This is a genomic window from Azospirillum brasilense, from assembly GCF_007827815.1.
Lineage (GTDB): Bacteria > Pseudomonadota > Alphaproteobacteria > Azospirillales > Azospirillaceae > Azospirillum > Azospirillum brasilense_C.
On record NZ_VITH01000001.1, the window covers coordinates 111,973 to 167,830 of the forward strand.

Annotated in this window: 54 protein-coding genes (1 of these 54 cut by a window edge); 21 read left to right on the forward strand and 33 right to left on the reverse strand. The window is 68.0% G+C overall.

The genetic code is table 11. The features are described from left to right. The first annotated feature begins 30 nt into the window (after positions 1-30). On the forward strand, positions 31-1,656 hold the full coding sequence (locus FBZ83_RS00520; protein WP_145680608.1) for an alpha-glucosidase family protein: 1,626 nt from the start codon (positions 31-33) through the stop codon (positions 1,654-1,656). Between the two features lie 167 nt (positions 1,657-1,823). Next, a complete protein-coding gene (locus FBZ83_RS00525) occupies positions 1,824-2,930 on the forward strand; it encodes a TRAP transporter substrate-binding protein (protein WP_145623558.1) in 1,107 nt (368 codons plus the stop codon). A 64-nt stretch (positions 2,931-2,994) separates the two neighbouring features. On the opposite strand, the gene FBZ83_RS00530 is transcribed toward FBZ83_RS00525, so the two are convergent. After that, positions 2,995-3,615, reverse strand: coding sequence for a glutathione S-transferase family protein (locus FBZ83_RS00530; RefSeq protein ID WP_247888074.1), 621 nt, complete (start codon positions 3,613-3,615; stop codon positions 2,995-2,997). A gap of 205 nt (positions 3,616-3,820) precedes the next feature. On the opposite strand from FBZ83_RS00530, the gene FBZ83_RS00535 reads away from it, so the two are divergent. The 3 genes from FBZ83_RS00535 (at position 3,821) to FBZ83_RS00545 (ending at position 6,731) form a co-directional block, all read left to right on the forward strand. Then, complete coding sequence (locus FBZ83_RS00535; RefSeq protein WP_145680610.1) at positions 3,821-5,638, forward strand: extracellular solute-binding protein; 1,818 nt, start codon at positions 3,821-3,823, stop codon at positions 5,636-5,638. 17 nt (positions 5,639-5,655) lie between these two features. Further along, entirely contained in the window at positions 5,656-6,060 is a 405-nt protein-coding gene (locus FBZ83_RS00540; RefSeq protein ID WP_145680611.1) for a response regulator, read from the forward strand. A gap of 218 nt (positions 6,061-6,278) precedes the next feature. After that, complete coding sequence (locus tag FBZ83_RS00545) at positions 6,279-6,731, forward strand: hypothetical protein (RefSeq protein WP_145680612.1); 453 nt, start codon at positions 6,279-6,281, stop codon at positions 6,729-6,731. Between the two features lie 47 nt (positions 6,732-6,778). On the opposite strand, the gene FBZ83_RS00550 is transcribed toward FBZ83_RS00545, so the two are convergent. Together FBZ83_RS00550 and FBZ83_RS00555 are read right to left on the reverse strand one after the other, a co-directional pair. After that, a complete protein-coding gene (locus FBZ83_RS00550; protein ID WP_145680613.1) occupies positions 6,779-7,975 on the reverse strand; it encodes an E22 family MetX-like putative esterase in 1,197 nt (398 codons plus the stop codon). Positions 7,976-8,079: 104 nt separating this feature from the next. Then, positions 8,080-8,400, reverse strand: coding sequence for a heavy metal-binding domain-containing protein (locus FBZ83_RS00555; RefSeq protein ID WP_014197078.1), 321 nt, complete (start codon positions 8,398-8,400; stop codon positions 8,080-8,082). A 219-nt stretch (positions 8,401-8,619) separates the two neighbouring features. Between FBZ83_RS00555 and FBZ83_RS00560 the strand changes: the two genes are divergently transcribed. From FBZ83_RS00560 to FBZ83_RS00585, 6 genes are all read left to right on the forward strand, one after another. After that, a complete protein-coding gene (locus FBZ83_RS00560) occupies positions 8,620-9,255 on the forward strand; it encodes an XRE family transcriptional regulator (RefSeq protein ID WP_145680614.1) in 636 nt (211 codons plus the stop codon). A gap of 353 nt (positions 9,256-9,608) precedes the next feature. Beyond that, a complete protein-coding gene (locus FBZ83_RS00565; RefSeq protein WP_145680615.1) occupies positions 9,609-10,550 on the forward strand; it encodes a YqaJ viral recombinase family protein in 942 nt (313 codons plus the stop codon). A gap of 30 nt (positions 10,551-10,580) precedes the next feature. Further along, positions 10,581-11,393: a hypothetical protein gene (locus tag FBZ83_RS00570; protein ID WP_247888075.1), complete on the forward strand. Its 813-nt coding sequence runs from the start codon at positions 10,581-10,583 to the stop codon at positions 11,391-11,393. A gap of 39 nt (positions 11,394-11,432) precedes the next feature. Beyond that, a complete protein-coding gene (locus FBZ83_RS00575; protein ID WP_247888076.1) occupies positions 11,433-11,759 on the forward strand; it encodes a hypothetical protein in 327 nt (108 codons plus the stop codon). Between the two features lie 39 nt (positions 11,760-11,798). Next, the gene (locus FBZ83_RS00580; RefSeq protein WP_145680617.1) at positions 11,799-12,119 is read left to right on the forward strand and encodes a hypothetical protein; all 321 of its coding nucleotides are present in this window, start codon (positions 11,799-11,801) and stop codon (positions 12,117-12,119) included. A 90-nt stretch (positions 12,120-12,209) separates the two neighbouring features. Further along, positions 12,210-12,845 (forward strand): LysE family translocator, encoded by a 636-nt coding sequence (locus FBZ83_RS00585; protein ID WP_145680618.1) that lies wholly within the window; start codon positions 12,210-12,212, stop codon positions 12,843-12,845. 25 nt (positions 12,846-12,870) lie between these two features. Here FBZ83_RS00585 and FBZ83_RS00590 read toward each other — a convergent pair whose 3' ends face one another. Further along, the gene (locus FBZ83_RS00590; RefSeq protein ID WP_186465941.1) at positions 12,871-13,950 is read right to left on the reverse strand and encodes a diguanylate cyclase domain-containing protein; all 1,080 of its coding nucleotides are present in this window, start codon (positions 13,948-13,950) and stop codon (positions 12,871-12,873) included. A gap of 155 nt (positions 13,951-14,105) precedes the next feature. Further along, the gene (locus tag FBZ83_RS00595) at positions 14,106-16,487 is read right to left on the reverse strand and encodes a Tex family protein (RefSeq protein WP_145680620.1); all 2,382 of its coding nucleotides are present in this window, start codon (positions 16,485-16,487) and stop codon (positions 14,106-14,108) included. Between the two features lie 408 nt (positions 16,488-16,895). Between FBZ83_RS00595 and hyfB the strand changes: the two genes are divergently transcribed. The 6 genes from hyfB to FBZ83_RS00630 are packed head-to-tail and all read left to right on the forward strand — an operon-like array spanning position 16,896 to position 24,085. Beyond that, entirely contained in the window at positions 16,896-18,929 is a 2,034-nt protein-coding gene (hyfB, locus tag FBZ83_RS00605; protein WP_145680622.1) for a hydrogenase 4 subunit B, read from the forward strand. Further along, positions 18,926-19,882, forward strand: coding sequence for a respiratory chain complex I subunit 1 family protein (locus FBZ83_RS00610; protein ID WP_186465942.1), 957 nt, complete (start codon positions 18,926-18,928; stop codon positions 19,880-19,882). Before hyfB ends, FBZ83_RS00610 begins: the two co-directional genes overlap by 4 nt. Position 19,883: 1 nt before the next feature. Next, positions 19,884-20,546: a hydrogenase-4 component E gene (locus tag FBZ83_RS00615; RefSeq protein ID WP_145680623.1), complete on the forward strand. Its 663-nt coding sequence runs from the start codon at positions 19,884-19,886 to the stop codon at positions 20,544-20,546. Beyond that, the gene (locus FBZ83_RS00620) at positions 20,543-22,000 is read left to right on the forward strand and encodes a hydrogenase 4 subunit F (RefSeq protein ID WP_145680624.1); all 1,458 of its coding nucleotides are present in this window, start codon (positions 20,543-20,545) and stop codon (positions 21,998-22,000) included. Before FBZ83_RS00615 ends, FBZ83_RS00620 begins: the two co-directional genes overlap by 4 nt. Before the next feature lie 10 nt (positions 22,001-22,010). Beyond that, entirely contained in the window at positions 22,011-23,552 is a 1,542-nt protein-coding gene (locus tag FBZ83_RS00625) for a nickel-dependent hydrogenase large subunit (protein ID WP_145680625.1), read from the forward strand. An 11-nt stretch (positions 23,553-23,563) separates the two neighbouring features. After that, a complete protein-coding gene (locus FBZ83_RS00630; protein ID WP_145680626.1) occupies positions 23,564-24,085 on the forward strand; it encodes an NADH-quinone oxidoreductase subunit B family protein in 522 nt (173 codons plus the stop codon). Positions 24,086-24,092: 7 nt separating this feature from the next. Here the strand turns inward: FBZ83_RS00630 and mazG are convergent, their stop codons facing one another. The 18 genes from mazG to FBZ83_RS00720 all read right to left on the reverse strand — a co-directional run bounded on the left by mazG (position 24,093) and on the right by FBZ83_RS00720 (position 41,853). Then, positions 24,093-24,902, reverse strand: coding sequence for a nucleoside triphosphate pyrophosphohydrolase (gene mazG / locus FBZ83_RS00635; RefSeq protein WP_145680627.1), 810 nt, complete (start codon positions 24,900-24,902; stop codon positions 24,093-24,095). A 177-nt stretch (positions 24,903-25,079) separates the two neighbouring features. After that, positions 25,080-25,499 carry a hypothetical protein gene (locus tag FBZ83_RS00640; RefSeq protein WP_145680628.1) on the reverse strand — a complete coding sequence of 140 codons (420 nt, stop codon included), beginning with the start codon at positions 25,497-25,499 and terminating at the stop codon, positions 25,080-25,082. Positions 25,500-25,571: 72 nt separating this feature from the next. Further along, entirely contained in the window at positions 25,572-25,841 is a 270-nt protein-coding gene (locus FBZ83_RS00645) for a hypothetical protein (protein WP_247888077.1), read from the reverse strand. Between the two features lie 133 nt (positions 25,842-25,974). Next, positions 25,975-26,787, reverse strand: coding sequence for an inositol monophosphatase family protein (locus FBZ83_RS00650; RefSeq protein WP_145680630.1), 813 nt, complete (start codon positions 26,785-26,787; stop codon positions 25,975-25,977). After that, complete coding sequence (locus FBZ83_RS00655; RefSeq protein WP_247888078.1) at positions 26,784-27,314, reverse strand: hypothetical protein; 531 nt, start codon at positions 27,312-27,314, stop codon at positions 26,784-26,786. Before FBZ83_RS00655 ends, FBZ83_RS00650 begins: the two co-directional genes overlap by 4 nt. Before the next feature lie 97 nt (positions 27,315-27,411). Continuing rightward, complete coding sequence (locus tag FBZ83_RS00660) at positions 27,412-27,696, reverse strand: hypothetical protein (protein ID WP_145680632.1); 285 nt, start codon at positions 27,694-27,696, stop codon at positions 27,412-27,414. 172 nt (positions 27,697-27,868) lie between these two features. Then, positions 27,869-29,128 (reverse strand): GTPase HflX, encoded by a 1,260-nt coding sequence (hflX, locus tag FBZ83_RS00665; RefSeq protein WP_145680633.1) that lies wholly within the window; start codon positions 29,126-29,128, stop codon positions 27,869-27,871. 52 nt (positions 29,129-29,180) lie between these two features. After that, a complete protein-coding gene (hfq, locus tag FBZ83_RS00670) occupies positions 29,181-29,429 on the reverse strand; it encodes an RNA chaperone Hfq (protein ID WP_035675971.1) in 249 nt (82 codons plus the stop codon). 95 nt (positions 29,430-29,524) lie between these two features. Next, positions 29,525-30,223, reverse strand: a complete 699-nt coding sequence (locus tag FBZ83_RS00675) for an HAD family hydrolase (protein ID WP_145680634.1) — start codon at positions 30,221-30,223, stop codon at positions 29,525-29,527. Continuing rightward, complete coding sequence (locus FBZ83_RS00680) at positions 30,220-31,083, reverse strand: D-amino-acid transaminase (protein WP_145680635.1); 864 nt, start codon at positions 31,081-31,083, stop codon at positions 30,220-30,222. Before FBZ83_RS00680 ends, FBZ83_RS00675 begins: the two co-directional genes overlap by 4 nt. A 42-nt stretch (positions 31,084-31,125) precedes the next feature. Beyond that, positions 31,126-32,502, reverse strand: coding sequence for a Trk system potassium transporter TrkA (gene trkA, locus FBZ83_RS00685; protein ID WP_145680636.1), 1,377 nt, complete (start codon positions 32,500-32,502; stop codon positions 31,126-31,128). A gap of 209 nt (positions 32,503-32,711) precedes the next feature. Next, positions 32,712-33,020, reverse strand: coding sequence for a hypothetical protein (locus tag FBZ83_RS00690; RefSeq protein ID WP_145680637.1), 309 nt, complete (start codon positions 33,018-33,020; stop codon positions 32,712-32,714). Positions 33,021-33,384: 364 nt separating this feature from the next. After that, positions 33,385-34,785 carry a sigma-54-dependent transcriptional regulator gene (locus tag FBZ83_RS00695; protein WP_145672018.1) on the reverse strand — a complete coding sequence of 467 codons (1,401 nt, stop codon included), beginning with the start codon at positions 34,783-34,785 and terminating at the stop codon, positions 33,385-33,387. Continuing rightward, positions 34,775-37,096 (reverse strand): sensor histidine kinase NtrY-like, encoded by a 2,322-nt coding sequence (locus tag FBZ83_RS00700; RefSeq protein WP_145672020.1) that lies wholly within the window; start codon positions 37,094-37,096, stop codon positions 34,775-34,777. The genes FBZ83_RS00695 and FBZ83_RS00700 overlap by 11 nt, the downstream gene beginning before the upstream one ends. A gap of 186 nt (positions 37,097-37,282) precedes the next feature. Beyond that, complete coding sequence (ntrC, locus tag FBZ83_RS00705; protein ID WP_145672022.1) at positions 37,283-38,728, reverse strand: nitrogen regulation protein NR(I); 1,446 nt, start codon at positions 38,726-38,728, stop codon at positions 37,283-37,285. Then, complete coding sequence (locus FBZ83_RS00710) at positions 38,725-39,927, reverse strand: two-component system sensor histidine kinase NtrB (protein ID WP_145680638.1); 1,203 nt, start codon at positions 39,925-39,927, stop codon at positions 38,725-38,727. The genes ntrC and FBZ83_RS00710 overlap by 4 nt, the downstream gene beginning before the upstream one ends. Beyond that, positions 39,927-40,913 (reverse strand): tRNA dihydrouridine synthase DusB, encoded by a 987-nt coding sequence (gene dusB / locus FBZ83_RS00715; RefSeq protein WP_145680639.1) that lies wholly within the window; start codon positions 40,911-40,913, stop codon positions 39,927-39,929. The genes FBZ83_RS00710 and dusB overlap by 1 nt, the downstream gene beginning before the upstream one ends. A gap of 124 nt (positions 40,914-41,037) precedes the next feature. Continuing rightward, a complete protein-coding gene (locus FBZ83_RS00720) occupies positions 41,038-41,853 on the reverse strand; it encodes a cytochrome C assembly family protein (RefSeq protein WP_145672028.1) in 816 nt (271 codons plus the stop codon). A 199-nt stretch (positions 41,854-42,052) separates the two neighbouring features. Between FBZ83_RS00720 and FBZ83_RS00725 the strand changes: the two genes are divergently transcribed. Together FBZ83_RS00725 and FBZ83_RS00730 are read left to right on the forward strand one after the other, a co-directional pair. Next, positions 42,053-43,207, forward strand: coding sequence for a bifunctional 2-C-methyl-D-erythritol 4-phosphate cytidylyltransferase/2-C-methyl-D-erythritol 2,4-cyclodiphosphate synthase (locus tag FBZ83_RS00725; protein ID WP_145680640.1), 1,155 nt, complete (start codon positions 42,053-42,055; stop codon positions 43,205-43,207). Positions 43,208-43,278: 71 nt separating this feature from the next. After that, entirely contained in the window at positions 43,279-43,782 is a 504-nt protein-coding gene (locus FBZ83_RS00730) for a CinA family protein (RefSeq protein WP_145680641.1), read from the forward strand. Between the two features lie 13 nt (positions 43,783-43,795). Here FBZ83_RS00730 and FBZ83_RS00735 read toward each other — a convergent pair whose 3' ends face one another. The 8 genes from FBZ83_RS00735 to FBZ83_RS00770 form a co-directional block, all read right to left on the reverse strand. Beyond that, complete coding sequence (locus tag FBZ83_RS00735) at positions 43,796-44,263, reverse strand: type II toxin-antitoxin system RatA family toxin (protein WP_040134124.1); 468 nt, start codon at positions 44,261-44,263, stop codon at positions 43,796-43,798. Between the two features lie 44 nt (positions 44,264-44,307). Beyond that, the gene (lipA, locus tag FBZ83_RS00740; protein WP_137116308.1) at positions 44,308-45,264 is read right to left on the reverse strand and encodes a lipoyl synthase; all 957 of its coding nucleotides are present in this window, start codon (positions 45,262-45,264) and stop codon (positions 44,308-44,310) included. Between the two features lie 262 nt (positions 45,265-45,526). Then, positions 45,527-46,924 carry a dihydrolipoyl dehydrogenase gene (gene lpdA, locus FBZ83_RS00745; RefSeq protein WP_114860153.1) on the reverse strand — a complete coding sequence of 466 codons (1,398 nt, stop codon included), beginning with the start codon at positions 46,922-46,924 and terminating at the stop codon, positions 45,527-45,529. A gap of 13 nt (positions 46,925-46,937) precedes the next feature. Further along, positions 46,938-48,287, reverse strand: coding sequence for a pyruvate dehydrogenase complex dihydrolipoamide acetyltransferase (locus FBZ83_RS00750; RefSeq protein ID WP_145680642.1), 1,350 nt, complete (start codon positions 48,285-48,287; stop codon positions 46,938-46,940). Between the two features lie 13 nt (positions 48,288-48,300). Continuing rightward, the gene (locus tag FBZ83_RS00755; RefSeq protein ID WP_145680643.1) at positions 48,301-49,698 is read right to left on the reverse strand and encodes a pyruvate dehydrogenase complex E1 component subunit beta; all 1,398 of its coding nucleotides are present in this window, start codon (positions 49,696-49,698) and stop codon (positions 48,301-48,303) included. A gap of 78 nt (positions 49,699-49,776) precedes the next feature. Beyond that, complete coding sequence (pdhA, locus tag FBZ83_RS00760; RefSeq protein WP_014198781.1) at positions 49,777-50,793, reverse strand: pyruvate dehydrogenase (acetyl-transferring) E1 component subunit alpha; 1,017 nt, start codon at positions 50,791-50,793, stop codon at positions 49,777-49,779. Positions 50,794-51,005: 212 nt separating this feature from the next. After that, complete coding sequence (locus FBZ83_RS00765) at positions 51,006-51,377, reverse strand: FtsB family cell division protein (RefSeq protein ID WP_081863119.1); 372 nt, start codon at positions 51,375-51,377, stop codon at positions 51,006-51,008. 164 nt (positions 51,378-51,541) lie between these two features. After that, positions 51,542-51,958 (reverse strand): acyl-CoA thioesterase, encoded by a 417-nt coding sequence (locus FBZ83_RS00770; RefSeq protein WP_211101609.1) that lies wholly within the window; start codon positions 51,956-51,958, stop codon positions 51,542-51,544. 122 nt (positions 51,959-52,080) lie between these two features. Between FBZ83_RS00770 and parE the strand changes: the two genes are divergently transcribed. After that, positions 52,081-54,069: a DNA topoisomerase IV subunit B gene (parE, locus tag FBZ83_RS00775; protein ID WP_145680644.1), complete on the forward strand. Its 1,989-nt coding sequence runs from the start codon at positions 52,081-52,083 to the stop codon at positions 54,067-54,069. A gap of 124 nt (positions 54,070-54,193) precedes the next feature. Further along, positions 54,194-54,751, forward strand: a complete 558-nt coding sequence (locus tag FBZ83_RS00780) for a hypothetical protein (protein WP_145680645.1) — start codon at positions 54,194-54,196, stop codon at positions 54,749-54,751. A 15-nt stretch (positions 54,752-54,766) separates the two neighbouring features. Here the strand turns inward: FBZ83_RS00780 and FBZ83_RS00785 are convergent, their stop codons facing one another. Together FBZ83_RS00785 and FBZ83_RS00790 are read right to left on the reverse strand one after the other, a co-directional pair. Further along, positions 54,767-55,471 (reverse strand): alpha/beta fold hydrolase, encoded by a 705-nt coding sequence (locus FBZ83_RS00785; protein ID WP_145680646.1) that lies wholly within the window; start codon positions 55,469-55,471, stop codon positions 54,767-54,769. Between the two features lie 20 nt (positions 55,472-55,491). Next, positions 55,492-55,858: the 3' portion of a hydrolase gene (locus FBZ83_RS00790; RefSeq protein ID WP_145680647.1), read on the reverse strand. 176 nt of this gene lie beyond the right edge of the window; only the last 367 of its 543 coding nucleotides appear in the window; its start codon lies off the right edge, out of view — the gene reads right to left on this strand; its stop codon occupies positions 55,492-55,494.

Sequence of the window (55,858 nt, forward strand, 5' to 3'; positions counted from 1 at the left end):
CTTTCCACGAGTCTCTTGTGGAGGGTCCTTATGTCCCAGGCGTCTTCGTGGCTGCGCGGTGCCGCGCTGTACCAGATCTATCCCCTCAGCTTCCTCGACCGGAACGGCGACGGCTGGGGCGATCTGGACGGCGTGCTGGACGGCCTCGGCCATGTGGCGTCGCTCGGCGTGCAGGGTGTGTGGATCAGCCCCTTCTACCCATCGCCGCAGAAGGACTTCGGCTACGACATCACCGACCACCGGGCGGTCGACCCGCGCATGGGCCGGCTGGAAACGGTGGACCGCATCATCGAGGCGGCGCACGGCCACGGGCTGAAGGTGATCCTGGATCTGGTCTGCGGCCACACCTCGGACGCGCACCCGTGGTTCAGCGACAGCCGCCGGTCGCGCGGCGGGGCGTTCGCGGACTGGTATGTCTGGGCCGACCCGCGCCCCGACGGCACGCCGCCCAACAACTGGCTGTCGGTGTTCGGCGGACCCGCCTGGACCTGGGAGCCGCGGCGGCGCCAGTATTACCTGCACCATTTCCTGTCCAGCCAGCCCGCCCTGAACCTGAACGACGAGGCGGTGCTGCAAGCTCTCGGTGACACCGCAGCCTTCTGGCTGGAGCGCGGGGTGGACGGCTTCCGCATCGACGCGGTGGACTTCTTCGCCCACGACCCGCAGCTCCGCTCGAACCCCGCGGCGGCCTGGAACGGGGCGGAGCCGCCGGCCAAGCTGTTCGCCCTGCAACAGCATCTCTACGACATGATGCACCCGGCCATTCACACCGTGCTGGCCCGGCTGCGCGCGGTGGTCGACCGTTATCCCGACCGGGTGCTGCTGGGCGAGCTGTCGAGCCAGCCGGGCGCGGCACGGCGCATCGCCGCCTATTGCGGGCCGCAGGGGCTGCACGCCGCCTACACCCTGTCGCTGGCCAAGCAGCCCTTCACAGCACAGAACTTCGCCGGGGCGCTGACCGGCACGCCGCAGCCGGAGGCGATCTGCTGGAGCTTCTCCAACCACGACGTCGAGCGCGCCGCCAGCCGTTGGCTGCCGCCCGGCGCCGATCCGGAGCGCTTCAACGCCCTGTTGGCCACCCTGTTCGCTGTGCTGCCCGGCACCGTCTGCCTCTATCAGGGGGAGGAGCTGGCGCTTCCCAACGCGGCGCTGGCGCCGGAGGATCTGCGCGACCCCTTCGGCATCGCCTATTGGCCGGATTTCCAGGGGCGCGACGGCAGCCGCACGCCGATGCCCTGGCGGTCCGGCGCCGCCAACGCCGGTTTCTCCAGCGCGGTCGACACTTGGCTGCCGGTCGCCGAACCCCACCACGCCCTGGCGGTGGACGCGCAAGAGCGGCGCCCCGGCAGCCCGCTCGACGTCTGGCGGGACGCCCTGCGTCTGCGCCGGCGGCACCCGGCGCTGACCCAGGGCGGCGTGGCGGCGGTGGAGGAGGCCGGCAACGTCCTGGCTTTCGAGCGCACGGGGGAGGGGGAGGAGTTGCTGGCCGTCTTCAACCTGTCCGACCGGCCGGCGGAATACGCGCTGAAGCGCAAGCCGCCGATGGCCGCCCTTGACCTGCCGCGTCCGCCGGGGACGCCGGTTCCGGAGGTCAGCGCGGATGGACGGACGCTGGTCCTGCCGCCGCTCTGCGCCTTCCTGGGGCGGCGTGGCTGAGCAGCGCGCGTAATCCGTGGGACCGGGGTAGACCTGTCATGCGCTTTTGTGCGATGAATCGGAACGAAAACGCTGCTTTGTTACAGTTGTGAAAATTCCCTCGCAACAAGTGGTCCGACGGACCGCTTGAAACGAAAAGGGAAGGCGGAGTCCACGGGAGAAGAATCGTGAAAAGACGTGCGTTTCTGAAGTCGGCGGGTGCGGGCGCTGCGGCCGCGGGTGCGGGGCTGGCGGTGGCCGGCGTGGCCGCGCCGGCCATTGCGCAGTCGCAGCCGGAAATCCAGTGGCGCCTGGCGTCGAGCTTCCCGAAGAGCACCGACATCCTGTTCGGCGCTTCGGAGCTGATCGCCCGCCGCGTCGCCGAGAGCACGGACGGCAAGTTCCAGATCCGCGCCTTCCCGGGTGGTGAGCTGGTGCCGGGCCTCCAGGTGCTCGACGCCGTGCAGAACGGCTCGGTCCAGTGCGGCCACACCTGCGGCTATTACTATGTCGGCAAGGACCCGACCTTCGCCTTCGACACGGCCATTCCGTTCGGTCCGAACGCCCGTCAGACCACCGCCTGGTTTCAGGCCGGCGGCCTCGATCTGATGCGCGCCTTCATGAAGAACCACAACGTCATCCAGTTCCCGGCGGGCAACACGGGCGCCCAGATGGGCGGCTGGTACCGCAAGGAAATCAAGACCGCCGCGGACTTCCAGGGCCTTAAGATCCGCATCGCCGGCATCACCGGCCAGATCATGTCGAAGATGGGCGCCACCCCGACCCAGATCGCCGGCGCGGACGTCTACCCGGCGCTGGAAAAGGGCACCATCGACGCGACCGAGTTCGTCGGCCCCTACGACGACGAGCGTCTGGGCTTCCATCAGGTCGCCAAGTACTACTACTACCCGGGCTGGTGGGAAGGCGGGCCGAACGTCTCGCTCTACGTCAACCTGCAGGAGTGGGAGAAGCTCCCCAAGTCCTACCAGTCGATCCTGACGGCCGCCTGCGCCGAGGCGAACACCTACATGATCGCCCGCTACGATTCGGAGAACGCCAAGGCTCTGAAGCGTCTGGTCGCCAAGGGCACCATCCTGCGCGCCTACCCGCGCGACCTGATGGAGCAGGCGCACAAGATCGCCTTCGAGTATTACGACGAGCTGGCGAAGACCAACCCGAACTTCAAGACAATCTACGAGAGCTGGAAGCCGTTCCTCGACGAGACCCAGCTCTGGTTCCGCGTCGCCGAGCTGCCCTACGACAGCTTCGTCGCGTCCGCCGGTACCAAGAAGTAAAAGCGCTCGCTTAAAGAAAGGCCCCCATCCGCAGCGCGCGGGTGGGGGCCTTTTCTTTGGGGAGTCAGCCGACGTCCTGCTGCGGCATCAGCGCCATCTGGCGCTTGGCGCCGGGCTGGGCCAGCATGCGGGTGTGCCACGCCTGGACGTTGGGGTAGGTGGCGATGTCGATGTTCGACTCCTCCACGAGGTCGATCCACGGGAAGGCGAAGATGTCGGCGATGGTGATCCGTTCGCTCTCGATGAAGGTCCGGCCCGCCAGATGGCGGTCGAACTGGGCGAGCCCGCCGGCCGCCGCGGCGTCGATCCAGGGCAGGGCGTTGGCGTCGCCGTTGAACTTGCGCACCGCGCGGGCGCGCTGGACCGGCAGAAGCACGTCGGCCAGCCAGGACAGCCACTCCGCCAGCCGGACCCGCTCCGCCTCGTCCCGCCCGCCGAATTGGCCGGTCTTTTCCGCCAGATAGGTCAGGATGACGCCCGATTCGGAGATGCTGAGATCACCGTGCACCAGGGTCGGCACCCGGCCGAAGCGGTTGATGGCGAGATAGTCCGGGGACTTCTGCTGGCCGCCACGGAGGTCGACATGGCGGTAGACGTAGGGCACGCCGGCCATCGACAGGAACAGGACGACGCGGGTGGCGGGCTGTGAGTTGAAATTGCCATAGACGGTGAATTCAGCGGACACGGTCGAAGAACCCTCCATGCTGTCGCGCTTGGCCGCGCGGGTTGCCGAAAACCATGACCGCAAGCCCGCTGCGACACCAGAGCAAATCGCGGGGCGCGATGCCGCGGGCTGGGGAAGGGGGTTTCGCACCGCCTCATCCCTCCCACATGTTATCAGAGCGGAACCGGGGCCGAGCGCCCTGGAGCAAACGATGGGAGGATGGGGCATGCGCCGTGTGGCCGCTGGACTGTTGATCGGGATGATCGCCGCCGCCGTCGCCGGACCGGCGGGCGCGCAGTCGCAGCCGCAGCACGGCATGGCGCTGTATGGCGAGCCGAAATACGGGCCGGACTTCCGGCATTTCGACTACGTCAACCCGGACGCCCCGAAGGGCGGCAAGGTGACCCTTCAGGCCATCGGCTCGTTCGACACGCTGAATCCCTTCACGCTGCGCGGCGTGCCCGCGGCGGGAGCGACGCTGATCTACGATACGCTGATGACGGGGTCGGCGGACGAGCCCTTCACCGAATACGGCCTGCTCGCCGAAAGCGTGGAGATGCCGGAGGACCGTTCCTCCATCACCTTCAACCTGCGCTCCGGCGCGCGGTGGCACGATGGAAAGCCGGTGACCGCCGAGGACGTGGTGTTCTCCTTCACCATCCTGACGGAGAGCCACCCCTTCTACCGCAGTTATTACGGCGCCGTGGACAAGGTCGAGGCGGAGGGGGAGCGCCGCGTCCGCTTCACCTTCAAGCCGGGCGACAACCGCGAGCTTCCGATGATCGTCGGCCAGCTGCCGGTGCTGCCGAAGCATTATTGGGAGGGCAAGGATTTCCAGTCGACCACGCTGGAGCCGCCGCTGGGCAGCGGTCCCTACCGCATCGCGTCCTTCGATCCGGGCCGCGGCATCACCTATGAGCGGGTCGCCGACTATTGGGGCCGGGACCTGCCGGTGAATGTCGGGCGGAACAATTTCGGCAGCATGGCCTACGAGTACTACCGGGACGCCAGCGTCGCCCTGCAGGCCTTCCGCGGCGGGCTGTACGATTTCCGCCAGGAGAACGTCGCCAAGACCTGGGCCACCGGCTACGACTTCGACGCGGTGCGCGACGGCAAGGTGGTGAAGGAGGAGATCGCCAACGAGGTGCCGGCGGGTATGCAGGGCTTCGTGTTCAACACGCGCCGCCCGGTCTTCGCGAACCCGAGGGTGCGTCAGGCCATCGCCTACGCCTTCGACTTCGAATGGACGAACCAGACCCTGTTCTACGGCGCCTACAAGCGGACGGAGAGCTATTTCGAGAACTCGCCGCTCCAGTCCAGGGACCTGCCGCAGGGCCGCGAACTGGCGATTCTGGAGCCGCTGCGCGGAAAAATCCCCGCCGAGGTCTTCGAGAAGACCTACCACCCGCCCAGCACGGAGGGCCAGAACGGGCTGCGTCGCAACCTGTTGGAGGCCAAGCGGCTGCTCGACGAGGCGGGGACCGACGTGCGCAACGGCGTGCGGGTCGATGTCGCGACCGGCAAGCCGCTGGACTTCGAAATCCTGCTGGACAGCCCGACCTTCGAGCGGGTGACTCTGCCCTTCATCGAGAATCTGAAGCGGCTCGGCATCCGCGCCAGCATCCGCACGGTGGACACCACCCAGTACGAGAACCGCACCCGCGACTTTGATTTCGACATGATGGTCCATGTCTGGCCGCAGTCCCTGTCGCCGGGGAACGAGCAGACCGGCTATTGGGGATCGGCCTTCGCCGACCGTCCGGGAAGCCAGAACATGGCCGGTGTGCGCAGCGAGGCGGTCGATCACCTGATCGGCGAGATCGTCCGCGCCAACAGCCAGGAGGATCTGAAGGCCGCGGTGTCGGCGCTCGACCGTGTGCTGCTCTGGGGCCACTACGTGGTGCCGCACTGGTACTCCGGCGTCTACCGCGTGGCTTATTGGAGCCGGCTGAAGCGTCCTGAGATCGTGCCGCCCTATTCGCTTTCCTTCGACTCCTGGTGGCTGTCGGACGCCTCGGCCGCCGGCACCGGCAAGACGCCCTGACGAGCGGAACGGTTTCCATGGATGCCCATTCGCTGGACCGGACACGGACCATTCTCGTCGTCGACGACAACGCGCTGATGCGCAAACTGCTGGTTCGCTGCCTGAAGGAAGGCGGTCACCGCGTCGCGGAGACGGACGACCCGCGGGGCGTGCTCGACCTGATGCGGGCGCTGAAACCCGATCTGGTGATCCTGGATGTGGTGATGCCCGGCCTCTCCGGCGTCGACCTGATGCGGATGATCCGCGCCGACCGGGCGTTGGCGCGGACGCTGGTCGTCGCGGTCACCAACCTGTCGACGCCCACGGACATGCTGCGCTTCTCCCGCGCCGGCTTCGACGGCCATGTGGCCAAGCCGATCCAGCCACGAGACTTCCTGGCGACGATCAACGACTATCTGGGGGGAAAAGGTGATCGGATATAAATTCATTTCAGAACAATGATTTATAAGATTTTTCTGAGATATCGCTTTCGATAGATCGCCATCCGGAAATCTTTAACTCATTACGCAAATAATTCTCTACAGTAGCTTGATAAAGCTTGGTTTTAGAAAATCCAGGCTCTCTGGTCGACGGACGCTCCTCGCGGGCGGCCGATCCGTGCTATGATCCCGCCGTCCTTGGCGTTTTTTTCCCGCGGTTCATGAAAGTCGTCGCCGCCGTCCCGCTGCTGCTTGCGCTGCTGTCCACACCCGCTGCGGCGGACCCGATGCGGGTGGAGCGGACCGATACCAGCCATCTGCGGGCTTTGAACCGCTCTGTCCTTGCCCCGGAGGTCATTCCCCCTCGTCTCCGCTACGTGCGCAGCCAGGCGGTCTACAATCTGCCGAAGGGGATGGACGGCCTGACCCGCTACGATGCCGCGCTGTCACGCCTGTGCCAACGCGGCGCCTTTGGGCAGGAAACCGATGGCTTCTACTGGGCGCGGACGCCGGACAAGCGGTATGGCGTCGCTTTTTCAGGCGGGGCGAACCTGTCGGACCCGCAGAACAAGCGGAAGTCCAGCGAGGTGTACTTTTTCGACGGCCAGGACAGCCGCTGCAAAGTCTATGTCGGCGATCAGGCCAAGCTGATGCCTCATTACGTCGGTCCGTGAACACGCGCCCCGCCGGGGGTGTGGCCCGGCGGGGCGCGTGTGGATCGTCACTTGGCCATGAAGGACGCGATGGTATCGCCGGCCTTGGCGATGTTGGCGATGCCGTCGAGGTGGCCGAGGCTGGTGGTGATTGCGTCGGTGTAGGTGACCGCGACGCCCTGTTTCTCCAGCCGGTCCTTCAGCGGGTGCATGGCGCGTTCCGGCGGGAAGACGAGGTCGTCGGCGGAGGGGATCAGCAGGACCGGCGCCTTGATCTTCGCCAAGCCTTCGTCCAGCGCGCCGCCGCCGCCCACCAGGAAGGTCTGGTTGGCCTTCACCAGATACAGGAAGTGGTTGGCGTCGCTGACCGCGGCGCGGGCCGCCGCCGCCTTGTCCAGCCACGCTTCGATGGCGTACTGGTTGTTCATGCTGGCGGCCGGGTCCTTGCCATCCTCCGCCCAGCCGCGGCCGAAGGTGGCGTCGGCCCATTTCCAATGGCGGGCGTGCAGGGTCACCAGCTTCAGCGCCTCGGTCAGCCCAGCCTTCGGCTCCGCCTTGCCGTAATAGTCGCCGCCCTGCCAGTTCGGATCGACGCGGATGGGCGCCGCCCACAGGTTCAGCCAGCCGATGAGAAAGGGGTCGGCCTCGGCGCCGCCGATCACCGCGACTACGCGCTTGACCATCTCCGGATGGGAGGCACCCCATTCCAGAGCCTGGAGCGATCCCATGGATCCGCCCATCACCGCATGCAGAGACTTCACATCAAGACTGTCCAGCAACGCCTTCTGGACATTGACAAAATCGCGGATTGTGACGACCGGGAAACTCATGCCGTAGGGCTTGCCGGTGTCCGGGTTGACGCTGGCCGGGCCGGTGGTGACGACGGTCGGGTCCTTCGGCGACAGGTTCACCAGCGTGTCGGAGCTGATGACGAAGTACTTGTCGGTGTCGAGCGGCTTGCCCGGCCCGATGATGGAATCCCAATAGCCGGGGGCCGGGTCCTCCATTTTGTACTTCCCGGCGGCGTGGCTGTTGCCGCTGAAGAAATGGGTGACGAGGATGACGTTATCCTTGGCGTCGTTCAGCTTGCCGTAGCTTTCCCAGCCGATGCGGACGTTCTTGATCGTGCCGCCGCCCACCGTGGTGTAGGACGGCATCTCGAACACCTTCTTCTCCACGAGGCCCTCGAAGGCCAGGGCCGGCGCCGCGCAGAAGAGCCCGGCGGCCAGAGCCAGGCCGCCGAGCCGTTTCGCCAGAGAACGCATGTCGTCCCTCCCGTTTCTCAAAGTCCCTATCGATGCGGGGAGGGAGTGTAAGGGGGTGCGACCGCCCGTCCAGGCGGGCAATCGGCCTAAACGATTGGGGGAACTCAGCCCAGCCGGACGGCCGTTCCGTTGATGGAAACCATCAGCATGCCGTTCTCCTTGCCCAGCACTTCGTAATCGATGTCGACGCCGACGATGGCGTCGGCTCCCAGCGCCCGCGCGGCGTCCTGCAGATCGGCGAAGGCGGCCTCGCGGGCGTCGCGCAGCGCGTTCTGATAGCCGCCGGCCCGGCCGCCGACGATGTCGCGGATGCCGGAGAACAGGTCGCGAAACATGTTCACGCCCAGAATCGCCTCGCCGGCGACCATGCCGAGATACTGGGTGACGGGACGGCCTTCGACGGTGTCGGTGCTGGTGACGATCATCGGTTCCTCCGGATGTGGTTTTCCGCCATCCAGATGGCGGCGCGCGCGGCCTGTCGCAATGGGTGGGGAAGGGGCGCAGGCGGAGGGAAGGGGAGTCCGACGCGATACTGCGAAATCGCAGCGCATCCTCGGCGAAATTGCGACATAAGCGAAGAAACCTTGCGCGTTCCGTCAACGTTCTCTCTTATAAGGCGCTCTTTCGGCGGGGAGGACGGCGGTATGGACGACACGCGGCGGGCGATCCTGCGCTGGATGACCGGTGTGATGGAGGCCCAGGGCTGGAGCGCCGGGGCCTGGGCGCGGCTGGCCGAGGTGACCCCGACCAACATCACGCGCTTCCTGCGGGACCCGGCGCGCGGCAGCGTTCCCAGCGCGGAGACGCTGGGCCGGCTGGCCCGCGTCGCCGGGTCGGAGCCGCGCTTCCTCGACGAGACCGCCTACACGCCGGTCGCCCGCGTGCCGCTGCTGTCGGTCGAGCAGGTGCGCGCCTTCCTGGAACTGGGGCGGCGGGCGGGCGAATCCTTCATCGCGGCGGCGCTCAGCGGCGGCGCGCGGGGCGTCGCCGTGGACCGCCCAGCCTCGCGCCGCGCCTTTGCGCTGACCATCGCCTCCTCCAGCCTGAACGCCGCCGGCGTGTTGCCCGACGACTGCGTGGTGCTGGAGCCGCTGGACGTGCTGGTCCCGCAGGCCGGCGACGTGGTGGTCACGGTGGGCGACGGAACGGTGTGCGGCTACCGCTTCTTCCCGCCGCACCTGCTGCCGGTCAGCACCGACCCCGGTTGCCGCCCGACTCCCATCGACCGTGCCAACGTCGCCGGCGTCGCGGTCCACATCACCCGCTGCCTGCGCGCTTGATCGCCCGTATTTGGCGGGAATCTGAAAGAAAAACGGCGCATTCGGCAGCCTGAAATTCTTTTCCACGGCCCCCTTTGACGCCACGAATCCATGCCCATCTGTGCCGAGTCGCCCGATTCGGTCACAGCATGACCGCGGCCACGCCGCATTCTACTTAGTTTTTTGAAAAGGTTCGAAGAATCGATCCTACGGCCAAGCCGCAGGTTCTCTTTTTGTTCTTGAATGCTGCGTGTTCGCAGCCCATATTTACGCTACTGGTTATGGTTAACGGCGATGGCGCTGCGAAGACGCACCGACTCGGGGCCGGAACAGAGGCCAGGCACGTGGGGAAACGGCTGGGGGCCGGCAGGGGAATGGCGATTACGGACGCGCAGCGCGCCGCGCGGGCAGGGCGGATCGGGTCTTCCGACGCCACCCGCATCATGGCGGGCGATTGGCTGAGCCTGTGGCGCGAGAAGACGGGGCGGTCGACGCCGGCCGATCTCGACCTCGTCGCCGCGGTCCAGATCGGCATCGCGACCGAACATCTGCATCCCCGCTTCGTGGAGAAGGCCACCGGCCGTCCCTGCGTGCCGGCGGAACGGACCTGGGTCCATCCGGAGCATGACTGGATGGTCGCCCACCCGGACTTCCTGACGTGGGAGGACGGCACGGATGGCGACGCGCCAGACATGCTTGTGGAGGCGAAATTCACCGGCGGCTTCCAGACCGATGCGGAGCTGGCCCAGCGCTACCACTGGCAGGTCCAGCACCAGCTGGTGGTCACCGGTCTCGACCGGGCCATGCTGTCGATCCTGCGCCCCACCGGCCACGCGCTCGTCCGCGTGCCACGGCGGGAGGCCGACTGCGAGCGGCTGATGACGACCTTGGACGCCTTTTGGTGGCACGTCGCCAACGACGTGGAGCCCGGCGACCCGGTGCCCACGGAGGCGCCGGCCTACGAGACTCGCCGGGTGGTCGACATGGCCCGGCACAACCGCTTCGCCGCCTTGGCGGCTGAGCTGGTCGACCGCCGCGCCGCCGCGCTCGCCGCCCGTCAGGCGGAGGCGGCCCTGAAGGCGCTGATGCCCGCCGACGCCCGCATCGCCTTCGTGGCTGGGGATGAGCCGGGCCGTGGCCTGTACCTCGCCCGCGACCGCGAGGGGCGTCTGTCGCTGCGTTACGGCGCGCCGCCGCGGCGGGCGCTCGACACCGCCGAACCGTGGCAGCCCGCCACGGCCGATCCGTCCCCTGACCCGAGCCTGGACGCTGTGCTCAGCGGCGGCTGGGGTGAGGGGAGAGACGAACGCTACTGACCAAAGGGGAACCCGACGACCATGGGACGCATGAGCAAGACCGACACCGTTGCCGAAACCGAGAAGACCGTCAGCACGGCCGCTCCGAAAATCGCCGGTTCCCAGACCTCCACCGCGGGGCCCGTCACCGTGGATGCCGCCGCGGCGGACCCCATGCATCTGTGGAACCGGCTGAAGCGGACCGACCCGAAGGCGACCAAGCCCTTCACCCGCTCCGGCGGCTTCCGCGGCACGCAGATCGACCCGACGTGGCGCCTGATGATGATGACCGAGGTGTTCGGCCCGGTCGGCAAGGGCTGGGGCTATGAGCAGATGGACTGGACCATCGCCGAACGCATGGTCTTCATCTGCGCCCGCGTCTGGTATCTCGACCCGCAGACGGGCGAGAAGTGCTGGACTGGCCCGCAGTGGGGCGGCACCGAGATGGTCCGCCGCCGCAACGGCATCGAGGCGCCGGACGACGAGTGCTTCAAGATGTCGATGACCGACGCGGTGGGCAAATGCCTCGTCCAGCTCGGCCTCGCCGCCGACGTCCATATGGGCCAGTTCGACGACAGCAAGTACCGGGAGGAGGCCGAGGCCTTCTACGCCGCCAAGTCCAACCCGGACCTGCAGCCGGCCGCCATTGCCGCCTTCGAGGAGGAGATACGCAAGCGGCTCGGCGCCTGCCTGGACCTGGACGACCTGGAGGAACTGTGGCGCACCGGCGCAGGCACCCGCCTGCGCGAGATCGGCACGGTGGACCGCACGGCCCAGCACCGCATCACCAGCCTGTTCGCCCAGAAGAAGGCGGAAATCCTGAAGCAAGACGACGACGAGGGCGGCGATCTGGAGGCCGCCTGAGCCACGCCACTCCTGCGGCGTGGAAGGGAGAAGCCCTGTATGACACCCGCAAGCACGACGACCAAGCACACCCACGCCGAACGCTCGCCCAGCGGCCTGTTCCGCATGAGTTCCTGGGAAGGCGAGATGGAGCGCAGCCACCCGCAGCTTCCGCGCTGGTACTGGAACGAGGCGGAGCGCCGCAAGCAGTATGCCCGCTGGGTCGAGGCGGAGGCGGAATCGCTGGCCCTGCGGCTGGCCGGGCTGCTCCGCCCCGACACCCCGGCGGATTCCGCCGGCCCCGCCCGCCTGCTGGTCGAATCGCTGGCCCGCGACGCCGAATGGGCGCGCAGCCTGGAAGACCGGCTGCTCCGCAGCGCCGCGTGATCGAAAGGCCGCCTGATGTTCAAGAAGGATGCACGCGCCATGACCATCGAAGAGGTCCAGTCCCGGCTGCGCGCGGCCCACGCCCGGATCGGGCATGAGGGACGCTTCGCCCTGACGCTCACGCTGAACGGGACCGAGGACGGTTACATCACCCACTGGTTCCGCCCCGACCCGCACGCCTTCGAGGACTGCCGTGCGGTCGGTTCCGGGTCGATCGCCGAGTGCCTCGCCGCCCTCGACCGTTATGTCGAGGCCTACCGGCGCCAGCCGACGACCGAGGAGGTCGGCCGGACGATCGGCCTGCCGGACCTGCCGCCGCGCGCCCACCACGGCGCGAGCTTTCTGATGGCCGCGGAATGAAGCCGGGCGGGACGCCGCAACCAATTGGTGGCTGACGATCGCGCCCGCCACCCCTAAACTGCGGCCTTCCCGATCAGCGGAGCCGTGACCATGGATGGGTCCGTTCTTGCCCTTTTGAGCGTTCTCGGTGCCCTGGCCATCGGCGCCATCAGCCCCGGCCCGAGCTTTGTCCTGGTGGCCCGCACGTCCATCGCCGTGTCGCGCCGCGCCGGGCTGGCCGCCGCCGTCGGCATGGGGATCGGCGGCGTGGCCTTCGCAACCCTGGCCCTGCTCGGCCTGCACGCCGCGCTGACCCAGGTCGGGTGGCTCTATCTTGCCCTGAAGATCGCGGGCGGCCTCTACCTTGTCCATCTGGCGGTGCGGATCTGGCGGGGGGCGGCGGAGCCCATCCGCGTTCCGGACGGGACGGCCGAGGCGGACGGTGTCCTCCGGTCCTTCGGGATCGGTCTGGCGACCCAGATCAGCAACCCGAAGACCGCCATCGTCTACGCCAGCATCTTCGCCGCCCTTCTGCCGGCTTCACCGCCGGGCTGGGTCCTGCTGGCACTGCCGCCCTCCGTGTTCCTGGTCGAGGCGGGCTGGTACGCCATCGTCGCGGTGGCCTTCTCCGCCGGCCGCCCCCGTGCTGCCTATCTGCGGTCCAAGACGTGGATCGACCGGCTGGCCGCCTCGGTCATCGGTGCGCTGGGCGTTCGGCTGGTGATGGACGCGGCCACGCCATCCTGAGGGCCAACCCAGACCGCTGCACCGGTCAGGCGGTGCCCAGCTCCAGCCGGTTCTTGCCCAGGCGTTTGGCCCGGTACATAGCCTGATCGGCGCAACGCAGCAGCACGCCGGCGTCGGCACCGTCCGACGGGTAGAAGGCCATGCCGACGCTGGCCGACACCGACAGGTCGAGGCCGGGAATGGGACGGTCGATGCAGTCGATCACCTTCTCCGCCACCGCCCGGGCGTTCTCGACGGAAATGTCTCCCTCCAGCAGGACGGCGAACTCGTCGCCGCCGATGCGGGCAGTGGTATCGCTGCTGCGCAGGGCGCTGGACACGCGTTGCGCGGTGGTCACCAGCACCTCGTCGCCCTTCTGGTGGCCGTGGGTGTCGTTGACCTCCTTGAATCCGTCAAGGTCGAGGAAAAGCAGGGCGAAGCTCCTGTCCTCACGCTTGGCGCGGGCGATGGCGTGCTCCAGCCGGTCTTCGAAGCGGATGCGGTTGCACAACCCGGTCAGCGCGTCGTGCCCGGCGAGGTAGCGCAGCCGCTCCTCCAGATGGTGCTGGGCCGTGGTGTCGCGGGCGATCCCCTCGATTCCGATGGGCCGCCCGGCGGGATCGCGCCGGATGTAGGCGTTGGCGGAAATCCAGAAGACGGTGCCGTCCTGCCGCCGCATCGGCATCCGATGGTCGCGGACCTCGCCGCCCGCCTCCTCCAGCGCCGCGAGGAACTTGGCGCGTCCGTCCGCCTCCACGTAATGGTCGGCGATGCGGGTGCCGATCACCGTCTCGGGGGCCAGCCCGAACTCCCGCGCGAACTGGGGAGAGGCCATGCTGATGCGACCGTCCAGGTCGGTGCGGAAGAAGGAGTCCGGCAGCTTTTCGATGACCGAGCGAAGGTCGGCCTCCGACTGCGCCAGCCGCTCCAGCGTGGAGCGCAGGGCGTCCTCCGAGCGGGTGCGCCGCCGGAACTCCTGGCGCAGGAAGCCCCACAGCGCCAGGGCGGTGAACAGGACGAAGGCCGTGCCCTTGACGTTCTGGATCAGCACCACCTCGCCCAGCCCGGCGGCGTCCAGAACGCGGTCGGACCCCACCACCCACGCGGTGGCAAGGCCCGTGTACAAGCCGACGATTCGGGTTGCCGAAGAAAGCATGGGCGCAACTGCGGTTGGCGTCGGTGCAGACTAGCCTTTGGCGCACGAACCGTCCATGGGAAGAGTACCGGAGTGTGCCGGCACCCGCCCCATGACACGCGTCCCGCTGGGCGCCCGTTGCGGCCTTACCGCTTCTTGCCGGCCTGCGCCCGCGCGAAGGCTTCGGCGAAGGCGTTGTTGATGGGCTCCGGCGCCTTCGCGGGTTTCGGAGCCGGCTTCGGAGCCGGGCCGCCCTTGCCGGGCGGCGGGCCGCGGCGGTCGTCACGGCGCCTGTCGTCGCCACGCTGGCCTTCACCCCGGCCGTCCCCGCGACCCTGGCCCTTTTCCGGGCGCGGGGCGGCGTCGGTCAGGCGCATGGTCAGGCCGATGCGCTTGCGCGGGATGTCGACCTCCATCACTTTGACCTTCACGATGTCGCCGGCCTTCACGACGGTGTGCGGGTCCTTCACGAAGCTGGTGGACAGCTGCGAGATGTGAACCAGCCCATCCTGGTGCACGCCGATGTCCACGAAGGCGCCGAAGGCGGTGACGTTGGTCACCACCCCTTCCAGAACCATGCCGGTCTGGAGGTCCTTCAGCTCCTCGACCCCCTCCTGGAAGGTGGCCGTCTTGAACTCCGGACGCGGGTCGCGGCCGGGCTTCTCAAGCTCCTTCAGGATGTCCTCGATGGTCGGCACGCCGAACCGCTCGTCGGTGAAATCCTCGGCGTTCAGCCCGCGCAGGAAGCGGGCGTCGCCGATGACGCTGCCCAGATCCTTGCCGGTCTTCTTCAGGATGCGCTCGACCAGCGGGTAGGCCTCGGGGTGGACGGCGGAGGTGTCCAGCGGGTTGTCGCCCTCGCGGATGCGCAGGAATCCGGCGGCCTGCTCGAACGTCTTTGGGCCGAGGCGCGCCACGTCCAGCAACTGCTTGCGCGAGCGGAAGGCGCCGTTGCGGTCGCGGTGCTCCACAATGTTGCGGGCGATGGTCTCGTTCAGGCCGGACACGCGGGTCAGCAGCGGGACGGACGCCGTGTTCAGGTCGACGCCGACGGCGTTCACGCAATCCTCAACCACCGCGTCGAGCGAACGGGCGAGCTTGCCGCCGGACACGTCGTGCTGGTACTGGCCGACGCCGATGGACTTCGGCTCGATCTTCACCAGCTCGGCCAGCGGGTCCTGGAGGCGGCGGGCGATGGAGACGGCGCCGCGCAGGCTGACGTCCAGCTTCGGGAACTCCGCCGCCGCGGTCTCCGACGCGGAATAGACCGACGCGCCGGCCTCGCTGACCACCAGCTTGGTCAGCTTCAGCTCCGGGTGGCGCTTGAACAGGTCGGCGACCAGCTTGTCGGTCTCGCGGCTGGCCGTGCCGTTGCCGATGGAGATCAGCTCCGCCTTGTGGCGCACCGCCAGGGCGGCGATGGCGGCGATGGCGCCGTCCCAGTCGTTCCTCGGCTGGTGCGGGTAGACGGTGGCGGTGTCGACCAGCTTGCCCGTGGCGTCGACCACGGCGACCTTCACGCCGGTGCGGATGCCGGGGTCGAGGCCGATGGTGGTGCGCGGGCCGGCCGGGGCGGCCAGCAGCAGGTCGTGCAGGTTGCGGGCGAAGACGCGGATGGCCTCGTCCTCGGCGCGCTCGCGCAGGTCGCCCATCAGGTCGGTCTCGACATGCGGGCCGATCTTCAGCTTCCAGGTCCAGCGCACCACGTCGGACAGCCACTTGTCGGCCGGGCGGCCTTGGTCGCGGATGCCGGTGTGGGCGGCGATGGTGCGCTCGGCCGGGTGGGGCTGCCCCTCCTCGACCGGCAGGTCCAGGCGGATGTCCAGAACGCCCTGCGACCGGCCGCGGAACAGCGCCAGTGCGCGGTGCGAGGGCACCTTCGCCCAGGGCTCGTCGAAGTCGAAATAGTCGGAGAACTTGGCGCCCTCGGCCCGCTTCTCCTCGATCACCTTGGCGGTCACCACGCCCTTGTCGGCCATGGTGGCGCGCAGCCGGCCGACCAGTTCGGCGTCCTCGCCGAAGCGCTCCACCAGGATGTGGCGGGCGCCGTCCAGCGCCGCCTTGACGTCGGCCACGCCCTTGTCGGCGCTGACGAAGCCGGCAGCCTCGGCGTCCGGCGGAAGCGTCGGATCGGCGAGCAGACGGTCGGCCAGCGGCTCCAGCCCCGCCTCGCGGGCGATCTGCGCCTTGGTGCGGCGCTTCGGCTTGTAGGGCAGGTAGAGGTCTTCCAGGCGCGTCTTGGTGTCGGCCTGGCGGATCTGCAGTTCCAGCTCCGGCGTCAGCTTGTCCTGCTCGCGGACGGAGGACAGGATCGCCGCGCGCCGGTCTTCAAGCTCGCGCAGGTAGGACAGCCGTTCCTCCAGCGTTCGCAACTGCGTGTCGTCGAGCCCGCCCGTGGCCTCCTTGCGGTAACGGGCGATGAAGGGAACGGTCGATCCTTCGTCGAGCAGCTTGACGGCCGCGGCGACCTGGGATTCGCGGACCGAAAGCTCGTCGGCGATGCGTTGGCTGATGGACGTGGACGGCATGGAGGACCGGTGACTGATGAAAGGGAAGGGTGCCTCCTATAGCGCGAAGGGGGCCTTCCCGGCCAGTGCCGATCTAGGAGAGGCGGGGGAGACCGATCCGGAGGCCGGTCCGGAGTGGACGCGCGAGTCCGGAACCCGATTCTTGCGAAAAAGTATAGTCAAAGAAAAACTCCGCGCGATTCATGCGTCGTTAACCTTAACGGGCGCATATCTTCCCCTGCAACTTGGTTGCGTTTCCTCCCGAACAGACTCCGGCGGCTCCCGATTTGGTGAGCCGCCTTTTTTCTGTGCGCGTGGCGCCCAAAGCACGCGCATCCACGAGATGAACACGACAGAGTTTTTCCCCTTGCGTTCATTGGGAGAAACATCCTTACTGATTGTGGGTCTAATCCAAATGGATTCGCTGCCTTGGGACTGGTCGTTTCGGCAATCGCCTTTCTGTTCGCAGTGGCCGTCGTCGGCGCCGCGGCGAAGCGGCTGCCGCAAGCACCCACGGTGGTCTATGGCGGAACGGCGGCGGCCTGTGCGCTGATCGCGCTGTGGGCAGCGCTGCGGCTGGCCGGGGGCGGGGCGGACGCGGACTTGGTCCTGCCGGTCGGACTGCCTTGGATCCAGGCCCATCTGCGCGCCGACGCGCTGTCCGCCGTCTTCCTGATCGTCGTCAACCTGGGCGGCATCACCGCCAGCCTGTTCGGCTGGGGGTACGAGCGGGCGCATCACGAATCCCATGGTGCTTCTCAGGACGGCCCGGTCCTGCCGCTCTACCCGCTGTTCCTGGCGGGCATGAACATGGTGCTGATCGCCGCCGACGCCTTCACCTTCCTGCTGTCCTGGGAGTTCATGTCGCTGGCCTCCTGGCTGCTCGTGCTCTCCACCCACCGGGACCCGGAAACGCCCAAGGCGGCGCACCTCTACCTCCTCATGGCGAGCTTCGGGACGGCCTGCCTGCTGCTGGCCTTCGGAGTGTTGGCGACGGCGCACGGCGACTACAGCTTCGCCGCCATCCGCGCCCACGCCCCGGCGGCCGGGGCCGCGGCGTTGGTCGTGGCGCTGATTCTGCTGGGGGCTGGGTCAAAGGCCGGGCTGGTGCCGCTGCATGTCTGGCTGCCGCTGGCCCATCCGGCCGCGCCCAGCCACGTCTCGGCCCTGATGTCCGGGGTGATGACCAAGGTCGCCGTCTACGCGATGATCCGCGTGCTGTTCGACCTGCTGGGCGAGCCGGAGTGGTGGTGGGGCGGGGTGACCATGGGATTCGGCGCGCTGACCGCCGTGATGGGCGTGCTCTACGCGCTGATGCAGGACGACGTGAAGCGGCTGCTCGCCTATTCGACGGTGGAGAACATCGGTGCCATCGTCATCGCGCTCGGGCTGGCGCTGGTCTTCAAGGCCGCCCACACGCCGGTGATCGCCGCGCTCGCCCTGGCGGCGGCGCTGCTGCACGTCGTCAACCATTCCCTGTTCAAGAGCCTGCTGTTCTTCGCGGCGGGCGCCATGCTGACCGCCACGGGGTCGCGCGACCTGAACCGGCTGGGCGGGCTGATCCACCGGATGCCGACCACCGCCGTCCTCGCCCTGATTGGCGCCGCGGCGATCTCGGCCCTGCCGCCGCTGAACGGCTTCGTCGGGGAATGGCTTCTGTTCCAGGCCATCCTGAACGCCCCGGCCTTGTCGGAATGGTCGCTGAAGATCGAGATCGCCGTGGTCGGCGCCGCCTTGGCGCTCGCCACCGCGCTCGCCGGCGCCTGCTTCGTCCGGCTCTACGGCATCGCCTTCCTGGGCCGCCCGCGGTCGCGCGCCGCCGCTGAGGCGGTCGAAGTCGGGCGGGCGATGCGGCTCGGCATGGCGGTCCCGGCAGTGCTCTGCGTCGTTCTCGGCGTCCTGCCGACTCCGCTGATCCGCCTGTTCGAGCCGGCGCTGCGCCTGCTGGTGGAGGCCGGGCCGTTCGACGGGCGCGCCTACCAGCCGTGGTTCTGGCTGGCCCCGACCTCGGCCATCGGCAACTCCTACAACGGCCTGATCATGCTGGTGGTGATCGCGCTGCTGTCGGTCGTGCTGGTCCTGGGCATCCACCGCAAGGCGAGCGACCGGGTGCGCTGGTCGATCCCCTGGGGCTGCGGATTCGACGGGCCGGACCCGGCGGCGGTCACCCAATACACGGCCTCCAGCTTCGGCCAACCGATCCGCCGCGCCTTCGGCAGCACGGTGTTCCGCGCCCGCGACCATGTGGACATGCCGGCGCCGGGGGACACGCGGCCCGCCCGCCTGTCGGTGACCTGGACCGACCCGGCCTGGGTCGTGGTGGTGGAGCCGCTGGCCCGCGCGGTGGGGTGGCTGGCCGAGAAGGCCAACCGGTTGCAGTTCCTGACCATCCGCCGCTACCTGACCCTGATATTCCTGGCGCTGGTCGTGCTGCTGGTGATGGTGGCGGTGACGCAACGATGACGCCGCTGCTCGCCACCCTGTACCAGATTCTGCAGATGCTGCTGGTGCTGGCCCTGGCGCCGCTGCTGACCGGCTGGGTGCGGCTGGTCAAGGCGCGGCTGGTTGGGCGGCGGGGGCCGTCCGTGCTCCAGCCCTACCGCGACCTGCTGCGGCTGCTGCGCAAGGAGGTGGTGCTGGCGCGCAACGCCTCCTGGCTGTTCCGCGCCGTGCCCTACATGATGTTCACGGCGATTTGGCTGGCCGCCGGGCTGGTGCCGGTTTTCACCACGCAACTGGCCCTCGCCCCGACGGCGGACCTGATCGCGCTGATCGCCCTGCTCGGCTCGGCGCGCTTCTTCCTGGCGCTCGCCGGAATGGACACCGGGACGAGCTTCGGCGGCATCGGCTCGTCGCGCGAGATGATGATCGCAGCGCTCGCCGAGCCGGCGATGCTGATGATCGTCTTCTCGGTGGCGATCCTCGTCCGCAGCACCTCTCTGGCCGAGATCGCCGATTTCATGATGTCCGGCGCGGTCGGGCTGCGCATCTCCCTGGCGCTTGCGCTGATCGCCCTGGTCATGGTGGCGATCGCCGAGAACGCGCGCATCCCCATCGACAACCCGGCCACGCATCTGGAGTTGACCATGGTGCACGAGGCCATGGTGCTGGAGTATTCCGGCCGCCATCTCGCCCTGGTCGAAGCGGCGAGCATGCTCAAGATGCTGCTCTACATGGCGCTGATCGCCTGTGTCTTCGCGCCCTGGGGCATGGCCACCGCCGGGTCCGGCGTGGCGGCGGCGCTGGGCGGCGTGGTCGTCTTCGTGGCGAAGCTGGCCGTCGGCGGGACCCTGCTGGCGCTGTTCGAGACCTCCATCGCCAAGATGCGCGTCTTCCGGGTCGGCGAGTTCCTGGGCGGCGCCCTGCTGCTGAGCCTGCTCGGCGCGATCTTCCTCTACGTGTCGCGGGGGGTATGAGGTGAGCGACCTGGGCTATGACGCCGCGCACATGCTGGGGGCCGTCGTCCTGCTGATGAGCTTCGCTCTGCTCTACCAGCGGCGGCTGTTCTCCCTGCTCAACGTCTTCACCCTGCAGGCGCTCGCCCTGACCGCGACGGCGGCGTGGCAGGCCTATTCCCACGGGGAGCCGCACCTCTACATCACAGCACTCCTGACCCTGGTCCTCAAGGCCATCCTGATCCCGGTGGCGTTGCACCGCATCATCGTGAAGATGAAGATCCACCGCACGATCGAGCCGGCGCTGGGCATCGGGCTGACCATGGTGGCGGGCGTGTCGCTGGTCACCCTGTCGATCCTGCTGGTTCTGCCGGTGACGGCCGACGCCACCGCCCTGACCCGCGAGAACCTGGCGCTGTCGCTGTCGGTCGTCCTGCTCGGCCTGCTGATGATGATCTCCCGGCGCAACGCGGTCAGCCAGGTGGTCGGCTTCATGTCGATCGAGAACGGGCTGATCCTGGCGGCGGTCGGCGCGGCCGGCATGCCGCTGGTTGTCGAGATGTCGGTGGCCTTCTCCGTCATGGTGGCCTTCATCATCTTCGGCATCTTCCTGTTCCACATCCGCGAGCGGTTCGACACGCTCGACATGCAGAAGATCGAGAGCTTCCGGGGGGAAAGCGATTGAGCGTCGTCGCCGTCATCGTCGCCACCCCGCTGATCGGCGCCGCCGTCCTCGCCCTGGTTCCCGGCCACCGGCTGGGCGCGCGGCTGAACATCGGCTTCTCCGCCGTCACGCTGCTGGCGTCCCTGGTCCTGTTCGGGCTGGAGCCGTCGAGCGGCGCGCTGTTCGTGGTGGACGCCTTCAACATCTACCTGATCGCGCTCACCGCCTTCGTCGGGCTGACCACCAGCGTCTTTTCCGCCGGCTACATCGCCCACGAGATCGCAGTGGGCAAGCTGGACGAGCGCAAGCTGCGCTTCTACCACGCCATGTACCAGGCCTTCATGTTCACCATGCTGCTGGCCCTGTCGGCCAACAACCTGGGCGTCATGTGGGTGGCGGTGGAGGGGGCGACCCTGACCACCGTGCTGATGGTCAGCCTGTACCGCACCGCCGCCAGCATCGAGGCGGCGTGGAAATACTTCATCCTGTGCGGCGTCGGCATCGCGCTCGCCTTGTTCGGCACCATCCTGATGTACATGGCTGCCCAGCCGGTGATGGGACCGGGCATGGCGGCGATGACCTGGACGGAACTGATGGGCCACGTCGCCAAGATCAGCCCGGCGATCCTCAACCTCGCCTTCGTATTCCTGCTGATCGGCTACGGCACCAAGGTCGGTCTGGCGCCGCTGCACGCCTGGCTGCCGGACGCCCACGCGGAGGGGCCGACGCCGATCTCCGCCGTGCTGTCGGGCCTGCTGCTGAACGTGGCGCTCTACGCCGTGCTGCGCTTCAAGATGCTGCTGGCGGCGAACGGGCAGGCCATCGCGCCGGGGCCGCTGATGATCGCCATGGGGCTGGCCTCGCTGCTGCTGGCCGGGCTGATGCTCTACCGGCGGCGCGACGTGAAGCGCTTCTTCGCCTACAGCTCCATCGAGCATATGGGCATCATCACCTTCGCCTTCGGCATGGGCGGGCCGCTCGCCAACTTCGCCGGGCTGCTGCACATGGCGATGCACAGCCTGACCAAGTCGGCCATCTTCTACGCGGTCGGCCACGCCGTGCAGGTGACGGGGACGCAGCGGATCGAGCGGATTTCCGGCCTGACGGTCAGCCATCCGGCGCTCGGTTGGGGCCTGCTGGCCGGGGTCGTGGCCATCGCCGGGTTGCCGCCCTTCGGCGTGTTCATGAGCGAATTCCTGCTGGTCACCAGCACCTTCGCGCGGCAGCCGCTGCTGGCCCTGCCGCTGGTCGTTGGCATCCTGGTCGCCTTCGGGGCGCTGGTGCTGCGGGTCCAGCAACTGTGCTTCGGCGCGCCGGGCATGGTGGAGGGCAGCGGCGTTCCGGTGGCCGAGGTGCCGCTGCAGGGGACGCTGGTTCCGCTCTACGCGCATCTGGCGCTGGTTCTGGTGGCGGGGGTCTGGCTGCCGGGGCCGCTGGTCGCGTGGTTCCAGGCCGTCGCGGCGCTGCTGGGGTAGGGGAGGCGGCATGTACGGGGAAGAACCGCTGTTCGGCCTGTTGAACCGCATTGGCACGCCGGTGGAGGGGCACCGGCCCTGGCCGCGCTACCGGCTGGGCCGCGACGGCTGGCTGCGCCTGATCGAGGGGCTGGCGGGCAACGGCTGGAGCCTGCTCGGCCTGTGGGGGGAACCGAAGGCGGTCCACGCCGCCTTCCGCGAGGATTTCTCCGGCGACGTCGCGGTGGTCAGCCTCGACTGCCCGCAAGGCCGTTTCCCGAGCCTGAGCGCCGTGCGCCCCGCCGCCAACCGGCTGGAGCGCGCCGCCCACGACCTCTACGGCTTGGTGGCGGAGCGCACCACCGACCCGCGCCCCTGGCTGGACCACGACGCCTGGGGCGTGCGCCGTCCCCTGTCGGAGCAGCCGGCGGCCCCGGTTCCCAGCCCCGGCCCCTACACCTTCCTGCCGGTGGAAGGCGAAGGGTTGCACCAGATCCCGGTCGGCCCCGTCCACGCCGGCATCATCGAGCCCGGCCATTTCCGCTTCACCGCCAACGGCGAGACCGTCGTCCGGCTGGAGGAGCGGCTCGGCTACGTCCACCGCGGGGTGGAGGGGCTGATGCAGGGCAGGCCGGTGGCGGAGACGGCGAGGCTGGCCGCCCGCATCTCCGGTGATGCGACGGTGGCGCACAGCCTCGCCTTTGCCCGCGCGGTCGAGGCGGCGCTCGGTGTCGAGGTGCCGGCGCGGGCGGTGTGGCTGCGCGCCCTGATGGCCGAACTGGAGCGGATCGCCAACCATCTCGGCGACATCGGGGCCATCTGCAACGACGCCGCCTTCGCCTTCATGCTGGCCCAGACCAGCCAGTTGCGGGAGCGCGTGCTGCGCACCGCGGACGCCTGCTTCGGGCACCGGCTGATGATGGACCGGGTGATCCCCGGCGGCGTCGCCACCGATTTGCCGGAGCGCGGCGCGGGCCTGCTGCTGGAGCTGGTGGCGGAGCTGCGCAAACGCTTCCCACCGCTGGTCGCGGTCTATGACGGCAAGGCGTCCTTGCAGGACCGCACGGTCACGACGGGATTCGTGTCCGCGGAGCTGGTCACCCGCTTCGGCGCCGGCGGTCACGTCGGACGCGCGTCCGGCCGCGACCAGGACGCCCGCCGCAGCCCTGGCTACGCGCCCTACGACGAGCTGAATTTCGAGGTGCCGGTGCTGACCGAGGGCGACGTGAACGCCCGCGTCTGGGTGCGCATCCGCGAGGTGGAGCAGTCCCTGTCGCTGATCGAGCAGATCGTCACCCGCCTGCCGGCGATTTCGCGCGGCCTCGACCACCCGTCGGTCCCGCTGGAGGCCGGCCGGGGCGGGGAGGGCATGGCCTTGGTCGAATCCTTCCGCGGCGAGATTCTGACCTGGGTGCGGCTGGACGGGGAGGGCATGGTCGCCCGCTGCCACCCGCGCGACCCTTCCTGGTTCCAGTGGCCGTTGCTGGAGGCGGCCATCGGGGGAAACATCGTCGCCGACTTTCCGCTGTGCAACAAGTCGTTCAACTGTTCCTACGCGGGACACGACCTGTAAGGAGGCCGCCGATGCTGAAGCACATCCTGACCTCCCTGACCGGCGGCCCTGTCACCGAGGCCGCGCCTGCCCCCGCCGATGCGGCTTTGGCGGAGCTGGCCGGACAGTTGGACAAGGCCGCCAAGGTTCGGCTGGGCCGCAGCCTGTCGATCCGCGAGGTCGACGCGGGGTCCTGCAACGGCTGCGAGCTGGAAATCCACGCGCTGAACAACCCGATCTACGATCTGGAGCGCTTCGGCATCCGCTTCGTGGCCTCGCCGCGCCACGCCGATGTCCTGCTGGTCACCGGTCCGGTCGCCCGCAACATGCGCGAGGCACTGATCCGCACCTGGGACGCCACGCCCGGCCCGAAATGGCTGGTGGCCTGTGGCGACTGCGCCGTCAGCGGCGGCCTGTTCGCCGGCGGCTACGCCTGCGTCGGTCCGGTGGAGGAGGTGCTGCCGGTGGACCTGCGCATCCCCGGCTGTCCGCCACGCCCGGCCGATCTGCTGGCCGGCCTGCTGGCCTTGCTGGAGACCAGCGCGGGGCGGTGAGGGCGGGTCAGGACTCGCCGCGTTCCTCGCGCTTGGCCTGCTGCCAGAAGGCCTCCATCTCGTCCAGCGTCGCCTCCTTGGGGGTGCGGCCCTGCTCGGACAGAAGCGCCTCAATGCGGTGGAAACGGCGTTCGAACTTGGCGTTGGTGCCGCGCAGCGCCGATTCCGGCTCGACCTTCAGGCGGCGGGCGAGGTTGACCAGAGCGAAGAGCAGATCGCCCAGCTCGTCGGCCACCCGGTCCGGGGCGGAGCCGCTGTCCATCTCATGCCGCAGTTCGCGGACCTCCTCCTCGATCTTGTCGAGGATGTCCCGCGCGTCGGTCCAGTCGAAGCCGACGCGGGCGGCGCGGTTCTGCAGCTTCAGGGCGCGGGTGAGGGCAGGGAGACCGGCGATGACGCCCTCCAGGGCGGACGGGGCGCGGCCTTCCTCGGCGGCCTTGGCGGCGCGCTCCGCGGCCTTGTGGTCCTCCCACCGCGAGGTCTGCATGTCGGCGCCCTTGACCTCCTCGGCGCCGAAAACGTGCGGGTGGCGGCGGATCATCTTGTCGGCGATGACGCCGGCGACCTCGTCGAAGTCGAACAGATTCTCTTCGCGGGCCATCTGGCTGTAATAGACTACTTGGAAGAGCAGGTCGCCCAACTCCTCGCGCAGCGCCGGCATGTCGCCTTTTTCGATGGCGTCGGCCACCTCGTAGGCTTCCTCGATCGTGTGCGGCGCGATGGTGGCGTAGGTCTGCTCCAGATCCCACGGGCATCCGCCGTTGGGGTCGCGCAGGCGGGCCATGACGTCGATCAGGCGGTCGATGTTGCGGGACATGGGAAGGTCTTCTTCGGCAGCGGGATGGAATGGGTCAGCGACCTTAGCGGACCCGTACCAGCGAGAAAAGAGCGTGCGCCCCGCCGGAGCATTAAAATCATATAAGCGAGATTATGGAAAATAAGTTTGTGAAGAAGCGAGGAGGGCGCCTTTGGCAGCCCTCCGGTTCGTGCTGCTTCAGCCTCCGCGGAACCCCTTCAAGCTTTCAGCGGGTGGCTGAGGTGGAAAATCCGCGCCGCGGGCGGCCTGGATCAGCGATTCCAGGAAGGTCCGGTACGGATCGCCGGAAGTCTTTGCGGATTCCGCCGGCTCGATCGGCCCGTCATAGCCGCTGGCGCTCGGACTAAGCGCTCCATACTCGGAGTTCTCCAGGGTCGGCGACAGAAAAATCGAGTGGGTCGTCGTCTCCGGCTCGCCGACGTGACGTTGGGAGGGCTTCAGCGAGAAGTTCCCATCAGCGTCCGGCATCGACAGGATCATCACGCCATGCTCCACCGCCTCCTTGTCCCGCGCGTTCTGCCGCGCGTCGTTGTCGAAGGCGCTTCGTGGGTAGACGCTCTCGATGCTTGAGGGATCGTGGATGTTGGCCGTCTGCATGGATCACCCGCCGTTGTTGCGTTGGTCCAACACATGGTGGCGATGGCGGGTTCCGAGGGATCGCGGGCCTTTTCACTCCATGGAATGCGCGTGCGTGGCGGGCCGCGGCTTCCGACGCTGCGGCGGTGCCACGCTGAGCACCGGTTCGGCGTCGATCGCGCGAACCACCTCGTGATCCAAGGCGGCGTCCGCGGTCTCGGGCTCGGTGGAACACTGTGCCGCGTCGGCGGCCAGGACCGCCGCTCCGCCTGAAGGCTGACATTCGGCGATGCGCTCCGCGCAGGCCGTGGGCGCCAGCAGTGACGCCACCAACAGCACGCGCTTTAGGGCACTGGCCTTCATGATCGGGCGCTCCGCAAGGCTCACGGCGGCCGTTTCCGGCATCCTGTCACTATAAGGCCGCCTTACCCAGGGAGTTCCCGCCGAATCCGGTCCCCGCCGGAGGACGTGTGCGGTAGTCCGGTGCGCGTTCCCCTTAGCCGAACAGATGCCGGTGCATCGCCTCCCAACTCGCACGGTCGGGGGTCAGCATCACCCCACCGTTGAGGGCGGTCGGACGATAGGGCGAGCCGTCGAACAGCGCGCTGTAGCCGCCGGCCTCCGCGTGGAGCAGAACGCCAGCCGCGTGATCCCATGGCATCAGCCGGTGGTACATCGAGAAATGCGCCCGGCCGTCGAGCAGGCGCAGATACTCCTGCGCGGCGCTGGACAGGCAGACGCGCGGGCCGAGGGAGCGGCCGCGCTCGTCGAGCTGGCGTCCCAGATCCTCCGCGCAGAAGCGCGTCGACAGGGCTCCGGTCATCTCGGCCAGGGAGACCGCCGGGGCGACCGTGACGCGCTTGCCGTTCAGGTGGGCGCCCTGCCCTTTCACCGCCGTGGCGATGCGCCCGTCGCACGGGTCGTAGATCCAGCCGGCCACCGTCTCGCCACGGCAGGCCAGGGCGATGATCACCGCGAACAGCGGGCGCCCGTTCGCGAAGTTCAGGGTGCCGTCGATCGGGTCGATGATCCAGACCGGCGCATCGCCGTGGATGCGGTCGAGCAGGGACTTGTCCTCGGAGACGGCCTCCTCCCCCACCACCGTGCTTCCGGGAAGCAGGTCCAGCAGGCGCGGCGTCAGGGCGCGCTCCCCCGCCTCGTCGGCCAGCGTCACGAGATCGGCCGGACCGGTCTTCTCACGGATGCCGGCGTTCGCCAGATCGCGGAAATAGGGAAGGATTTCGCTTTCCGCGACCTCGCGGATGATCGCGGAGACGCGGTCGACGTCGGGAATCGGAAAATCTGTCACGGTTTCGGTGCCGCTTTGTTGGATCGGGGGTCGAGTCTCAGAACCGTTCCGCCATCCTTCGGCGGTTCCGGCAGCATGACTTTGCCGTCCAAGCCGCTGTCTTTCAACGCTTTGACCAGCGCGTCATAGGTGGCTTGATCGGCCGCGGGGTTCGGGGCGGGCGGCGTGCCGGTCGGCGGGCCGGGGTCCGGCGGCTTGCGCGGCGCGTTCGGATCGGGCGGGGACTGCGGCACGTCGCGCGCCTCCCGTGTTTCCTCCTTGGGCGGCGGCGGGGGCGGACGCCACAGGCGGAAGCAATCGGTGAAGGTCGCTTCCTTGCAGGCTTTCAGCAGTTCCTTCGGGTCCGGCGCCACCACCAGCGGGCCGGGCGGCGCTGGAGGAAACTCCGCAGGCTCCGGCGGCAGGGGGTCTTCCGGGGCGACCGGTGGCTCCTCCACGAATCCCGGCGGCAGCACCCGCTCGGCGGCGGAGGCGGTGCCCGCGAAGGCCAGAAACGCCAGGGACAGGAGAGCGATCGGTACGCGCAAGGGAATCCGGAAAAAGAAAGCGGGCCGAGCGTCCATTATGGCGCCCTGCCCGCTGCATAGCCACGGACAAATCCTTGTCCCGGCACAGCCGTCTCCGTCAGGAGCGCGGCAGGCTTTCGCTCGGGGTGGCGTGCAGCGCCCAGGCGGCCAGTTCGGACCGCAGGGCGGCAATCTTGCCGCTTTCCGTCGGGTTGGTTTCCTTGCGCCAGGCGTCGCTGATGATTTCCAGCAGACGGGCGCGTCCGGCGGTGTCACGCGACAGTTCCTGGATGCGCAGCACCGCGGCACCGGGCGACAACTGCTCCTGCCGGGCGACCAGGGTCACCTGATCGGCCAGAAAGGCGGTGATCGAGAAGTGTGTAGGATCGGTCTGCAAACGCATAGGCGGGCCTCCTCCCGGGGATAACCCATCGGCTCCCCGTGTCGAATATCGGGGGCGCGTTGGGAAAAGGCTACACCTCGGACGTCGTAGGACGGGGCTGAAATCGGGCGCGTCATGTCGTCGCATGTGCACGAACGAATTATGACGCGCCCGACTCCTTTATGGCGAAAGATCAGCCGTGCACGAACCGTTTCTCGAAACGGGCCAGATCCGCCGGGTCGATGGCCACCTGGATGTGGGCCTGGAGCTCGTCGTCCCGCCGCTCCAGCACCTCACCTTTTGCATAGAGCCACGCGAGCGCCGCCCCATCCCCCAACTCGACCGACAGGTCCACCACATGGCGGTGGGCGTTCATCCGCTGGTCAAGCAGCCGGTCGAGATCGGCGATCCCCGCCCCGGACAGGGCGGACACCGCCACCGCGCGCGGGTTGCGGGCTGTCTGGGCCAGGATCGCCTCACGCGACTCCTCGTCCAGCGCGTCGATCTTGTTCAGCACCTCGATCACCCGGTCGTCGGCGTCCGGGTCGATGCCCATGTCGCTCATGACCTCGTGCACGTCGGCCTTCTGGGCCTCGCTGTCCTGGTGGGACACGTCGCGGACGTGCAGGATGATGTCGGCGGCGTCCACCTCCTCCAGCGTGGCGCGGAAGGCGGCGACGAGGCCGTGCGGCAGGTCGGAGATGAAGCCCACCGTGTCCGACAGGATCACCTTGCGCCCGGACGGCAGCGTCACCTGACGCATCGTCGGGTCCAGCGTGGCGAACAGCAGGTCCTTGGCGAAGACGTCGGCGTTGGCCAGCCGATTGAACAGCGTCGACTTGCCGGCGTTGGTGTAGCCGACCAGCGCCACCACCGGGTATGGCACCTTGGCGCGGGCCTTGCGGTGCAGGCCACGGGTGCGGCGGACCTCCTCCAGCTCCTTCTTGATCTTGACGATGCGGTCGCCGATCAGGCGGCGGTCCATCTCGAGCTGGGATTCGCCGGGGCCGCCGAGGAAGCCGAAGCCGCCGCGCTGGCGTTCCAGGTGGGTCCAGGAGCGGACGAGGCGCGACTTCTGGTAGGTCAGGGCTGCCAGCTCGACCTGGAGCATGCCTTCACGCGTGCGGGCGCGGGCGCCGAAGATCTCCAGGATCAGACCGGTGCGGTCGATGACCTTGACCTTCAGGGCCTTTTCCAGATTGCGCTGCTGCACCGGCGACAGCGCGTGGTCGAGGATGACGAGGGACGCCTCCGTCTCCTCCACGATCTGGGCAAAATGCTCCACCGTCCCCGACCCGAGAAGGATCGAAGGCTGCGGGCGGTTCACCCGCGCGCATTCGGCGTGCACGACCTCCAGATCGATGGCGCGGGCAAGGCCCACCGCCTCGTCCAGGCAGGATTCGGGATGGCGCAGGACCCCGTCCGCCTCATTGCGGAGGACGGGGTGGACCACGATGGCGCGGCCGGAGGCATCAGGCGTCCGGCCGTTGCCATTGGTCGAAAGATCAGACGTTTTCACCTTCCTTGGGCGGCTCGAAGAGTTGGATCGGATGCGCGGGCATCACGGTGGAGATGGCGTGCTTGTAGACGAGCTGCGAATGCGCGTCGCGCCGCAGCAGAACCGAGAAGTTGTCGAACCAGGTGATGATTCCCTGAAGTTTAACACCGTTCACGAGGAACACGGTCACGGGAGTCTTGTTCTTGCGGACGTGGTTGAGGAACACGTCCTGCACATTTTGGCTTTTTTCAGACATTTTATGTCGCCCCCTTCTTCAGTGTTTTTTGGGGCCCCTTGTTAGAAGCCCGCCCCCTGCAGCGATAAGGTCATGGTTGGTCGCAACCGTCTCGACTACTGGTCATCCGATATGGTGTCACCACCGCTGCCCACCAAGCCGCACAATGCATGGCAGGTGTCGTACCGATGGGCCGGAGGGAAGCGGGTGAAGCCGCTGCCCTCGCCCGCCCCTATTAGCACCGGGACCATTCCCGCGCCATGGGCACATTCCATGTCGATGTCGGCGTCCCCCACGAACCAGACGTCCGGGCCCGGCGGAATGTTCGCCGGTTCCAGCGCCATGAGGACCGGCGCCCGATGCGGCTTGTCGAATTCGGCGTCATGGGCGCCGACCAGACGGCCGAAATAGCCGGTCCAGCCCAGCGCGTCGGCCTCCGCCCGCAGGAAGCGGCCGGTCTTGTTCGACACCACCGCCTGGTAGATTCCGCGTTCGGCGAAGCCGCGCAGCAGCGATTCCGCGCCCGGCAGAGCGCGGAGATGCTCCAGGTGATGGGATTCGAAGTAGGCGTAGAAGAGATCGCGCGCGTCGGTCCAGCGTTCCCCGAAGATGCGGGGGAAGCTGTCGCGCAGCGACTGCTTGATGCGCTCGCGCGCCTCCTCCTCGGTCCAGGCCGGATGGCCGAAGGTGATCAGGGCGTGGTTCAGCGCGGCGCGCACGGTGCCCCAGTTGTCGACCAGCGTGTTGTCCCAGTCGTAGAGGACGGCGCGCGGCAACACGGGCAGGCGGTCGATGACGGCGGCGGCGTCGCTCACGACGGCACCCCGGCGGCCACGTAATCGAGATAGGCCTGACGCAGCGTCCGGGTGACCGGCCCTGGCCTGCCCTCGCCCACCGGCTTGCCGTCGATGCGGGTCACCGGCAGCGCGAAGGTGCCGGCGGAGGACACGAAGGCCTCGCGGGCGGCGAGCGCCTCCTCCACCGTGAAGCTGCGCTCCTCCACCGGGATGCTGCGCTCCCCGGCCAGCCGCAGGAGCGACAGGCGGGTGATGCCGTTCAGGATCTTCTGCGACGGGGCGCGGGTCACCAGCACGCCGTCCCGGGTGACGATCCAGGCGTTGGAGGAGGACCCCTCCGTCACCGTGCCGTCCGGATCGATCAGCCACGCCTCGTAGGCGCCGGATTCGGCGGCCTGCTGCTTGGCGAGCACCGGGGCGAGGAGGCCGACCGTCTTGATGTCGCGCCGGCCCCAGCGGATGTCCGGCACGGTCACGACGGCCACGCCCTTCTCGAGCTGCTCCGGCTTGGCGAAGGCGGTGACCCGCTTGACGGTCATCACCAGGGTCGAGGGGACGTTCGCCGGGAACTTGAAGTCGCGCGGGGCGACCCCGCGGGTGACCTGGAGGTAGAGCGACCCGTTGCGAACGCCGTTCCGCCGCACCAGCTCGCGGGCGATCATCGTGACGACGCGCGGGGCCGCCGGCCAGTCCATGCGCAGCTCCGACAGGCTGCGGCCCAGACGCTCCATATGGCCGTCCAGGTCCGCGAAGCGCCCGTCGAGGAGGGTCACCACCTCATAGACGCCGTCGGCGAACTGGAAGCCGCGGTCTTCGACATGGACCGCGGCCTGCCGGTGCGGCAGGTAACGGCCGTTGACGTATGCCCATCGAGCCATGGAAGTTCTTTTTGTTGGTGCCAAAAACGATACGGGAGGCGATCAGAAGAATTCAAGCCGGACGGCGAACATCTTCTCCACCTTTTTCACCTGACCGGCGGTGGCCAGGATGATGACGCGGTCCTTGGGGCGGATCACCGTGGCCGGGCGCGGGATGATCACCTCGTCGCCGCGCACGATGGCGCCGACGATGACCCCGGAGGGCAGTCTCACCTCGCGCAGCGGCGTGTTCACCACCGCGGAGGTTTCCAGCGCCTCCGCCTCGATCACCTCGGCGAAGCCGTCGCGCAGGCTGTGCACCGCGCGGATGCGGCCCCGCCGGACGTGCTGGAGGATGTTCGACACGGTGATGGCGCGCGGGCTGACCACCGCGTCGATCCCCAGCGGCGACACCAGCGAGGTGTAGGACGCCTTGTTGATCAGCGTGATGGCGCGCTTCGCCCCGTGCCGCTTGGCGAGCAGCGAGGACAGGATGTTGCCCTCGTCGTCGTTGGTCACGGCGACCACCGTCTCGGTGGCGCGGACGTTGGCCTCTTCCAGGATTTCCGGGTCCAGCCCGTCGCCGTGCAGCACCATGGTGCGCGACAGGCGCTGCGCCACGAACTGGGCGCGGCTGCGGTTCATCTCGATGATGCGGGCGGTGACGTGGGGGTACTTCGCCTCCAACTCCTCCGCCAGGCACAGCCCGATGTTGCCGCCGCCCAGGATGATGATGCGGCGGGCCTCCACCTCCTCGTGGCCGAAGGCGGCCATGGCACGGTTGAGGTGGCGGTTGTCGCAGGCGAAATAGACCTCGTCGCCGGGCAGCATCTGGTCGTCGCCGCCGGGGATGAAGGAGCGGTCGTTGCGGATGATCGCCACCACCTCCAGCCCCAGGTCGGGGAACAGGCCGGTCAACTGGCGCAGCGGCGTGTGCAGCACCGGGCAGGTTTCCGTGCACAGCACGCCGACGACGCGGACCTTGCCGTCCGCCAGAGGGATCATGTCGAAGGCGCCCGGCACCTGGAGCCGGCGGGCGATGGCCCGCGCCACCGCGATCTCCGGCGAGATGATGACGTCGATCGGCATGTGGTCGCGGCTGAACAGGTCCGCCCAGATCGGCTTCAGATAGCTCTGGTTGCGCACGCGGGCGATCTTGGTCGGCACCTTGAACAGCGCGTGCGCGACCTCGCAGGCGACCATGTTGATTTCGTCGATCTGGGTGACCGCGATGATCATGTCGGTCTCGCCCGCCCCCGCCGCCTCCAGCACGTCGGGGTGGGAGGCGTGACCGACCATGGCCTGCACGTCGAGCGTGTCGCTGATCCGCTGGATGAGTTCCGGCGAATGGTCGATCACGGTGACGTTGTTGCCTTCGGACGCCAGATAGCGCGCGATGTTCGAACCGACCTGCCCGGCTCCGCAAACGATGACCTTCACGGCCTATGCACCCTTCCCCGCCCATTTTCCAGGCACTCAGGCCGAGGACATTACCATTTTGCGGTTGGACGCACCAACTCTATGTTTGCGAAGGGAAATACGGGCCAACGCTGGAAGCCTGGGGCGGAAGAAGGGGGACGAAGGCGCCGTGCCCATCCCCCCTCCCCGACCGTCATTGCGAATCCCGGACCGGTGCGCCGGTCCCGGCGTCAGCTGTTGTCGATCGTGTAATAGAACTGCGTGACGACCCCGTCCGGAGCACCGTCCCTTCGGGTGTCGAAATTGAAGTCCTGCGACCGGCCGTCGATGTTGACCGATCCCTGGAAATGGGCGGGCCCGCTGAAGTTCACACCGACCAGCAGGAGCTGGTTCACGCCGGCCTGCAGGTTGCCGGTCAGCACGACCTGTTCATTGATCGCTTCACCGCCGCCAATGCGGTTGTAAACCTGAGCCCCATTCAAATAGGCAACAAGCTGGTTGTCGGTATAATTGACAGTCAGAACGGCTGTTGTCGTCATTTTACGGTTCCTCCTCAAAGAAATAATGTTTTTTCGGTCGTTGAGCGCGCCCACAAACAATAAATATTTACGCAATTATCGTCGATCAACAGTAAAAATGTTATTTATGGTTTCATGAAATATATAAATACAATTGTATTTGCGGGTTACTCGAAAAACAGGAGGATTTAACGTCAACTGCACTCACAAAGTGACAATGCAGCGACGCATTATCAGCAGCCCATGCTCGCGCCAGAAGACGGCCGATGCCGGTCACGGACAATGAAAAAAGCAGGCTCTCAAGCCGCCCGCATTCCGGGCGTGCTTGGGAAACCTGCTTGTGAAGCGGCGATGACGAGCGGCTCTTGACGATACGGCGGCAGGGTCACTCGACGAACAGTTTTCCCTTTTCGCTGCCGTGCACACCAAGCGATTTCAGCTTGCGGTGCAGGGCGGAGCGCTCCATCCCCACGAACGAGGCGGTGCGGGAGATGTTGCCGCCGAAGCGGGTGACCTGGGCCAGCAGATATTCGCGCTCGAACACCTCGCGGGCCTCGCGGAGCGGCAGGCCCATGATCTCGCCCCCCTTGTCCCATTTCAGGACGGTGGGGGTGATGGCGCCGATCTCGGGCGGCAGCTGGTCGGCGCGGATCGGCTCCTTGGGGTCGCCCTGCGCCATGATCAGCAGCCAGTCGACCACGTTGCGCAGCTGGCGCACGTTGCCCGGCCAGTCGTAGGCCTGGAGCGCGGCCATGGCGTCCTCGCCGAACTCACGGATCGGCAGACCGGCGGCTTCGGCGGAACGCTGCATGAAATGGCGGGCCAGCAGCGGGATGTCCTCGCGCCGCTCGGCCAGCGAGGGCACGCGGATCGGCACGACCGCCAGCCGGTAGAACAGGTCCTGGCGGAAGCGGCCCTGGTCGATCTCCGCCTGGAGATCGCGGTTGGAGGTGGCGACGACGCGCACGTCCACCTCGACCCGCTGGCCGCCGCCGACCCGCTCGAAAACCTGCTCCTGCAGGGCCCGGACGATCTTGCCCTGTGTTTCCAGAGGCATGTCGGCCACCTCGTCGAGCAGCAGCGTGCCGCCGTGCGCCTGCTCGAAGGTGCCGATCTTGCGCCCGCCGCCGTCGACCCCGGCCTCCGTCCCGAACAGCTCCATCTCCAACCGGTCGGGGCGCATGGTGGCGCAGTTCAGCCCGACGAAGGGGCCGCCGGCGCGGCGCGAGCGCGCGTGGATCAGCCGGGCCACCACCTCCTTGCCGGAGCCGGCGGGGCCGGTGATGAGGACGCGGCTGCCGGTGGGCGACACCTTCTCGATGCTCTGGCGGACGTGGTTGACGGCGGTGGATCGGCCGACCAGCTCCACCTCGCCGCCGGCGCGCAGCTTCAGCTCCTCGTTCTCGCGCTTCAGCCGGGCCGCCTCGATGGCGCGGTCCACCATCAGCAGCAGCCGGTCGGCCTTGAACGGCTTCTCGATGAAGTCGTAGGCGCCGATCTTGATCGCCGACACGGCGGTCTCGATGTTGCCGTGGCCCGAAATCATGATGATCGGCAGGTTCCGGTGGTCGCGCATCAGCTGTTCGAGAATCTGGAGCCCGTCCAGCCGGCTGCCCTGCAGCCAGATGTCCAGAACCACGAGGCTCGGCCGGCGCGCCGACACCTGCGCGAACGCTTGGTCGGCGTCGGCGGCCTCGCGCGTCTTCATGCCTTCGTCGTTCAGGATGCCGGCGATCAGCATCCGGATGTCCGCTTCGTCGTCGACGATCAGAATGTCATGCGCCATGGGCTGCGTGCCTCTTCTCTTCACCGGTCTCCGCCGGCGTGCCAACGCCGCCGTGGGCGTCGCCCGCGGCCATGCCGGAGCTGGTGGACGTGTTGGGGATGACCAGACCGACGCGCGCCCCGCCGCCTTCGCGGTCCTCCAGGGTCAGCACGCCGCCGTGGTCCTCCATGATCTTCTTGACGATTGCCAACCCCAGCCCCGTGCCTTTGGCGCGCGTGGTCACATAGGGTTCGGTCAGCCGGTCGCGCTCCTCGGTCGGCAGGCCCTTGCCGTTGTCCTCGACGATCACGGCGATGCGCTCGGCATCGACCTCGACGCGGATGGCGATGTGGGCGGGCGGCAGTTCCGTTCCATCGGCGGGCTGCGGGCGCCCTTCGATGGCGTCCGCGGCGTTCTGCAGCAGGTTGGTCAGCGCCTGGCTGATCTGGCGGCTGTCGCAGGGCACGGTCAGCGGCCCCTGGGGCAGCGCCATGTCGAACTTGATCTTCCCGGCGTGCGCGCTGGACTGCAGGAACACCGCCTGCCGGACGAGGTCGTTGAGGTTGCAGGGCTTCATCACCGGCTGCGGCATGCGCGCGAAGGCCGAGAATTCGTCCACCATGCGCCGGATGTCGTCCACCTGCCGGACAATGGTGTCCGTGCACATGGTGAAGACCTCGGTGTCGCTGGTGATCTCCTTCAGGTATTTGCGGCGCAGCCGCTCGGCGGAGAGCTGGATCGGCGTCAGCGGATTCTTGATCTCGTGGGCGATGCGGCGGGCCACGTCGGCCCAGGCCGCCTTGCGTTGGGCGGAGACCAGCTCGGTGATGTCGTCGAAGGTCACGACGTAGCCGCGGATCTCGCCGCTGCCCCGCCCTTCGGTGGAGATGCGGACGAGCAGCGTCAGCGGCGTCGTGCCGGGGCGGCGGACCTGGATCTGGTCCTGCACCACCCGGCCGGGCCGGCCGGGCGCGTGGTCCAGAAGCTCCCCCATCTCCGGCGACAATTCGGCCAGCCGCATCCCGATCAGGCTCTCCGCATCCTCGACGCCGAGAAGGCGCGCGGCGGAGAAGTTGGGCAGCGTGATGCGGCCGTCGGCGTCCAGCCCGATCACCCCCGCCGACACGCCGCCCAGAACGGTTTCCGTGAAGCGGCGGCGCTCGTCGATCAGACGGTTGGCCGAGAGGAGTTCGTGCCGCTGGCTTTCGATCTCGGTCGTCATGCGGTTGAAGGCGCGCGACAGCAGGCCGAGCTCGTCCTCGCCCGGTGGCTCGGTGACGCGGACGGTCAGGTCGCCGGCGCGCACCCGTTCCGCCGCGCCGATCAGGGCGCTGATCGGCCGCGCCAGCCGCGTCGCGAAGATCAGCCCCGCCCACACCGCGGCCAGCAGCAGGAGAAGCGCCACGACGAGGAAGATCAAAGTGAAGGTGATCTGCAGGCTGCCGCGCTGGCTTTCCAGCGCCCCGAACTCCCGCACCGCCCCTTCCGCCGAGGCCATGTGCGACAGCACGCGCGGCTCCACCATGCGCCCGACGTAGAGATAGGTGTCGGCGAAGCGGTCGAGCCGGACCAGCGCGCGCACGCGGTCGTCGTTCTCACTGACGATCATCGCCACCTCGCCGCGGCGGGCGGTGGCGAGCTTGTCGTCGGGAATCGGATCGAACTCCAGGGCGAAGGTGTAGCCGGAGCGCGCGACGATGGCGCCGGTCGTCCCGTTGAAGACGATGGCCTCCGACAGGGCGCGCAGCATCGCCTGGGTGGCGACCACTTGCTCGAACCGCTCCGGATCGCTGGCGAGGCGCGCCGCCTCCTGGTTCAGGTCGTTCGCCATGGCGAGCGCGTCGGCGCGGATGTTCTGCTGGTGCTCGTGCAGATAGGCGCTGGCGACGGCCAGCGATTCGTTCACCGCGGTGCGCACCCGTTCGCTGAACCAGGACTGCACGCCGACATAGAAGAAGACGGTGGAGAAGATGGCCATGATGATGGCCGGTGCGACGGCGAGCAGGCTGAACACCGCGACCAGCCGCACATGCATCTGCGACCCGGCGAGGCCGCGCCGCCGCCCGATCCACAAATAGACGATGCGCCGCGCGATCAGAACGCCGAGCAGCAGCAGGAGCGCCAGATCGAGGGTGAGCAGCCACGTGACGGTGCGCGGGTTGGTTTCCCCGAAGGGCGCGCTTTCCGTCAGCGCCGTGTAGGTCGCGAAGCCCGCCACCAGGGCCGCCAACGACAGCGCGAAGGCAAGCCGCTTCGCCAACCCGAACCGGGTTGCCCAGCGAAGGAACTGTTGCCAAAGCGGCGTGGCGGTCTCAGGGGGTGTGGGCGACATCAATCCGGCAACCAGTCTGTTGCCAGAATGATACACGAGCTGTTGCCGTCCTGCCAAGCGGCAACCCCTCTGCCTTTCGCACAGTCCCTAAGGAGCATTGCGAAGGGCGGAGCCAGCGAGAGCCTGTCGCAAAAACAACACGCTGTGGGAAGGCAGCGACGCCCGGCCGATCCGCCGGGCGCCCGATCACTTCAGCCCGCGCACCACCTGGATGTCGAGATCGCGGATCTTCTTGCGCAGCGTGTTGCGGTTGAGGCCGAGCAGCTGCGCCGCCTTGATCTGGTTGCCCCGCGTCGCCGAGAGGCTGAGCGAGATCAGCGGCCGTTCCACCTCGCGCAGCACCCGGTCGTAGAGGCCGTTCGACGGCATGCCGTCCTTGTGCGCGGCGAAATAATCCTTCAGGTGGCGCTCCACGGCGGCGGACAAGCCCTCGCCCTGCGGTTCCTCGACCGGCTGGGCGGCGGGGGTGGTGTCGGCAAGCTCCGCCTCCACCACATCCAGCCCGATGACCTCCTGCGAATAGAGCGCGGCGAGGCGGCGGACCAGATTCTCCAGTTCGCGCACGTTGCCCGGCCAGCGGTAGCGCTTCAACCGGTCCATGGCAGGCTGGTCGATGCTCTTGACCGGCAACCCTTGCGCCGAGCACTGGTTCAGGAAGTGGCGGACCAGGAGCGGCACATCCTCCGTACGCTCGCGCAGCGGCGGCAGGCGGATGGGCACGACGCACAGGCGGTAGAACAGATCCTCGCGGAACAGGCCCTGGCGGATCAGGGTGCGCAAGTCGCGGTGGGTCGCGGCGACGATGCGTACGTCCGTCTTAATGGGCGTACGCCCGCCGACGGTGGTGTACTCGCCCTCCTGCAAAACGCGCAGCAGGCGGGTCTGCGCTTCCAGCGGCATGTCGCCGATCTCGTCGAGGAACAGGGTGCCGCCCTGCGCCTGCTCGAACCGGCCGGTGGAGCGGTTGGTGGCGCCGGTGAAGGCGCCCTTCTCGTGGCCGAACAGCTCGGACTCGATCAGCTCGCGCGGGATGGCCGCCATATTGATGGCGACGAAGGGGCCGTTGCGCCGCTTGCCGTAGTCGTGCAGCGCGCGCGCCACCAACTCCTTGCCGGTGCCCGACTCGCCGGTGATCGTCACGGTCAGGTCGGTGCCCATCAAACGGGCAAGGACGCGGTAGATTTCCTGCATCGCCGGCGAGCGGCCGATCAGGGGAAGCTGCTCGTCGGCCTCCCCGGCGTCGGCCGGCAGAGGGGCCGGCGGGGTGTTGGAGTTCAGCGCCCGCTCGACGACCGAGACCAGCTCCTTCAGGTCGAAGGGCTTGGGCAGATACTCGAAGGCGCCGCGCTCCGCCGCCTTCACCGCGGTGATCAGCGTGTTCTGGGCGCTCATCACGATGATGCGCAGATCCGGCCGGATCTTCTTGATCCGCGGGATCAGGTCCAACCCGTTCTCGTCGGGCATCACCACGTCGGTGATGATGAGGTCGCCCTGCCCGTCCGCCACCCAGCGCCAGAGCGTGGAGGCGTTGCCGGTGGTCCGGACCTCGTGCCCGAGGCGGGCGAGCGCCTGGGTCAGCACGGTGCGGATGGCGCGGTCGTCGTCCGCGACCAGGATCGTGGCTGCACTCATCCGATGGCCCCTCGGATGCCTCTGGCCGGTGCCGGATCGCCGCTCATCTGCGCTTCATCGAACATGGGTAGCGAAACCTTGAAGACGGTGCGGCGCGGCTGGCTGTCAAACTCGATGACGCCACCGTGGTCGCCGACGATTTTGGCTACCAATGCAAGCCCCAGGCCAGTCCCATTGACCTTCGTTGTAATGAAGGCATCGAACAGGTTGGAACGCAGGTCGTCGGGTATGCCGTCCCCATTATCCTGAACGGACACCAGCAACGGCAGATGCAGGCGGGTGTCGCCGCCCGGAAGGGCCATGCGGACGCCGTGCTGATAAGATGTGCTGAGTATGATCTCGCCGCCTGATTCCGGTGCAGCTTCTGCCGCATTTTTAATCAGGTTGAGGAAAATCTGGATGAGCTGGTCACGATTGCCATAAACCGGCGGCAGGGACGGGTCGTAGCGCTCTATGAAGCGGATGTTTCGCGCGAAGCCGCTCTGGGCCACCTTGCGGACATGCTCCAGAACGGTGTGGATGTTCACCGCGTCGCGCTCCAGCGGCCGCTGGTCGGAGAAGACCTCCATCCGGTTGACCAGGGCGACGATGCGGTCGGCCTCGTCGCAGATCAGCCGGGTCAGCACCCGGTCGGACTCGCTGCAGTTTTCCTCCAGCAGCTGCGCCGCGCCACGGATGCCCGACAGCGGGTTCTTGACCTCGTGCCCCAGCATCGACGCCATGGCGGTGACCGAGCGGGCGGCGTTGCGGTGGGTCAGCGAATTGTCGATCTTGCGGGCCAGCGTGCGTTCGTTGACCGTCAGCAGCACATGGTCGGCCGGCTCGCCCAACGCGGTCACCCGCACGGTGACGTGGTGCGGGCCGATGCGCGGGGTGTCGATGACGACGCCCTCCTGCGAGGCGCGGTGCCGGCCCTGCTGAACCTGCTCGATCAACTGGCTGACCGGGCTGTTGGGCGGCAGAAGCTCCGCCAGGGGCATGCCCTCCATCATGGCGGCGGACAGGCCGAAGAACTCCTGCGCCTCCAGATTGACGTAGCGGATGTCGCCGGCGCCATCGACGACCAGCACGGGGTCTGGAAGAGCGTTCAGCATGACGGACGGATCGATGCAGGGGCGGACGGGGCGGTAGGAACTGGAGGGCGCACGGGGCCGCGCCGGGCGGCGTGGCAACGGAGCAGCGGCAGATGCACGGGCCATCAGGCAGCCATCCTTTCGATCGCCGGGGCGTAGAAGTCGCGGATGAAGCCGCGCACGTGTTCGGGATCGGACATGCGGTTGACCTCCGATCGGAATTCGGCGGAGTCGCGCAGGCCCGTGGAGTACCAGGAGATGTGCTTGCGGGCGACGCGCAGCCCGCCCTCGACGCCGTAATGGGTCAGCATGGCGTCGTAATGCTCCAGCAGCGTGTCGAGCTGCTCGTTGAGCGGCGGGTCGGGCAGCCGCTCGCCGGTTCGGATGTAATGCATCACCTGGGCGGGGAACCAGGGGCGCCCGTAGGCACCACGCCCGATCATCACCCCGTCGGCCCCGGACTCGGCGAGCGCGCGGTCCACGGCGTCGAAGGAGGTGATGTCGCCGTTGACCACCACCGGGATCGACACCGCCTCCTTTACGGAGCGGATGAACGACCAGTCGGCGGTGCCGGTGTAGAACTGCTCGCGAGTGCGGCCGTGAACGGTGACCAGCTTGATCCCGCACTCCTCGGCGATGCGGGCGAGGCGGGGGGCGTTCAGGCTGTTGTCGTCCCAGCCCTTGCGCATCTTCAGCGTCACCGGGATGGAGACGGCCTTCACCGTGGCTTCCATGATGCGGGCGGCGAGCGCCTCGTCGCGCATCAGGGAGGAGCCGGCGTGGCCGTTGACCACCTTCTTCACCGGGCAGCCGAAATTGATGTCGACGACGGCGGCCCCGCGATCCTCGTTCAGCTTCGCCGCCTCGGCCATCACCTCGGGCTCGCAGCCGGCGAGCTGGACCGCCATCGGGAACTGCTCCGGCTCGCACTCGACCATGCGCAGGGTCTGGCGGTTCTCGCGGATCATCGCCTGGCTGGCGACCATCTCGGACACGACCAGCCCGCAGCCGGACTGTTTCACCAGCCGTCGGAACGGTAGGTCCGTCACACCGGACATAGGGGCGAGGATCACCGGACCCTCAAGCGAGATGGTGCCGATTTGAATGGCCATGTTCACCTGCCCACATGATGGGCACATTAGCGATATGATGAGAATTTGTGCACGGTAGCACAGCGTTTCGGCATGTTGCAAGTGCACATCCCGCGTGCGCCGCGGTGGCTGACATGCGCCGGGTTTAGCCGATCAGAACGTCGGTGACGAATTTGACGCCGGGATAGGCGAGGGTCAGCAGCAGGTAGGCGATCAGCACGAGACGCGCCGCCATCCGCCCGCGCACACCGGTGCGGGCGTGGGCCAGCAGCAACCCGCCGATGACGACGAAGCTGGCGACCGACAAAAGCGTCTTGTGGTCGGCGCGCAGCGGCGCGCCGGTTTCGTAATAGAGCACCGCCATTCCTGTGGCGAGACCGGCCCCCAGGACCGCCTCCGACGCGGCGAGCAGATGGAGCTGCATCCGCTCGCTTTCCGCCACCGGCGGCAGGAAGCGGGTCAACGGAGTCGGGCGTTTCGACTTCAGAGCCCGCTCCTGGAGGAAGGCGGCGAGCGACGCCACCGCGGCCATGGTCAGCAGCGCGTAGGTGATGACCGACACGGCGATGTGCAGGTCGATCCAGATGCCCGGCGCCCCGCCGCGCAGCACCGGCGCCGGGGCCTGCTGCGCCAGGGTCGCGAAGGCGCCGACGGTCAGCAGATAAGGCAGCAGCAGCGGCGACAGCCGCCACGCCGACCGGGTCAGCGCGCTCATCGCCATGAACAGCAGCATGCAGGCCGCGATGGTGATCCACAGCGCGGTGGACAGGCCGGTGTGCCAGCGTCCCGCCACCTGGGTCAGCGCCCAGGCCGCCGGCCCGGCGAAGCCCAGCGCCAGGGCGCCCCAGAAATAGGCGGACCGGCCGTCGGCCCCCTGCCCCGCGATCCGGTGGTACGGATAAATGGACGCCGGCAGCAGAGCCATCAGCGCGGTCAGGCTGTAGACGATGTTCTGCGACATGCGGCGGACCCGTGCCCTTCCCTCTGCGGAAACCCAAAGTCGCTGTTGGACCCAAAGTCGCTGTTGGACAAGTCTCTGAAGCTCTTGGCGGAACGCCGGTGAGCGGCTAGGCTCCTGCGTCCGGCCGCCATGACGTAAGCGTCACGCGGGCGGCCCGTCAAGCGCGGATACCATAGCCCAAACGGCACGGATACGTCCCATGTCTTCCTGTATCGCGCTGATCGTCGCCGCCGGCAGCGGCCAGCGTTTCGGCGCCGAACAGCCCAAGCAGTATCTCGATCTGGCCGGGCAGCCCGTTCTGCGCCGCACGGTCGAGGCCTTCCGGCGCCACCCCAAGGTGAGCGCGGTGCGCGTCGTCATCAATCCCGCGTTTCGCGATTTCTACGATGCGGCGGTCGCGGGGCTCGACCTGCCCGAGCCGGTGGCCGGCGGGGCGTCCCGCCAGGATTCGGTCCGCAACGGGCTCGAAGCGCTGGCCGAGTCGGCGCCGGACCGCGTGCTGATCCACGACGCGGCCCGCCCGCTGATCGATTCCGACACCATTGATGCGGTGATCGCCGCTCTGGACACCCACCCCGCGGCGTTGGCCGCCGTTCCGGTCACCGACACGCTGAAACGCGGCGAGGGCGGGCTGGTGACCGGCACGGTGGACCGCGGCGGCCTGTGGCGCGCCCAGACTCCGCAGGGCTTCCGCTTTCCCGATATCCTGGCCGCGCACCGCGCCGCCGCCGGGCTGGAACTGACCGACGACGCGGCGGTCGCCGAACGCGCCGGGCTGCCGGTCGCGCTGGTGCCCGCCAGGGAGGAGAATTTCAAGGTGACAACCCCCGACGACCTGACCCGCGCCGCCCGCGCGCTCGACTCCACCCTGTCCGACATTCGCACCGGATCGGGCTTCGACGTGCACCGCTTTGCCGAGGGCGATCACGTCACGCTCTGCGGCGTGCGGGTGCCGCACACGCATCGGCTGGACGGCCATTCGGACGCCGACGTCGGGCTGCACGCGCTGACCGACGCCATCCTGGGCGCGCTGTGCGCCGGGGACATCGGCAGCCATTTCCCGCCCAGCGACCCGCAATGGCGCGGCGCCGACAGCGCGCTGTTCCTGAAACACGCGGCGGAGCTGGTGACGGCTCGCGGCGGGCGGATCGCCCATGTCGACGTGACGATCATCTGCGAGCGCCCGAAGGTCGGCCCGCACCGCGAGGCGATGACCGCGCGCGTTGCCGAAATTCTGGGCATGCCGGTGGACCGGGTCAGCGTGAAGGCGACGACGACCGAGCGGCTGGGCTTCACCGGGCGCGGCGAGGGCATCGCGGCGCAGGCGATGGCGACGGTCCGTTTGCCGGGGTAGCATGAGCTTTGCGTAGCCCTCCCCCGAAACGGGGAGGGGCTGGTTCTGGCACGACGACGAAAGGGACCCGCATGTTTCCCGATCACATCCGCGAACTCTCCGCCAAGCTGCTCGCGGAATATGAATTGGCCGGCTACACCCTGGCGACCGCCGAATCCTGCACGGGCGGCCTGATCGCGGGGGCGCTGACCGACATCGCGGGCTCGTCCAAGGTGGTGGACCGCGGCTTCGTCACCTACTCCAACGTCGCCAAGTCGGAGATGCTCGGCGTGCCGCCCAGCCTGATCTACGCCCACGGCGCGGTCAGCCCGGAGGTCGCGGTGGCGATGGCGGTGGGTGCCCTGGCGAAGTCGAAGGCCGACGTGACGGTGGCGGTGACCGGAGTCGCCGGCCCCGGTGGGGGAACGCCGGAGAAGCCGGTGGGGCGCGTCTACATCGCCACGGCCGTCCGCCGTGGTGCGGCCAAGCACAAGGAATACACCTTCCCCGGTGACCGCGAGGCGGTGCGGCTGGCGACCGTGCAGACCGCGCTGGAACGGCTGCGCGCGGCCCGGCCGGAAACCGCGATTCGCTGACGGAGAGCCGGCCTCAGGCGGTCCGCGCCGCGGCGGGCCGGGTGGCGCCGTTGCCGTAGAGCTGGTTGGCGCGGGTCTCGAAGGCCTGCACCATCCGGCGCACCGCCTCGTTGAACAGCACGCCCATGATCTTTTGCAGCATCTTCGAGCGGAACTCGAAGTCCACGTAGAAATCCACGCAGACGCCGCCCTCGTGCGGGGTGAAGATCCAGTGGTTGTTCAAGTACTGGAACGGTCCTTCGGTGTACTGGACGTTGATGCGGCGGTTCGCCTCGTCCAGCTCTACCCGCGAGGTGAAGCGTTCGCGGACCATCTTGAAGCCGATGACAAGGTCCGCGAACATCACGTCGCCTTCGCGGCGGCGGATGCGGGCGGCGAGGCACCAGGGCAGGAATTCCGGATACTTCTCCACATCGGCGACCAGCCGGTACATCTGCTCCGGCGTGTAGGGAAGAACCTTCTTTTCCGCGTGCGTCGGCATACCCGCTCCGTTTCTCTTTCGGCCGCCTCTCAGCCCGCCGCCCTTCAGCCCGCGGTTGCCGCGAGCTTGCGGAGGCGAGCCTCCCGCAGCTTCGCGAAGTCCGCCCCCGCGTGATAGCTGGAGCGGGTCAGCGGCGTCGAGGCCACCATCAGGAAACCCTTGCCGCGGCCAAGTGTTGCGTAGCTCTGGAATTCTTCCGGAGTCACGAACCGGTCCACCGCCGCGTGCTTGGGCGTCGGCTGGAGGTACTGGCCGATCGTCATGAAGTCAACATCGGCGGCGCGCAGGTCGTCCATCACCTGCCCGACCTCCTCCTTCGTCTCGCCCAGCCCGACCATGATTCCGGACTTGGTGAACATCGACGGGTCCAGTTCCTTCACCCGCGCCAGAAGCTGCAGCGAGGTGAAGTAGCGCGCACCCGGACGGATCGTCGGGTAGAGGCGCGGGGCGGTTTCCAGATTGTGGTTGAAGACGTCCGGCTTCGCCTCGACCACCACCTCGACGGCACCCTTCTTCTTCTGGAAGTCGGGAGTCAGGATCTCGATGGTCGTGTCGGGCGACGCGGCGCGGATGGCGCGGATGGTCCGGGCGAAATGCTCGGCCCCGCCGTCCTCCAGGTCGTCCCGGTCCACCGAGGTGACGACGACGTGGCTCAGCTTCAGCTGGGCCACCGCCTCACCCACATTGTCCGGCTCGTGTGGGTCGAGCTGGTCGGGGCGGCCGGTGCCGACGTTGCAGAAGGCGCAGCCGCGAGTGCAGACGGAGCCGAGGATCATGAAGGTCGCGTGCTTGTGCTTCCAGCACTCCCCGATGTTCGGGCAGGCGGCCTCTTCGCACACGGTGTTGAGCTTGAGCCCGCGCATCAGGTTGCGCGTCTCGTTGTATTCCTGGCTGGTCGGCGCCTTGACGCGAATCCAGCCCGGTTTGCGCTGGATCGGGTTGTCGGGCTTGTGGGCCTTTTCGGGATGGCGAAGCTTCTCGGGGTGATCGGCCACGGTCATGGTCTGAAGTGCTCCCACGGGCTGCCCGGTGGCAGCGCCGATGCTGAACGGTAACGCGCCGCCTTCCGCGCAAGGGACGGCACAGGGAAACGGCGCATGGCCGGCGGACACGGTCCCGCCGGATAGGCCGGAATGACCGACCGGTCAAGTCTGATTATCGGCCGCGACGAAACAACACCGCCAAAAGGATGACGACGTCGGAATCGTTGCTCCCCCGCCCTGGAGGACGAGGGAGGAAACGACCGCCAGTCAGACTCGCCACTTAGAAGTGGATGGCCCGGCCGTAGGCATCAAGAACCGACTCGTGCATCATTTCCGACAGGGTCGGATGCGGGAACACCGTCTGCATCAGTTCCTGCTCGGTGGTCTCCATGGTCTTGGCGACCGTGTAGCCCTGGATCAGCTCCGTCACCTCGGCGCCGACCATGTGCGCACCCAGCAGCTCGCCGGTCTTGGCGTCGAACACGGTCTTCACCATGCCGTCCGCCTCGCCCAGAGCGATGGCCTTGCCGTTGCCGATGAAGGGGAAGCGGCCGACGCGGACCTCGTAGCCCGCCTCCTTCGCCTTCTTCTCGGTCAGACCGACCGACGCGATCTGCGGGTGCGAGTAGGTGCAGCCCGGGATGTTGCGGACGTCCAGCGCGTGCGGGTGCTTGCCGGCGATGTGCTCGACGGCGATGACGCCCTCGTGGCTGGCCTTGTGGGCGAGCCAGGGAGCCCCCGTCACGTCGCCGATGGCGTAGACGCCCGGCTCGTCGGTCTGGCAGTTGGCGTTGGTCTTGATGTGGCCGCGGTCGGTCTGGACCTTGGTGTTCTCCAGGCCCAGATTCTCCGTGTTCGGCGAAATGCCGACGGCGAGGATCACGCGGTCGACCGTGATGTCCTCGGTCTTGCCGTTGGCCTCCACCGCCACCGTCACGCTGTCGGCCCCCTTGCGCAGGTTGCCGGCCTTGCCGTTGGTGATGATCCGCATGCCCTGCTTTTCGAACTGCTTGCGGGCGAAGGCCGAGATTTCCTCGTCCTCGACCGGCAGGATGCGGTCCATCACCTCGACCACCGTCACCTTGGCGCCCAGCTCGTTGTAGAAGCTGGCGAACTCGATGCCGATGGCGCCGGAGCCGATGACCAGCAGCGACTTCGGCGTCGTGTTCGGGGTCATCGCCTTGCGGTAGGTCCAGACGAGGTTGCCGTCGTCCTCCAGACCCGGCAGGGTGCGGGCGCGGGCGCCCGTGGCGATGATGATGTTCTTCGCCCCGAAGGTGCCGACCGCCGCGCCGCCCTTGGTCACGGCCACCTGCCCCTTGCCGAGCAGCTTGGCCTCGCCCTCGATGACGGCGACCTTGTTCTTCTTCAGCAGGTGCTTGACGCCGCCGTTGAGCTGCCCCGCCACCTTGCGGGACCGCTGAACGACCTTGTCCAGGTCGAAGGACGGGTTCTGGATGACCAGCCCGTACTCCGAGGCGTGCTTGGCGTTGCGCAGCACCTCGGCGGAGCGCAGGAGCGCCTTGGTCGGGATGCAGCCCCAGTTGAGGCAGATGCCGCCGAGATTCTCACGCTCCACCACCGCGGTGCTGAGGCCGAGCTGGGCGGCGCGGATCGCCGCCACATAGCCGCCCGGACCGCCGCCGATGACGATGAGATCGTAGTTCATGTCAGCCATGGTCGACGCCCCCTTACAGCAGCATGCTCAGCGGGTCCTCGATCAGCTTCTTGAAAGCCGCGAGGAATTCCGCACCCTGCGCGCCGTCGGCGACGCGGTGGTCCACGGTGACCGAGACGGTCATCACAGTGGCGATGGCGAGCGCGCCGTTCTTCACGACCGGACGCTGCTCGCCGGCGCCGACCGCCATGATGCAGGCCTGCGGCGGGTTGATGATCGCCGCGAACTCCCGGATGCCGTACATGCCGAGGTTGGAGATCGAGAAGGTGCCGCCCTGGTACTCTTCCGGCTTCAGCTTGCCGTCGCGGGCGCGCTCCGCCAGACCCTTCATCTCGTTGGAGATCTCGGCCAGGCCTTTGGTCTCCGCCTTCTTGACGATGGGCGTGATCAGGCCGGTCGGGGTGGCCACGGCGACCGAGATGTCGACGTGGTCATAACGGAGGATGGCCTCCTCTGACCAGGCGGCGTTGATGTTCGGGAACTTCTTCAGCGTCAGCGCGGCGGCGCGGATGATGAAGTCGTTGACCGACAGCTTGTAGTCCTTGGAGCGGGCGTTCAGGTCCGAGCGGACCTTCAGCAGCGCGTCCAGCTCGCAGTCGATGGCCAGGAAGTAATCCGGCACCGTCTGCTGCACCTCGGTCAGACGACGGGAGATCGTCTTGCGCATGGAGCTGTTCGGCTGCGCCTTGTAGCGCATGCCCAGCTTGTCCGACAGGTCCTTGGCGTCGATGCCCGCGGCCTTCGGGGCCGGAGCGGCGGCCGGAGCAGCCGCCGGGGCCGCGGCGGGAGCCTGGGCGGCGGCCTGCGGAGCGGCGGCCTTGGCGGTGCCGCCGGCCTTGGCGGCCTCGACGTCGGCCTTGACGATGCGGCCGTTCGGGCCGGTGCCCTTGACGGCCTTCAGGTCGAGACCGGCCTGCTCGGCCAGACGGCGGGCCAGCGGGCTGGCGAACACGCGGCCACCGCCATGGGCGGCGGGAGCCGGAGCGGCCGCGGCCTGCGGAGCCGGGGCAGCGGCCGGAGCCGGAGCGGAGGCCGCCTGGGTCTGGGCCGGGGCCGGAGCCGCGGCGGGCGCCGCCGCCGGAGCGGGAGCGGCGGCCTTGGCGAGCGCGCTATCGTCCTCGCCCTCTTCCAGCAGCACGGCGATCGGGGTGTTCACCGCAACGCCCTGCGTGCCGGCCTGCACGAGGATCTTGCCGAGACGGCCTTCGTCGGCCGCCTCGACTTCCATGGTGGCCTTGTCGGTTTCGATCTCGGCGATCACGTCGCCGGACTTCACCGCGTCGCCTTCCTTCTTCAGCCACTTGGCGAGGTTGCCCTCGGTCATGGTCGGAGAGAGGGCCGGCATGAGAATCTGGATGGTCATTCGCTCGCCCTCCTTACTTGCGGTAGCAGGCCTTCTTCGCCGCTTCCGCGATGCGGTCGGGCGAAGGAAGGACGAGCTTTTCCAGGTTCGCCGCATACGGCATCGGCACGTCGAGGCCGGTCACGCGGATCACCGGGGCGTCCAGATAATCGAAGGCCTGCTCCATCATCAGGGCCGACAACTCGGCGCCGATGCCGCAGGTCGGCCAGGCCTCCTCGACGGTGACGAGGCGGTTGGTCTTCTTGACGGAGTTGACGATCGTCTCAGTGTCGAGCGGACGGATCGTGCGCAGGTCGATGACCTCGGCGCTGATCCCTTCCTTCTCCAGCAGATCGGCGGCGGCGAGCGCGTAGCTGACCATCAGCGAATGGGCGGTGATGGTCACGTCCGTGCCGGCGCGGCGGATCTTGGCGCGGCCGATCGGAACGATGAAGTCCTCGCTTTCCGGCACCTCGAAGGATTGGCCGTAGAGGATCTCGTTCTCGAGGAAGATGACCGGGTTCGGATCGCGGATGGCCGACTTCATCAGGCCCTTGAAGTCCGACGCGCTGTAGGGGGCGACGACCTTCAGGCCGGGCACGCTGGCGTACCAGGGGGTGAAATCCTGGCTGTGCTGTGCTGCGACGCGGGCGGCCGCACCGTTCGGGCCGCGGAACACGATCGGGCAGCCCATCTGGCCGCCGGACATGTACAGCGTCTTGGCGGCAGAGTTCACGATGTGGTCGATCGCCTGCATCGCGAAGTTGAAGGTCATGAACTCGACGATCGGGCGCAGGCCGCGGAAGGCCGCACCGACGCCCAGGCCGGCGAAGCCGATCTCGGTGATCGGCGTGTCGATGACACGGTCGGCGCCGAACTCCTGGAGCAGGCCCTGCGACACCTTGTAGGCGCCCTGGTACTGCGCGACCTCCTCACCCATCAGGAAGACGGTCGGGTCGCGGCGCATCTCTTCGGCCATGGCATCGCGCAGCGCTTCGCGGACGGTCTTCTTCACCGTCTTGTCGAAGAACTTGTCCTCGTCCGAGGCCGGCGGCGCGGCGGCCGGGCCGCTGGCCGGACCGACCGGCAGGGTGGCCGGGGCGTGCGCGCCCGTGTCCTTCACCACCGGCTCGGCGGCGACCTTCGGGGCCGGCGTCGGGGAGCCGGACACGGCGTCGGTGACGCTCTCGCCCTCGCCGAGAATCACGGCGATGGGGGTGTTCACGGCGACGTTCTCGGTGCCTTCGGCGACCAGGATCTTGCCGATGCGGCCTTCGTCGACCGCCTCGACCTCCATGGTCGCCTTGTCGGTCTCGATCTCGGCGAGCACGTCGCCGGACTTGACCTCGTCACCTTCTTTTTTGACCCATTTCGCCAGCTTGCCCTCGGTCATGGTGGGCGACAGCGCCGGCATCAGCACTTCGATCGGCATTCCTCAACCTCCGGCGGCGCGGGTTCACCGGGAGGCGAAGCCTCCGGCCCTCGGCGCCGCTCCTGCTTATCGTTGTCGTCAGGCTTCGACCAGGACGTCCGTCCACAGCTCCGCCGGATCGGGCTCGGGGCTCTGCTGCGCGAATTCGGCAGCCTCGGTCACCACGGCCTTGACCTCGCGGTCGATTTCCTTGAGCTGGTCCTCGGTCACGTAAGCGCCTTCCAGCAGGACGCGCTTCAGGTTGTCGATCGGATCGGACTCGCTCCGCATCTTCTCGACCTCCTCCTTGGTCCGGTACTTGGCCGGGTCGGACATCGAGTGGCCGCGGTAGCGGTAGGTCTTCATCTCGAGGATGACCGGGCCGTTGCCGGCGCGGATGTATTCCACCCACTTGTCGGCGGCCTCGCGGACCTCGAGGACGTCCATGCCGTTGACCTGATGGCCGGGAATGCCGTAGGCCGCGCCGCGCTGGTGCAGCTCGCCCGCCGAGGCGCGCTCCTGCGAGGTGCCCATGGCGTACTTGTTGTTCTCGATCACGTAGAGCACCGGCAGCTTCCACAGAGCCGCCATGTTGAAGCTCTCGTAAACCTGACCCTGGTTGATGGCGCCGTCGCCGCAATAGACCGCGGACAGGCCGTCATCCTTGTTGTACTTGTGCGAGAAGGCGAGACCGGTGCCCAGCGGAACCTGCGCGCCGACGATGCCGTGGCCGCCGTAGAAGTTCTTCTCGCGGCTGAACATGTGCATCGAGCCGCCCTTGCCCTTGGAGTAGCCTCCACGGCGACCGGTCAGCTCGGCCATCACGCCCTTGGGGTCCATGCCGCAGGCCAGCATGTGGCCATGGTCACGGTAGCTGGTGATGACGTCGTCGTTGTCCTTCAGCGCGGCCTGGATGCCGACCACAACGGCCTCCTGGCCGATGTAGAGGTGGCAGAAACCGCCGATGAGGCCCATGCCGTAGAGCTGGCCCGCCTTCTCCTCGAAGCGGCGGATCAGAAGCATCTCGCGATAGTACTTGATCAGGTCCTCGGTCGAAGCGGCCTGCTTCGAAGCGGAGTCAGTCTGCGCCTTCGGACGGCGTCGTGACGCGGCCATGTTTCCTCCCCAGGGTTTATGCAGCGACGGCAAGCGAACAGCCAGGGCTGCAGCACGTTGCGAGGGTACATCCCACTTATGAGGGTGCATCCCCCTCGCACCGGAAGCGGATGCGGGGCGCACAGTACACGACAAGCGCACGAGACGCAAATATCTGTTTTTAAACGCGAAATTCGGCGTTAACCGGCTTTCGGTTAATTCACTGATATGACCTACTTCTCAGCGCTAGCATCACCTTCGGCCTGGGCCGGGGGGAGTGCGATTATGACGTCGCGGGGGCCTGAAAGGTTCAACATCGTGCGCGCACGCTCGTCCAGCATGTCGCGGTCCAGGTGGTCGCTGCGCATCAGTTGCGCGCGGCGGTCCATTCGCTCGCGCTCGGCCTTCACCTGATCCAGGACGGATTCCGCCGTGGCGATCTCCGCCTTCAGATGGTTCATGGCGAGCAGCCCGCGGTCCCCCTGGACGGCGTAATAGACGAAGTAGGCGACGACGCAGGAGCCGATGGCCGGCCCGATGGCCTGGCGAAGGGCGCTTTTGGCGGCGCGTTTCAGCGAGTCGGTGAGGTTCTGGAGCATGGTCATGGCGGTATGATGGAATCATACGCGATTCCTTCGGTCAAACGGAAAAGAAGCAACCCGAAAGAATTCACCGCTCCATGCTCTTTGCACCGCCGAGTAATAGGCGGCTTACACCCTCAAAAGAGAGAGGCACAGTGCGCAACCTTCGAAAGAAGGCGGGGGGCGCTTCACTCCGGCGGGACCTCGCGCGGGCGGCGGTCCTCGCCGATGGCGACGTAGGTGAAGACGCCCTCGGTCACCTTGATCGCCTCTCCCGCGCTGCGCTGGCGGCGCACCCAGGTTTCGACCCGGACGCGGATGGAGGTTCGGCCGACCTTGGTGACATGGGCGAAGCAGCTCACCTCGTCGCCGACATAGACCGGCTTGTGGAAGGTCATCGCCTCGATCCCCACCGTCGCCACGCGCCCGCCCGCCCGGCGCAGGGCGGCGACACCGCCGGCCAGATCCATCTGGGACAGCAGCCAGCCGCCGAAGATGTCGCCGTTGGGGTTGGTGTCCGCCGGCATGGCGATGGTGCGCAGCGCCGGGCCGCCCTCCATGTCGGGGTGAGTTGGGGTCTGGTCGGTGGGGGTGCCGTCGCTCATCGTGTCTCCGCCCTCGTTCGTTCTGCGGTCGAAAAAGCGCATCACAAAATATGGTGCGGGGAGTATATAGGAGCCACCGCATGCGCTTGCGCAGCCCTGACGAAATTCCTATAACTGGGGCCATGAGCGATCTTTTCGAGAACACGGCGCGCAAGGCCGAGACCTACTCCGCCCAGGACATCGAGGTTCTGGAGGGGCTTGAGCCCGTCCGCCGGCGCCCCGGCATGTACATCGGCGGCACCGACGACCGGGCGTTGCACCATCTGGTGGCCGAGGTTCTGGACAACGCCATGGACGAGGCGGTGGCCGGTCACGCCAGCCGCATCGACCTGGAGCTGACCGCCGACGGCACGGTGGTGGTGCGCGACAACGGGCGCGGCATCCCGATCGACGACCACCCCAAGTATCCGGGCAAGTCGGCGCTCGAGGTCATCCTCACCACCCTGCATTCGGGCGGCAAGTTCTCCAACAAGGTCTACCAGACCTCCGGCGGCCTGCACGGCGTCGGCCTGTCGGTGGTCAACGCCCTGTCCGACCGGCTGACGGTCGAGGTGGCGCGCGACCGCCAGCTCCATGTGCAGCACTACAGCCGCGGCCTGCCCCAGGGGCCGCTGACCCGCCAGGGCGCGGCCAATCGCCGCGGCACGACCATCCGCTTCCACGCCGATCCGGAGATCTTCGGCGAGGCCGCCCATTTCGAGCCGCACCGGCTGTACCGGCTGGCCCGCTCCAAGGCCTACCTGTACCGGGGCGTCGAGATCCGCTGGAGCTGCGACCCGGCGCTGCTGTCGCCGGACAGCACCACCCCGGCGCAGGAGACGCTGCATTTCCCCGGCGGCCTGCTCGACTACCTGAACGCCGCCCTAAAGGAACGCCGGACGCTGACCCGCCTGCCCTTCTCCGGCGCGCTGGACTTCCCGAACCAGCAGGGCCGCGTCGAATGGGCCATCGCCTGGCCGGAGGATGACGAGGGCTTTTCCCACACCTACTGCAACACGGTGCCCACCCCGCAGGGCGGCACGCACGAGGCCGGCCTGCGCGCCGCGCTGACCCGCGGCCTGAAGGGCTACGGCGAGCTGACCAGCAACAAGCGCGCCGCCCAGGTCACCGCGGACGACGTGGTGGGCGACGCCTGCATCCTGCTGTCGGTCTTCATCCGCGAGCCGCATTTCCAGGGCCAGACCAAGGAGAAGCTGGTGACGGCGGAAGCCCACCGGCTGGTCGAGGCGGCGATCAAGGATCACTTCGACCACTGGCTGTCCGGCGACCCGTCCTCCTCCAAGGCCCTTCTGGAGCGGCTGATCGAGAAGGCGGAGGAGCGGGCCAAGCGCAAGCAGTCCAAGGAGTTGGGACGGAAGTCCGCGACCCGGCGCCTGCGCCTGCCCGGCAAGCTGGCCGACTGTTCGCGCAATTCGCCGGAGGGCACCGAGATCTTCCTGGTCGAGGGTGATTCGGCGGGCGGGTCGGCCAAGCAGGCGCGCAACCGCGAGACCCAGGCCATCCTGCCGCTGCGCGGCAAGATCCTGAACGTCGCCTCGGCCTCCTCCGACAAGATGAAGGCGAACCAGGAGCTGAACGACCTCACCCAGGCGCTCGGCTGCGGGGTGGGCAAGGACTTCTCCAGCGACAAGCTGCGCTACGAGCGGGTCATCATCATGACCGACGCCGACGTGGACGGCGCGCACATCGCCTCGCTGCTGATGACCTTCTTCTACCGGGAGATGGGCGGGCTGATCCAGAACGGGCACCTGTATCTGGCCCTTCCGCCGCTCTACCGCATCAGCCACGGCGCCAAGTCGGTCTACGCCCGCGACGACGCGCACAAGGACCAGCTCATGAACAAGACGTTCAAGGGTAAGAAGGTGGAGATCAGCCGGTTCAAGGGCCTGGGCGAGATGATGCCGGCCCAGCTCCGCGAGACGACCATGGACCCGGCCAAGCGCACGCTGCTGCGCGTCGTCGTGCCCAACAGCGCCGACCCCGAGCAGGCGGAGGACGTCAAGGCAACCAAGACCCGCGTGGAGGAGCTGATGGGCCGCCGTCCGGAGCTGCGCTTCCAGTTCATCCAGGAGAACGCGAAGTTCGTCCGGGTCGACGACATCGACGTGTGATGCTGAACGCCGCCTGGATGCGCGGTCGGCTGAGCGGCGACTCTTCCGGAGGCGCGGGCTTGCCGGTGCTGCGGCGACGTCCCATGATTGGTCGCCCCACGTCCACTCAGCAGCCAGGCGAGCCATGACCTTCCTGCCCCGTGCCAGCCTTCTCGCCCTTTGTGCGATGGCGGCGGCCTGCACCAACGAACGCGTGGTGGCCGACCTGCCCGTCCCCGCCTACACGCTGAGCGAGGTGTCCTACGCGGCCTCCGACCGCGATCTGCGCGTGGTGATCCTCGGCAACCCCTTCGGCATGGACCCGCAGACCTTCGGGCCGCTGGTGACCGCCAACATGCAGAACCGCATTTCCGGCGTGCGCACCAATTTCACCACCACGCCGAACCAGACGGCGCGGCCCGATTACCGGGTCGTCCTGGCCTTCAACCCGGCCGAGACGACGCTGAACTCGTACCTGTGCAGCGGCCAGCCCTTGCGCACCAGCCCGCCCGGCGGCCCCATCGTGGTCCAGGGGGCCTTCTGCCGGGGCGGCGGAACGCTGTCCTCGGCCACCGGCTGGCTCGACCGTCCACAGGGACCGAACGATCCGGATTTCCGGTCGCTCATCAGCGACATGACCTTCGCGCTTTTTCCGGCCCGCCGCGCCGACCTGGACGGCTGCGGCGGGGGTCCTGACTGCTGATCCGCAAGCCCGCGTTCAGGCGTAGAGCAACCACTGCCGCAGCAGGGCGGTGACCGCCCGGGGCCGCTCCATGGCCGACAGATGGCCGCAGTCCTCGATCAGGGCGAGGCGGGCGCCGGGGATGCCCTCGGCGATCTCCTCGTGCAGGGCGGGGGGCGTGATGGCGTCCTGCCGCCCGCACAGCACCAACGTCGGGCAGGCGATGCCCCCCAGGCCGGGCCGGCTGTCCGGACGGTTCATGATGGCGGTCTGCTGGCGCGCGTAGCCGTCCGGCCCGACCCGCTGCGCCTGGGCCTGCACCGAGTCGACGAGAGCGGCTTCGCCCGTCCGGTCGGGATGGACGAGGCGCGGCATTCCGGCGGCCACCACCTGCCGCAGCCGCCCCTGCCCGACCAGCCGCACGGCGTCTTGCCGCGTCGCCGTCTGCTCCGGCGTGTCCGGGCGGGCGCTGGTGTCGAGCAAAGCGAGCTTCGCCACCCGCTCCGGCGCCTGCCGCAGAATCTCGAAAGCGACGTATCCGCCCATCGACAGGCCGGCGAGGGCGAACCGCCCGGGCGCGCCCGCCAGCACGGCGGCAGCGAGGGCGCCCACGGAGTCATGACCGGTCAGATCGCCGACGGCCGGCGCCGCCACATCGGCGAGATGGTTGGTCTGGTGTTCCCACAGCGCCGCGTCCAGCGGCATGCCGGGCAGCAGGATCAGGGGAATCCGGTCGCTCATTCCTTGTCCTTCCCGAAAAGTCAGCGGATCAGGTCCAGCACCGCTTTGAAGGCGGGGATGTCCGACCGCTCCATCCACTCGAACAGAACCATCTCCGTGCTGACGATGGTCGCCCCGGCGGCCCGCATGCGGGCGATGCCAAGCTCCGCGTTGAGGGGCGTGCGCGACGACACGGCGTCGGCCACCAGCACCACCTCGAACCCCAGATCGACCAGCGACAGCGCCGTCTGCATCACGCAGACATGGGCCTCCGACCCGCACAGAACGACCTGCCGGCGGCCGAGCCGATCCAGCCGCTCCAGGAAGGCCGGCTCGCGAGCGGCGGAGAAACTGATCTTCTCCACCACCCCGTCCGGCGGCAGCAGGGCGCGCAGCGACGCGGCGGTC

What these genes read in the sequence shown, in the direction of transcription:
- FBZ83_RS00690 (WP_145680637.1), bottom strand. Translation starts at nt 33,020, where the DNA reads ATGACGACAACAGCCGTTCTGACTGTCAATTATACCGACAACCAGCTT.
- FBZ83_RS00630 (WP_145680626.1), top strand. Translation starts at nt 23,564, where the DNA reads ATGCTGAAGCACATCCTGACCTCCCTGACCGGCGGCCCTGTCACCGAG.
- FBZ83_RS00585 (WP_145680618.1), top strand. Translation starts at nt 12,210, where the DNA reads ATGGATGGGTCCGTTCTTGCCCTTTTGAGCGTTCTCGGTGCCCTGGCC.
- FBZ83_RS00640 (WP_145680628.1), bottom strand. Translation starts at nt 25,499, where the DNA reads ATGCAGACGGCCAACATCCACGATCCCTCAAGCATCGAGAGCGTCTAC.
- FBZ83_RS00765 (WP_081863119.1), bottom strand. Translation starts at nt 51,377, where the DNA reads ATGACCATGCTCCAGAACCTCACCGACTCGCTGAAACGCGCCGCCAAA.
- FBZ83_RS00660 (WP_145680632.1), bottom strand. Translation starts at nt 27,696, where the DNA reads ATGCGTTTGCAGACCGATCCTACACACTTCTCGATCACCGCCTTTCTG.
- FBZ83_RS00575 (WP_247888076.1), top strand. Translation starts at nt 11,433, where the DNA reads ATGACACCCGCAAGCACGACGACCAAGCACACCCACGCCGAACGCTCG.
- FBZ83_RS00725 (WP_145680640.1), top strand. Translation starts at nt 42,053, where the DNA reads ATGTCTTCCTGTATCGCGCTGATCGTCGCCGCCGGCAGCGGCCAGCGT.
- FBZ83_RS00770 (WP_211101609.1), bottom strand. Translation starts at nt 51,958, where the DNA reads ATGAGCGACGGCACCCCCACCGACCAGACCCCAACTCACCCCGACATG.
- FBZ83_RS00545 (WP_145680612.1), top strand. Translation starts at nt 6,279, where the DNA reads ATGAAAGTCGTCGCCGCCGTCCCGCTGCTGCTTGCGCTGCTGTCCACA.
- dusB (WP_145680639.1), bottom strand. Translation starts at nt 40,913, where the DNA reads ATGGCCATTCAAATCGGCACCATCTCGCTTGAGGGTCCGGTGATCCTC.
- FBZ83_RS00645 (WP_247888077.1), bottom strand. Translation starts at nt 25,841, where the DNA reads ATGAAGGCCAGTGCCCTAAAGCGCGTGCTGTTGGTGGCGTCACTGCTG.
- FBZ83_RS00710 (WP_145680638.1), bottom strand. Translation starts at nt 39,927, where the DNA reads ATGGCCCGTGCATCTGCCGCTGCTCCGTTGCCACGCCGCCCGGCGCGG.
- FBZ83_RS00625 (WP_145680625.1), top strand. Translation starts at nt 22,011, where the DNA reads ATGTACGGGGAAGAACCGCTGTTCGGCCTGTTGAACCGCATTGGCACG.
- pdhA (WP_014198781.1), bottom strand. Translation starts at nt 50,793, where the DNA reads ATGGCCGCGTCACGACGCCGTCCGAAGGCGCAGACTGACTCCGCTTCG.
- FBZ83_RS00730 (WP_145680641.1), top strand. Translation starts at nt 43,279, where the DNA reads ATGTTTCCCGATCACATCCGCGAACTCTCCGCCAAGCTGCTCGCGGAA.
- FBZ83_RS00700 (WP_145672020.1), bottom strand. Translation starts at nt 37,096, where the DNA reads ATGTCGCCCACACCCCCTGAGACCGCCACGCCGCTTTGGCAACAGTTC.
- FBZ83_RS00535 (WP_145680610.1), top strand. Translation starts at nt 3,821, where the DNA reads ATGCGCCGTGTGGCCGCTGGACTGTTGATCGGGATGATCGCCGCCGCC.
- FBZ83_RS00580 (WP_145680617.1), top strand. Translation starts at nt 11,799, where the DNA reads ATGACCATCGAAGAGGTCCAGTCCCGGCTGCGCGCGGCCCACGCCCGG.
- lpdA (WP_114860153.1), bottom strand. Translation starts at nt 46,924, where the DNA reads ATGGCTGACATGAACTACGATCTCATCGTCATCGGCGGCGGTCCGGGC.
- parE (WP_145680644.1), top strand. Translation starts at nt 52,081, where the DNA reads ATGAGCGATCTTTTCGAGAACACGGCGCGCAAGGCCGAGACCTACTCC.
- FBZ83_RS00780 (WP_145680645.1), top strand. Translation starts at nt 54,194, where the DNA reads ATGACCTTCCTGCCCCGTGCCAGCCTTCTCGCCCTTTGTGCGATGGCG.
- FBZ83_RS00755 (WP_145680643.1), bottom strand. Translation starts at nt 49,698, where the DNA reads ATGCCGATCGAAGTGCTGATGCCGGCGCTGTCGCCCACCATGACCGAG.
- ntrC (WP_145672022.1), bottom strand. Translation starts at nt 38,728, where the DNA reads ATGAGTGCAGCCACGATCCTGGTCGCGGACGACGACCGCGCCATCCGC.
- lipA (WP_137116308.1), bottom strand. Translation starts at nt 45,264, where the DNA reads ATGACCGTGGCCGATCACCCCGAGAAGCTTCGCCATCCCGAAAAGGCC.
- FBZ83_RS00540 (WP_145680611.1), top strand. Translation starts at nt 5,656, where the DNA reads ATGGATGCCCATTCGCTGGACCGGACACGGACCATTCTCGTCGTCGAC.
- FBZ83_RS00560 (WP_145680614.1), top strand. Translation starts at nt 8,620, where the DNA reads ATGGACGACACGCGGCGGGCGATCCTGCGCTGGATGACCGGTGTGATG.
- FBZ83_RS00680 (WP_145680635.1), bottom strand. Translation starts at nt 31,083, where the DNA reads ATGGCTCGATGGGCATACGTCAACGGCCGTTACCTGCCGCACCGGCAG.
- FBZ83_RS00520 (WP_145680608.1), top strand. Translation starts at nt 31, where the DNA reads ATGTCCCAGGCGTCTTCGTGGCTGCGCGGTGCCGCGCTGTACCAGATC.
- FBZ83_RS00695 (WP_145672018.1), bottom strand. Translation starts at nt 34,785, where the DNA reads ATGGCGCATGACATTCTGATCGTCGACGACGAAGCGGACATCCGGATG.
- FBZ83_RS00735 (WP_040134124.1), bottom strand. Translation starts at nt 44,263, where the DNA reads ATGCCGACGCACGCGGAAAAGAAGGTTCTTCCCTACACGCCGGAGCAG.
- mazG (WP_145680627.1), bottom strand. Translation starts at nt 24,902, where the DNA reads ATGTCCCGCAACATCGACCGCCTGATCGACGTCATGGCCCGCCTGCGC.
- hfq (WP_035675971.1), bottom strand. Translation starts at nt 29,429, where the DNA reads ATGTCTGAAAAAAGCCAAAATGTGCAGGACGTGTTCCTCAACCACGTC.
- FBZ83_RS00570 (WP_247888075.1), top strand. Translation starts at nt 10,581, where the DNA reads ATGAGCAAGACCGACACCGTTGCCGAAACCGAGAAGACCGTCAGCACG.
- FBZ83_RS00750 (WP_145680642.1), bottom strand. Translation starts at nt 48,287, where the DNA reads ATGACCATCCAGATTCTCATGCCGGCCCTCTCTCCGACCATGACCGAG.
- FBZ83_RS00785 (WP_145680646.1), bottom strand. Translation starts at nt 55,471, where the DNA reads ATGAGCGACCGGATTCCCCTGATCCTGCTGCCCGGCATGCCGCTGGAC.
- FBZ83_RS00595 (WP_145680620.1), bottom strand. Translation starts at nt 16,487, where the DNA reads ATGCCGTCCACGTCCATCAGCCAACGCATCGCCGACGAGCTTTCGGTC.
- FBZ83_RS00555 (WP_014197078.1), bottom strand. Translation starts at nt 8,400, where the DNA reads ATGATCGTCACCAGCACCGACACCGTCGAAGGCCGTCCCGTCACCCAG.
- FBZ83_RS00720 (WP_145672028.1), bottom strand. Translation starts at nt 41,853, where the DNA reads ATGTCGCAGAACATCGTCTACAGCCTGACCGCGCTGATGGCTCTGCTG.
- FBZ83_RS00550 (WP_145680613.1), bottom strand. Translation starts at nt 7,975, where the DNA reads ATGCGTTCTCTGGCGAAACGGCTCGGCGGCCTGGCTCTGGCCGCCGGG.
- FBZ83_RS00610 (WP_186465942.1), top strand. Translation starts at nt 18,926, where the DNA reads ATGACGCCGCTGCTCGCCACCCTGTACCAGATTCTGCAGATGCTGCTG.
- FBZ83_RS00565 (WP_145680615.1), top strand. Translation starts at nt 9,609, where the DNA reads ATGGCGATTACGGACGCGCAGCGCGCCGCGCGGGCAGGGCGGATCGGG.